A 54,143-nucleotide genomic window follows, 5' to 3' on the forward strand; every position below is an offset into this window, starting at 1 on the left:
CTCGGATATCTCAAGCCGCGCCGCGTAGCAACGACGCCGCTGGGTGAGCGCTTACTTCATGACCGTCGCCTCGGCATCGGTCTTCGAGGCGCATGCCTGATCGGCAGCCTTGCCCTGGCGGCGCTTGATCGCTTCGAGTTCGGGCAAGCGCGCCAGCGCCTCGGCCACCCGGGCCTCGCGCTCGCGAGCCGGCCTGGGCATCAGCAAGGACACCCGCGCACAGCTGTTATCCCACGGCATCAGCGGAGTGCAGGCCGCGCACTACGACCGGCACGCATACACCGACGAGAAGCGGGCCGCGCTGGTGGCCTGGGAGGCGAGGCTAGAAGCCATCCGCCAAGCAGAGCGCGCGCCCTCGAACGTGGTCCGGCTGGGGCAGCGCGCGGTGGCATGACTGGCTGTCCCCATTGATTGCTTATAACACGCAAGCTATATTTACTCCATGAGCTACCGTATCGAGTTCTTCAACGAAGCCGTTGAAGCTGAGGTGATGGAGTGGCCCGGCGGTATTCTCGCCAGCTTCACCCGGATTGCGGAACGCATCACCGAACACGGCCCGAACCTTGGCATGCCCTACACCCGCGCAATGGGTGATGGGCTGTTCGAGATTCGCGCCAAGGGGCAGGAAGGCATCGGACGCGCCTTGTTCTGCACAGTCGTCGGCAAGCGCATCGTCATCCTGCATGGCTTCATCAAGAAGACCGAGCAAACCCCGCAGCGTGCATTGGACACCGCACGCCGCCGCATGAAGGAGGTCCGCCCATGAGCGAGAAATACAACCCAGTTGCCTTCGATCCACGCACCTTCGCAGAGGAAGCGGGCAAGCGCGACCCGGCATTCCGTGAAGCCTACGAGGGCATGGCCGATGAGTTTGCAGCCCTTGCCGAGCTGCTGCGCGCCCGCACCCGCGCCGGCCTGACTCAATCCGAGCTTGCCGAGCGCATGGGGGTGTCGCAGCCTGTCGTGGCCCGCATTGAAGGCAGCATCGGCAGCCGCAAACATGCTCCATCCCTGGCGACCTTGCGCAAGTACGCGGACGCCTGCGGGCAGAGGTTGGTGATTCGCTTCGAGCCAAAGCAAGAGCACGCAGCCTGACCGGCATGAAAACCGCATTCGAGGGCATCAAGCGTGGCCTGCAAGAGGCCATCGAGCACGCCGAAGGGCGTCCCGCACCGGGCACCCGCATTCACCGCCCGCGCCCGGTGGACGTGAAGGCCCTGCGCGCCAAGGTGGGCATGACGCAAGAGCAGTTCGCTGCACGCTTCGGATTCTCGACGGCGACCCTTCGCCACTGGGAGCGAGGCGACCGCGCGCCGCACGGCCCCGCGCTGGTGCTGCTCAAGGTCATTGAGCGCAACCCCGCCGCCGTCATCGAAGCCCTGAGCGCCTGACCGATGACTGAGCTTGCCGCCCTGAAGGCCCGCATCCTGGCGAACCCCGAGGCCCGCGCCGACTACGAGGCGCAGGCGCCGGAGTTCGAGCTTGCGCGCGAACTCATTGCCGCCCGCACCCGCGTCGGCCTGGGGGCAACTTTCCCGATGGTGCGCACGATGGAGCGCAAATATGCCCCAATAAAGGAATAGCCCAAAAGCAAAAAGGCCAGTTCGCGAGAACTGGCCTGAGTGCTTGAATTCGTGGTGGGGGCACTAGGACTCGAACCTAGGACCAATTGATTAAGAGTCACATTTTCTGTCAATTTCCATCAACGCCGACCGCACCGCAAGACCCCAAAAAAAGGCTGCAAACCATTGATTTGGATAAGGCTACACGAATCACAAGGTTGATTCATGTTGAGCGATGTTGCTAGAATCTGGCTACATGGTGGCTACATGGAATCGCCGTGTAGCCAACCCAAGCCGGAGCCGACACCATGCAACGCGAGCGCCTGACCCCCGAACGAATCCGCCGCTTCACCTGCGCCGATGGCACCGCGCAATCCTTCCTGTGGGACACCGAAGCGCCCCGCCTTGCCGTGCGTGCGACCGCTGGCGCGAAGTCCTTCATCTTCGAGAGCAAGCTAGACCGGCGCACCGTCCGCGTAACGATTGGCGACGTGCGCGCCTGGAACCTCGACGACGCCCGCACCGAAGCGCGCCGCCTGCAAACCCTGATTGACCAGGGAACCGACCCGCGCCAGCAGAAAGCCGAGCGCATCGCCGCAGCAGAGGCCAAGCGAGCCGCAGCAGAGGCTGCCAAGGCCGAAGCCGACCGACAGGCCCGCTACACCCTGCGCGCCCTGTGCGATGCCTACCTGAGCGCCCTGGAGCGTGCCGGCAAGGGCAAGAGCGCCGCCGGAGCGCGGAGCCTGTTCAAGTGCCATATCGACCAGGACACCGCGAGCAAGCCCGCCCGCGAAGTCACCGCGCACGAGGTGGCCGCGCTGGTGCGCCGGGTGAGGGAAGCCGGCAAGGAGCGCGCCGCCGGAGTTCTGCGCAGTTACCTGAGCGCCGCATTCAATGCCGCCAAGCGTGCGCCCTTCGATTCCGCCCTTCCTGCCGACCTGATTGCATTCGGCATCGAACACAACCCCGTCGACGCCATCCCGGCAATTGCCGTGCAACGAGGCGACCGCACGCTAGCCGCTGGCGAACTGCGCGCGTACATCGGGCACCTGCTGCGCATCGGGCACGAGACCGGCCCCGAGCTTTCCGACATGGCTTTGCTGCTGGCGCTGTACGCGGGAGGGCAACGCATGGCGCAACTGCTGCGCGCCAAGGTGAGCGACTACGACCCGGACACGGCAACGCTTCGCCTGTGGGATGGCAAAGGCAAGCGCACGCAACCGCGCGAACACCTGTTGCCGCTGGCACCGCACGCCGCCGGGATGGTGGCCGCCCTTGTGGAGCGCGCCAAAGCCCGAGAGACCGACCGCGCCAAGCAGGAAGGTCGCGCGCCCGAGCTGGCCGGCCTGTGGCTGTTCTCGACGCATGGCCGCGTGGCGATGAACCCCGAGACAGTGAGCAACCGCGCCGCCGAAGTGTGCGCCGGCATCGGTGGCGAGCCCTTCAACGTGCGCGACATCCGCCGCACGGTGGAGACGATGCTAGCCGGCCTGGGCATCAGCAAGGACACCCGCGCGCAACTGCTATCCCACGGCATCAGCGGAGTGCAGGCCGCGCACTACGACCGGCACGCATACACCGACGAGAAGCGGGCCGCGCTGGTGGCCTGGGAGGCGAGGCTAGCCGGCATCGCGCAAGCCGAGAGACAACCCGCGAACGTGCGACACCTGCGCGCCGCCTGACCGATGGAGCTTGAGCAATGAACCCTTTCCGAAAGGCATTTGAGATTGCGCCGCCCGACATGCGACCGAGCGAGGATGAGGAGCAGCTAGCCCGCGTCGAACAGGCATGGGGAGACTGTGCGCACGGATTCCGGACCGGCATCCGCTGGTCATGGCGGCCGGATGGCGACGCCTTGCATATGCAGTCACTGCTAGATGTGCATGAACTGCTGGAGGTGTATCGGCTGAAATACGAGGCCGGCGACAGTTCCGCGATTCTGTGGGCAATCCGGGAGTGTGCGCGCCAGAATCTGCCGCTTCCGTACTGGTGCGCAACCGGGTTTCAGGAGCGCATCAGACGCTTTGAAGCCGAGCCGGTAACGCTTGATGACGCTTTCGGCGTTGCGCGCCGAATGCCCGCCGGGAAGCGAGGCCAGAACGTGCGCCGCGCCCACTCGCAAGCGGTTAGCCTTGCCGTGCGCGTTTGGGATATTCACGCCAAGGAACCGCACCTGAGCAAAGACGCCTGCATCAAGCGAGCGCGCGAGGAACTGCGCTTGCCGATTTGCCAGCGCAAGGCGACCGACCTATTCAACGAGCATGAGCGCCAGCAAAAGCCCTTCCGCAAGGCCCTTCGGATGAACTGGCCGCGAATCTGACTTTGCAGACTTTCGCCCTCGTTTTTGCAAACTGGCGACCGGGGGCATTCCGTTGCATGTAATGGGCACCGTCAACACTCGACGGAGTACCCAGAATGCAAGCCCAAACCATCCCGACCGCATGGCGCAATGATGCGCCGCTCGCCGCCCGCACGCTCTCGACCGAGCAGGCCGCCGCCGCCCTTCACATCAAGCCGCAAACCCTGCGCGCCGCCCTTTGCCGCGATGGGCATTACTGCAACGTCCGGCCGCTGAAGCTGGCTAATCGCTTCCTGGCGTGGCCTGCTGACCAAATCGCACGGCTGACCGCTGGCGAGGTGGCCTAAATGCGAAGCGCCCGCCCTACCGAAGCAGAAGCGAGCGCCTTGGAACCGCGCCGCAATGATACCGCGCCGGACCTATTTCCGGACACCCTGCCCGCTGCAACGCCCGCTATCTGGCCGACCGCTGGCACCCGCAAAGCCGACGCCCTGGAGGCCCTGATTGCAGGCCCGCAGACCCAGTGCGACTACCGGCCCGGCTGGCGACTCGCCGCCTATGTGCGGAGCCTGAAAGATGACGGATGGGGCATCCGCTCGCGCCTAATCGCGCATCCGCGCTGCCGCCCGTTGATTGCGGAATACACCCTCGACCGGCAAGACCCCGCAACCGCTGCCGCCCTCGACAAGCGCAAGCAGTGAGGGCCGCGCCATGCAAGTGATATTCGCCCCTGATTGCCGCGAGGCATTCGAGCGCGCCGGCCTCGACTACCCGGAGCGCGAACCCGAGCCCGGCCGCCTGTGCCGATTCCCGACGAACGGCCGCAAGGACGATGCCGCCGGCTGGCTTCGCATCTTTCCCGACCAGGATGGCGCAGCTTTTGGCAACTGGCGCGACGGTTCCGCCTTCACATGGCAACGCCAGAAGGACGGCCCGCCGCCAAATCCTGCCGAGCTTGCCGCCATCCGTGCGCGTGCCGAGGAAGCCCGCAAGGCCGCCGAAGCCGAGCGCGAGCATGGTTATCAGGAAGCCGCACGCAAGGCCGCTGCAACGTGGCAGGCGGCCGCGCCGGCCCAAGGGCACCCCTACCTATCCGCCAAGGGCATCGGCCCGCATATCGCCCGCGAGCGTGCCGGCTGGCTGGTGATTCCCGTGCTCGACAAGGACGGCGCGGTTCAATCGGTGCAGAGCGTGAGCCCGACCGGAGAAAAGCGATTCATGCCCGGCGGGAAGATGGCCGGCGGCCGGTGCTGGCTTGGCGAACCGACCGACGCCGGCCCGCTGGTGCTGTGCGAGGGGTTTGCGACCGCCGCAAGCATTCACGAGGCAACCGGCTGGCCTGTGTGCGTGACCTTCACCGCCGGGAACGTGCGCCGCGTGGCCTGCGACGTGCGCGAGCAATTCCCGCGCGCCAAGCTGGTGATTGCAGGCGACGACGACCGCGCGACTGAGGGCAATCCCGGCCGCACGAAAGCCCTTGAGGCCGCCAAGGTGGTGCAGGGCATCGCCGTTTTCCCGAGCTTCGACGGCCCCGAGGGCACGGACTGGAACGATTACGCCGCCGCGCATGGACTGGAGGCAGTACGCCGGGCAATTGCCGACGCAGTAGAGCCGCCGCCGACCCTGTGGCCCGCCGACTCGGGGAGCATTGCCAACTACCTCGACACCCCGCCGCCGGCCCTGCATTGGTTTGCGCACGAGCGCCTGTTAGCGAACCGCGCGCACCTGCTGACCGGCATGGGAGGCACGAGCAAAACGACCGCGCTTTATCACCTGGGCATCGCCGCCGTGATTGGCCGCCTGCCGTGGGGGTGGCAAATCGAACGGACGGGAGCCGCCCTGCTGCTGCTGGCCGAAGATGACGCCGCGAACGTGCATCGCGTGATTGCCAACCATGCGCGCCATGCCGACCTGAGCCCGCACGAGCGCCGATTGATTGCCGAGCGCCTGAAGGTTTTCCCGATGGCCGGGCAAGCCTGCCGCCTGCTGGCCGCCGGCCCGAATGGCACCCTTCACGAGACCAAGGAAGCCGCCGGCCTGTTCGCCCTTGCAAAGCGAATCCCGGAGCTTCGATTCATCGCCCTTGACCCCGCCCTGGCGCTGACCGAAGGCGACGAAATGAGCCCGGCGCATCAAAGGCGACTCGGGGAGCTTGCCGACCGGCTGGCACTGGAAACCGGCGCATGCGTGGTACTGGCGAGCCATGCCGCAAAGGCGACGAACATGGCCGATGAACTCGGGAGTCATACGAGCCGAGGCAGTGGCGCGATTACGGACGCGGTAAGGGGTGAGCTTGCATTGCGCACCATGACGGCCGCAGAGGCCCGGAAATACGGCATCAGCGACACCGCAGAGCGCAAGGCGCATGTGCAACTGACCCTGACCAAGAGCAACGCCGCGCCGCCGGATGCGTTTGTGCCGGTATGGCTGAAGCGTGGAACGGGTGGCCTGTTGAGCTTGGCGGAACTTGCCGAGAGCGAGGCCGGCACCATCGGCACCCGAGAGCGCAAAGCCCTCGACCTGCTGCGCGAGCTTTCGACTACCGAGGCACCCCAGCTAAAGGACTGGCGCAGCGCATGCGAGGCCGCCGGCCTGCTGACCGGCAAGAGCCCGGACGCCAAGGAAAAAGCCATGCAAAGAATCCTGCGCGCCCTGACGGCCGCCGGGGAAGTAGAGCAAGGCATGCGCCGGGGAGTTTATGCGCCAGTGGCAGGCGGTGAGGAATGACCCCGTTTCACCCTGGCGAACGGACAAACGCCCACACCCGGGAGGACACGGACAACCCCTTAAAGGGGGTTGTCCTGTCCGTCCGCTCGCGTGGTGTCCGCAATGTCCGCTCGTTGTCCGCTTTTTGTCCGTTCCATGTCCGCTTGATGCTGGAGACCCACAAATGAGCCTTGAGCTTTTCCGAGCAGTGCAAGCCGCCCGCCTTCTGCTGGAGGAAGGGCACCCGCTGGCGAGAGCTTCAACCGTAGCCGCCGCTGAGTTCGGCGCGCACCCCGAGGAAGTGGCCCGCCTTGCACTGGAAGCGCATCACGCATGCAGCGCCGCCCGCGCACACCGAACCCAACAAAACGCCCGGCCGCTGGTGGCCTGCCGAGCGATTCCCGACCCTGCCGCCGATGGAGAACCGCAGCAATGACCCCTGAAGAACTCGCCGCCCCTGTCCGGGCAATCGACATCCTGCGCATTGCGCTTGACCTTCCGACCGCTGCCGAGCGCAAGGCCCGTATCGAGCGCGAAATCTCGACCGTGAAGATGCAGGCCCATGCCTTTGGCGTAACCGTCACCTTTGCCGACGGCCGCCGCGTGCTTTTGACTGAATCCGTTTTTGAGGACTGACACCATGCAGAACATCACCATCGAAACCCTGGCGAAAACGCCCGCTTTTGCTGCCGCCCTGCGCGAACTGGAAGCCGGGCAACTTGCCGAGCGACAGGCCCAAATCGACGCGCTGACCACCTTCCGTGCGGAATGGCACAGCGAGGTTATTCAACTCGGGGAGCGCGCACAGGCCGCCCGGCGGGAAGCCGACGCACTGCGCGCCCGTCTGCTTGAGGTTGAACGCGACGCCGACGCCGCGAACTCTGCCGCCCTCTGGCGCTCGACCCGCGCAACCGAGCGAGACCGCGCGCTAGAGGCCGCCATCCTGGCCGGTGCTGACCCGCGATTGATGCAGTTCAAGGTATGGGCAGCGCGCGCCGCGAACCTTGCGGGAGTGGCGACCTATGAGCAGGTAGCCGCGTTTGCTGGAGCTGCCGCACCCGCCCCGAATGCACGCCAAGCGCGCGCGGTGGCCCGCCTTGCCGACGAGGCGACCGCACGCGCCGACGAGATGCGCCGGGAGGCCATCGCCGCCGACGATGTGAGCCTTGAACTCGACGCAATGGCCGCCGGCATCGTGCAAGCCCTCGACCGCCTGGGAGGCAGCGCCGCCGCTCGCCTGCCGCGTGACTGGCGCGCGAGCCTTATCTAAGCCAACCGCCGGCCGTGCAACCAGTGCGGCCGGCATCACCGGAGACGACACCATGCGAGAGAACGACAAGCGCCGGCAAGCCGTGCGCGAGGCAGCAGAACGCCGGGGATTGAAGGTGGAGCCGCACGGCCGCAACGCCTGGAGGATTCACGGCAAGGGATTGGAAGTCATCACCGCCGACGTGGCCGCAGTGGATATGCACGAACTCAGACCGCCCAAGCCGGGCAAGCCCTGGCGCATCACGCACCGGGGGGCGGGTTGAAACTCGGGGGCACCGATAGCGGGAACCGCACGGTTAGGGTTCTTTCGCTAAACGTGGTTTTTTCTGACCAAACCGCCGGAGACTCAGAGCCATGACGCCGGAGTTTTGCAAGACGTGCGGAGCGCCCCTAGAACAGCCCGAGACAGGCCGCAAGCGCCGTTACTGTGGCATCCCATGCCGACGCAAGCAGGAAGCCGCCCTAGACCGCATACGCGCCGCCCTGGCGCATGTGGAGGGCATGATTGCACGGTACCAAGCGCACCCGAGCGCATGGGGAGCGCGAACGCTGCCGCTACTGGAACCCAAGCGCGACCGACTGGCGCGAGAGCTTGCCGAGCTTCAACGATGACGGGGGCGGGGGCGGGTTGAAAGTCTGGAGGACGCCGACCTGAGAAACCGCACGGTTCCGCACGCGCGGAAAATCCCCCTCTTTTTGAAAACAATCAAATTGACCGTTTCAGATACGCCCCGCCTATCACGCCTGGAAGCCCGCGCACCCGGCCCGGACTGAACCCGCGCCCTGCGAACCGAACCGCCCCCGAGGCGGTTTTTCTTCGCCTGCCGTCCGTGGTGAGCGAGCCGCAGCACAAGCCGCCGCAGCGCCCGGCAATGGGCATTGCATCACCTCGACCAGCCGCGCCGCCTGTGGCACTTCCTGGCGCACCTGAAAGGCATTCCCGCCGGCCGCCTGCCGCAGAAATCACGAGGAACCGAGCGCGCGAACCGCACAGCCCCCCTTTTTTCACTGCTAACCGCAAAAAACGACGAGGCCGGCCGCGTGGCTACATGGCCCGGATTTGGCTACATGGTGGCTACATGGCCCCGGAAAGCAAAAAGGCCAACCCCGGAGGATTGGCCTAAGTGCTTGAATTTTTTGGTGGGGGCACTAGGACTCGAACCTAGGACCAATTGATTAAGAGTCAACTGCTCTACCAACTGAGCTATACCCCCGTTGCCTTGCGGCGGACCGGATTGGCGCCCGATCAGAAGGCGCGAATCATACCGGGCTCCTTAGTGCAGCGCAACACCCTTGTCACCTCTTTTTCACATTCGCCCTGGTCGTGCGATCACGCCAGGATGCGGCCGGCGCGGCGGCGGCTGCCGACGCCGGCCAGTCCGCCCAGGCCCTGCGCGCCGTGGGCGTGGCAGATGGCGCAGGCGAGCGCATCCGCTGCGTCGGGGCTGGGGCTGGCATCGAGCAGCAGCAGGCGCTGGACCATGTGCTGGACCTGCTCCTTGTGCGCCTTGCCGTAGCCGACCACCGACTGCTTGACCTGCAGGGCGGTGTATTCGGCCACCGGCAGGTCGCAGGACACGGCGCCGCAGATCACCGCGCCGCGGGCCTGGCCGAGGAGCAGGGTGGATTGCGGGTTGACGTTGACGAAGACCTTCTCGACCACGACCACGTCGGGTCGGTAGGTGTCGATCACCTCGCGCACGCCGTCGAGCAGGGTCTTGAGCCGCCCCGGGAGTTCGCCGTCGCGGGTCTTGATGCAGCCGCTGGCGACGTAGCGCAACTGGCTGCCAAGCTGGTCGATGAGGCCGAAGCCGGTGATGCGCAGCCCGGGGTCGAGGCCGAGGATGCGGGTGGCGACGCTGTGGCTGGCGGCAGCGCTCAAACCTGCACCGCGGTGCCGCTGACGCACACCATCAGCATGCCGTTGTCGGCGCCGAGAACCTCGTAGTCGACATCGACGCCGACGATCGCGTTGGCGCCGAGCTTCTTCGCGTCTGCAGCCATCTCGTCCATGGCGATGCGGCGCGCGTCGGCCAGCGTGCGCTCGTAGGCACCGGCGCGGCCACCGACGACGTTGCGGATCGAGGCGAACATGTCCTTGAACAGGTTGGCGCCGATGATGGCTTCGCCATTGACCACGCCGAGGTACTTGCGGATCGGCTGGCCGTCGAGGGTCGGGGTGGTGGTCATCAGCATGGCATGGTCCGCGCAGGGGGGATGGGGAGCCCTGATTCTAGCCCTTGCGCGCGAGCCACACACCCGACACGGCGACCGCCATGCCGGCGATGGCCACCAGCGACAACTGCTCGCCGAACATCGCCCATGCGATCAGCGCCGTGGTCGGCGGCGTGAGGTAAAACAGGCTGGCGACGTTGACCGCGCTGCCGCTGCGGATCAGCAGGTTGAGCAGACTGATCGCGCCCACCGACAGCACCACCACCAGCCACAGCAGAGCAAAGATGAACTCGCCGCTCCACTCGATGTGCAGGGTCTCGGTCTGGCTCGCGACCAGCGCGGTCAGCGCCAGGCTGGGCAGGAACTGCAGCACCGAACCGGTGCGCAGGTCAAAGCGCGGGCAGAATCGCTTCTGGTACAGGGTGCCGGCGGTGATGCCGAGCAGGGCCGCGAGCGCCGGGATCAGCATGTGCACCAGGGCCTCGCCGCCGGCGCCATCGACCCCGGCCTTGCTGCCGACCACCAGCGCCACGCCGCCAAAGCCCAGCGCAAGCCCGATCCACTGCCGCGCCGACACGCGCTCGCCGAGCAGCAGGCCGGCCAGCGCGGCGGTGAGCAGCGGCTGCATGCCCACCACCAGGGCCGAGATGCCCGCCGGCAGGCCGCGGTGGATGGACATGAACACGCCGCCCAGATACAGCGCATGCACCAGCACGCCGGTGATGCCGATGTGCAGCGCCTCGAGCGGGCTGGCCGGCCAGGGCGCGCGCATGGCGAGCGCGATCAGCGTCATCAGGCCGATCACCAGCACGTAGCGCGTGACCAGGAAGCTGAGCGGCTCGGCATAGGGCAGGCCGAACTTGGCGCCGATGAAGCCGGTGCTCCACAGCAGGACGAAGAGCAGCGGGGTGAAGCGCTGGAGCAGGGGGGCGGTCATCATGTCGGGCGCGGGCGGTAGAAAATGAAAAGCGGCGCCGGGCGCCGCTTTGCGGGTGAGGCGGGGCGAAGGGCGGCTTACTCGTCGAACTCCGCCGAGGTGTACACCTCCTGCACGTCGTCGAGGCTTTCCAGCGCATCGAGCAGCTTCTGCATGCGGGTGGCGTCCTCGCCAACCAGCTCGATCACATTTTCGGGCTTCATCGTCACTTCGCCGAACTCGGCGCTGAAACCGGCCTTCTCGAGCGCCTCCTTGATCGCGGTGAACTCCCACGGCCCGGTGATGACTTCGATCGAGCCGTCGTCGTTGGTCAGCACGTCCTCGGCGCCGGCCTCGAGCGCGGCCTCCATCAGGGCGTCCTCATTGGTGCCGGGGGCGAACAGCAGCTGGCCGCAGTGCTTGAACTGGAAGGCGACGCAGCCGTCGGTGCCCATGTTGCCGCCGTACTTGGAGAAGGCATGGCGCACGTCGGCCACGGTGCGGGTCCGGTTGTCGGTGAGGCAGTCGACCATCACCGCCGAGCCGCCGATGCCGTAGCCCTCGTAGCGGATCTCTTCGTAGCTCACGCCCTCGAGCTCGCCGGTGCCCTTCTTGATCGCGTTCTCGATCTTGTCCTTGGGCATGTTGACGCCCTTGGCCTTGTCCACCGCCAGGCGCAGGCGCGGGTTGAAGCCGGGGTCGCCGCCGCCCATCTTGGCCGCGACGGTGATCTCCTTTGCCAGCTTGGAGAAGGCCGCACCGCGCTTTTCGTCCTGACGACCCTTGCGGTGCTGGATGTTGGCCCACTTCGAATGACCCGCCATAAGTTTTACCTCTGTACTGCATCAGCGATTGAAGAGGCCGGCATTATACCGCCCGGGCGGGAGGGCGCTGGCACTGCTAAACTTTTGCGCACGACATTTCCGACCCGAGGAGCACCCCATGGCCGAACCGATGCTGATCGCGAAAGCGCACGACCAGGACGCCTTCAAGGACATCGTCCTGCTGCCGCGGCTGTCGAACCGGCATGGCCTGATCACCGGCGCCACAGGCACGGGCAAGACGGTGACGCTGCAAAAGCTCGCCGAATCCTTTGCCAACATCGGCGTGCCGGTGTTCGTCGCCGACATCAAGGGCGACCTGTCCGGCATCGGCGCCGCCGGTACGACCTCGCCCAAGCTGCTGCAGCGGCTCGAGGCGATCGGCATCACCGAATACACGCCGCGCGCCAACAGCGTGGTGTTCTGGGACGTGTTCGGCGAGCAGGGCCACCCGGTGCGCGCCACCATCTCCGACATGGGGCCGCTGCTGATCGCGCGCCTGCTCAACCTCAACGACACCCAGACCGGGGTGCTGACCCTGGTGTTCAAGATCGCCGACGACAACGGCATGCTGCTGCTCGACCTCAAGGACCTGCGCGCGATGGTGCAGTACGTGGGCGAGAACGCGAGGAGCTTCACCACCGAGTACGGCAACATCTCGCCGGCCTCGATCGGCGCCATCCAGCGCAACCTGCTCGCGCTCGAAGAGCAGGGCGGCGACGTCTTCTTCGGCGAGCCGATGCTCGACATCAACGACCTCATGCAGACCGGCGCCGACGGCCGCGGCGTGATCAACGTGCTGGCGGCCGACAAGCTCTACCACTCGCCCAAGCTGTATTCCACCTTTCTGCTGTGGATGCTGTCCGAGCTGTTCGAGCAGCTCCCCGAGGTCGGCGACCCCGACAAGCCGAAGATGGTGTTCTTCTTCGACGAGGCCCACCTGCTGTTCAACGACGCGCCCAAGGCGCTGATCGAGAAGATCGAGCAGGTGGTGCGCCTGATCCGCTCGAAGGGCGTGGGCGTGTATTTCGTCACCCAGAACCCGCTGGATGTGCCCGAGACCGTGCTCGGCCAGCTCGGCAACCGGGTGCAGCACGCGCTGCGCGCCTTCACGCCGCGCGACCAGAAGGCCGTGAAGACCGCCGCCGACACCATGCGGCCCAACCCCGCCTTCAACGCTGCGCAGGCGATCACCGAGCTGGGCGTGGGCGAGGCGCTGATCTCCTTCCTCGACGACAAGGGCCGGCCCGAGGTCACCGAGCGCTGCTTCGTGATCGCGCCGGATTCGCGCCTGGGGCCGCTCGCCGAGGCCGAGCGCCGCGCGGCGATCGCCGGCTCGGTCATCTACGGACACTACGAGCAGGTGGTCGACCGCGAGTCGGCCTACGAGATGCTGCGCGCCCAGGCCGCGGCCTCGGTGGCGGCGGCCGAGCAGCAGGCCGCGGCGCGCCAGCAGCCGGGGGCGGGCGGCGGCGTCAGTGACATCCTGTTCGGCTCGACCGGTCCGCGCGGCGGCCAGCGCGACGGCTTGGTGCAGATTGCGGCGAAGACGGTCACGCGCACCATCGGCAGCTCGATCGGGCGCCAGATCGTGCGTGGCCTGCTCGGGTCGCTGCTGGGGGGCGGCAGGCGCTGAGCGACGCACCCCGGCAGGGGGCAGGCCTGCGCTGGTGCAGCGCCGGCTCAGGGCAGGCAGCGCAACTGGCCCTGGATGATGACGCAGCTACGGTTGCGGCCGGCCTGCTTGGCCTTGTAGAGCGCGCGGTCGGCCGCATTGACGAGGGCATCGGCGTCGTTCATGCCGGGTTCCCTGCTGGCCACGCCAATGCTCACCGAGCTGCGGATTTGTGCCGCGCCGGCGCGGATCGTGAGCCCCTCGACCATCCTGCGCAGACGATCGGCCGCCAGCAGTGCCGACTTGAGGTCGGAGTTCTGGCACACCATCAGGAACTCCTCGCCGCCCATCCGGCACACGCTGTCGTCCTTGCGTGCCGATTGCTGGATGGCCTGCGCGACTTCCCGCAGCACGGTGTCCCCCACCGCATGTCCGTGCTCGTCATTGACGCGCTTGAAGTGGTCGATGTCGAGCACCATCACCGACAGCGGCTGGCCGAAGCGATGCGACGCCGCCCAGGCCTTGGACAGTGCATTCATGCCCGAGCGCCGGTTGGGCAGGTTGGTGAGCAGGTCGGTCATCGCGGCATGGGCGAGCCGCCGGTTGCTGATCGCCAGTTCGGCGGCGAACTGCTTGAGTTGAGCGCGATCACGCTCCCACGCTTCCAGCAGTTGCACGTAATGCCAGGCTGCGCGCAGGCGGGCGCGCAGGGTGCGAATGTTGACCGGCTTGGTGAGGAAGTCGTCGACGCCGGTCTCGAAGGCCTGCACGATCTCGTCTTCTTCTTCGATGCTGGTCAGCATGATCACGTAGATCGTCTGCCCCCAGTCGTTGGCGCGCAGCGCACGGCACAGTTCGAGCCCGTCCATGCCGGGCATCATCCAGTCGGTGATGACGATCTGCGGCATGGTTTCCAGCGCCAGCGCGAGGGCTTCGCGGCCGTTGCTGGCGCAGGCCACCGAATGCCCGAGGGTGCCGCTGAGCACGCCCTCCAGCATGCAACGCGTGGTGGCATCGTCATCGACCAGCAGGATGCGCAACGCGGCGGCGTTGGCCGGGTCATCCGGGCGTGGGGCGTGCGTGGCGGACATCTGAGCGAAGCTGGGCAGGGCCGAGGCCGGCACGCGCAGCAGCTCGCCCCACTCGCGCCAGCTCCTGACCAGCTCGTCGATGGTCGCGCCGAGCTCCTCGGCGTTGAGGCCGATCTTGCCGCCGAGCAACAGCAGCTCCGCGGTCCGGCCGTTGCGCTCGCATTCCGCGGCGACGCCGAGGTCGGCCACGCACTTGGCCAGATAGAACAGGTGAGCGAGCTGGTGGGGGCGCGAGCCCGGCGAGAAGCCGGACTTGTCGGGGGCTTCGTGGTGATAGATGGGTTCGATCAGGGCACTGGGAATACCCCACTCCCCGAGCAGCGCCGCCGTCAGCTCGTTGTGATCGGTCTGCAGGTACTCGTGTTCGAGCTCTGCGAGCGTGCGTCCCGCCTCGGCACGCTGGAGCAGCTGCGCGTATTCGGTCGGATAGACCGTGGCCAGCGACAGGCAGCCGACGCGGGCGAGCAGGCCGCAGGCGAACAGCTCTTCGGCCGAGCCAGCGCCGGTCATGACGCAGAAGCGCTGCATCGCCAGCCCCATCAGCAGCGAGTGCGACCAGAAGCGCTGGTAGTCGAACTGGGCGCAGGGGCCGTTCTGGTACTGGTCGACCAGGGAGAAGCCGAGCGCAAGATTGCGCACGGTGCCCATCCCCAGGCGCAGGATGGCATCGGTGACCGACGCCACTGGCCTCCCGCCCCCGGTCGCGGCCGCGTTGGCCTGGCGGATCAGGCGGCCGGCGAGCGCGGGGTCGGTCTGCGCCACGCGCGCGATCTCCGCGATCGTGCTGTCGTCGCGTCGACACATCTCCAGGATCGCGAGCGCAACGCCCTTTGGGCTGGGGAGCTCACCACTCAGCGGGATGTGTTCGAGTTTCTTGATCGTCATCAGCGACTGTCTCGCGCGTCATGCGTCGATGCGAAAGGAAGGAGCGCATCGGGACGGTCGTAAAGGTTACTCAATTCTGACCCATTCGGGGGAGTCTGCCGGTCGAACGTCCATTCGCAGGCGAGCAGCGCGTCCAGTTCCGTCGCATCCACCGGACGGCTGAAGTAATACCCTTGCAGGTCGTTGCTGCCCAGGCGCTTGAGCAGGCAGGCCTGCTCGAAGGTCTCGACGCCTTCGGCGGTGATGCTGAAGCCCAGGTGCTTGGCCAGCGAGACGATGGCCTGCACGATCGCCAGGTTGTCGATGTCGTCGGGCAGGCCGGTGACGAAGCTCCTGTCCACCTTCAAGGTGCTCAGCGGCAGCCGCTTCAGATAGCTGAGCGATGAGTAGCCGGTGCCGAAGTCGTCGAGCGCGAGGTGGATGCCCTGCGCACGCAGGGCCAGCAGCGTGCCAAGCGTGGACTCGGAGTCGTCCATCAGCGCGCCCTCGGTAACCTCGATTTCCAGCCACTCGGGAGGCAGGCCGGCCTCGTCGAGGGCGCTGCGAACGGTGGCGGCGATGTTCGGCTCGCGCAGCTGCAAGGGTGACAGGTTGACGGCCAGGCGCAACGGCCGACCAGCCTGCAGCCAGGTCGCGGCTTCGCGGCAGGCGTGCTGCAAGACCCACCGGCCGATCGCCGAGATCAGGCCGTTTTCCTCCGCGAACGGGATGAACTCGAGCGGCATGACCAGTCCGCGTTCCGGGTGCTGCCAGCGCACCAGCGCCTCGACGCTGGCGACGCGGCCGCTTCGGGTATCGACCTTGGGCTGATAGGCGAGGCGGAACTCGTTGCGCGCCAGCGCGCGGAGCAGGCTCGACTCGAGCTGCATCCGGCGCATGGCCTCGGCGGTGAGTTCGGCGCTGTAGTAGCGGCAGTTGTTACGGCCCTGATCCTTGGCGTGATACATCGCAGTGTCGGCATGCTTGAGCAGGGTGCCCGCGTCCTGGCCGTCGTCCGGAAACACCGCAATGCCGATGCTGGTGGTCAGGCTCAAGGTGCTGCCGTCGAGCACGAAGGGCTCGAGCATCCTCTCGCGAATGCGCTCGGCAACCTGCAGGGCATCGTCCGTGCGCCCGATGTCCGGCAGCAGCACGGTGAACTCATCACCTCCGAGGCGGGCGAACTCGACCTCGGAGCGTGCCACCAGGTCGCTGGGGCGCACCGCTTCGCGCAGGCGGCGGGCGGCCTCGCGCAGCAGGCTGTCACCGGCATCGTGGCCGAGGGTGTCATTGACGCTCTTGAAGCGGTCGAGGTCGAGGAACAGGATCGCGATGCGCCTGGCGGACAGGCGCGCGCGCCTGATGTCGCGCTCCAGGCGCTCGATGAAGCTCTGGCGATTGGCCAGTCCGGTCAGGCTGTCGATGTAGGCCAGGCGGAAGATGCGATCCTCGTTGTCCTTGCGCTCGGTGATGTCGCGCAACAGGCACAGGGCTTCGTCGTCCTCGATCGTCACCAGGCGCGCTTCGTGGTGGCGGGTGCTGCCGTCGGCCGCGGGGCGCGCGAAATCGATGGTCTGCGGGCGTGCCGTCTCGCGCGCGGCGCGGATTGCGTCGCGCAGGCGCTGGCCGACATCGGCCGAAAACGCGGCCGACAGCGACTGGCCGGACACGATGTCGAGCGGGGCTCCCCCCTCCGTGTTGCCGGCTCTGGCTTCGACGATGCAGTCCTCGCCCTGGATGCGCAGCAAGGTGTCGGGAATCGCGTCGAGCATGCCGGCGTGGCGGGCATTGGCGGCGCGCAGGGCGTGAGCGGCCTGGGCCGTACGAAGCAGGTAACGCACCCGGTGGCCGATCAGCGCCCAGTTGATCGGTTTGGCGATGAAGTCCGTGGCGCCCGCCTGGTAGCTGGCTTCGACCGAAGCGCTGTCCTCCATTCCCGTCACCATCATGATCGGCAGCACCTCGCCTGCCTGCCGCCGAAGCGCGGCGCAGGCGCCGAAGCCGTCCAGGCGCGGCATGTCGGCGTCGAGCATGACCAGGTCGAACGGGTGTTCGGCGAAGCGCTGCACCGCCTCTTCGCCGTCCTGCGCGCAGGTGACCGCGAAGCCGGCCTTCTCCAGCGTCGCCTGCATCAGCAGGCGGGCGGTCGGGTCGTCGTCGGCAACGAGGATGCGGCGCTGGACATTCGTCATGCGAGGGTTGCCTGCAGGCGGTCAATCTCGGCCAGCGCGCAGTCGTACAGCTGGCGGAAGCGCGCGAGTTGAGCCCGCGCCTCCTCCACCTTGCCGTCCTTGCCGAGGCTCTCGAGCTCCTTCAGGACGGCCGCCAGGCTGCGTGCGCCGACGTTGCCCGAGCTGGACTTGAGATTGTGTGCGGCACGTCGGGTCGCCGCGCTGTCGCCGGCCTCGATGGCGACCTCGAGCTCGGTGGCGATCGCGCGGCTGCTCTCCACATAGACCTGCATCACGCGGCGCGCCAGCGCCATGCCGCCGTCAGGATCGAGCTCGCGGAACTGGGCGAGGAAGGCCAGGTCGATCGCCTGTTCCGCTTCGCCCGGGCCGGCTTCGCCGGCATCGTCCGCTTGCGCCGGGGGCTGGGGGGCGTCGTCGTTCATGCGCATCCAGCGCAGCAAGGTGGTGCGAAGCTGCTCGAGGTCGTAGGGTTTGGCCAGGAAGTCGTCCATGCCGGCGGCGAGGCATTGGTCCCGATTGCCTTCCATGACGTTGGCCGTGAGCGCGATGATCGGCACGCGCCGGGTGCCGCCCTCGGCGCGACGAATCGCCGCGCTCGCCTGATAGCCGTCCATGATGGGCATGTGGCAGTCCATCAGGATGAGCTCGAAGCGCTCGCGGCTTGCCTGCTGCAGCGCCTCTTCGCCGTTGGCGACGATCACCGCCTGCAGGCCGAGCTTGGCGAGCATCGCCTGCGCCACCTGCTGGTTCACCGGGTTGTCCTCGGCCAGCAGGATGCGGTCGGAGCGCCGGAAGCTCGGCCGCGCCGCCTTGGTGGCTTCCTGCGCGGCGGGCAGCGAAGCCGGCCCGCGCAGCGCGCTGCACACGACCTCGTGCAGTTCGGCCTGGCGGATGGGTTTGTGCACGCAGCGCAGGACGCCCGCGCGCGCGCGCTCGTGGACGCTGGCGCTGGCGTAGCTCGAGGTCAGCACGATCAGCCGCGTCGCCGCCAGGCCGGCGTCCTCGCTGACGAGTTTGGCGAGCTGCAGGCCGTCCATCTGCGGCATGTGCATGTCCAGCACTGCAAGGTCGTAGCGCCGGCCTTCAGCGTGCGCCGCCTTCATCTTCGCGAGGGCTTCGATGCCGCTCGCCGCGCAGTCGACCTGCATCTGCCAGGCGCCGAGCTGGCGTTCGAGGATCTCGCGGTTGGTCGGGTTGTCGTCGACCACCAGCACGCGCAAGCCGTCGAGCGCGACGTCGGCGCTGAGCGCCTTCAGGCTGCTCGTGCCGCGTCGCAGGGCGACCTCGATCCAGAAGCGCGAGCCCGCACCGGGGCTGCTGTCGACGCCGATCCTGCCGCCCATCAGCTCCACCAGCCGGCGGCAGATCGCCAGCCCGAGCCCCGTGCCGCCGTACTGGCGCGTCGTCGATCCGTCCAGCTGGGCGAACTGCTCGAAGATCTTGTGCTGCGCGGCCTGCGGAATGCCGATCCCGGTATCCTGGACCGTGATGCGCAGGCACACCTGCTCGTCGGCTTCGCACAGCACCCGCGCACGCATTACGATCTCGCCCCTTTCGGTGAACTTGACCGCGTTCCCCACCAGGTTGGTGACCACCTGGCGGATCCGGAACGGATCGCCGCGCAAGCAGCGGCGCACCTCCGGCGGCAGGTCGGCGACCAGCTCGATGCCCTTGCGCTCGGCCGGCTGGGCGAACATGGCAAGCGCGCCCTCGAGCAGTTCGCCGGGGTCGAAATCCACGCTTTCCAGCTCGAGGTGCCCGGACTCGATCTTCGAGAAGTCGAGGATGTCGTTGATGATGCCAAGCAGGTGGCGGCCCGAGGCCTGCACCGCCTCGGCGAAATGGCGCTGATCGCTGCTGAGGGGGCTGTCGAGCAGCAGCTCGGTCATGCCCAGCACGCCGTTCATCGGGGTGCGGATCTCGTGGCTCATGGTGGCGAGGAAGTCGCTCTTGGCCTGGCTGGCGGCTTCCGCGGCCTCCTTGGCGCGCTGCAGCTCGTGGGTGCGCAGCGCGACCTCGTCCTCGAGGTGGTCACGGTGAGCGGCCAGGCTGGCGTCGCGCTCGGAGATCTGCGCGAGCATCCGGTTGAAGCCGGTGGCGAGCGAGTCGAGCTCGGCGATCTCGCTCGCCTCGGCGCGGGCGCGATAGTCTTCCTCGCGCCCGACGCGCTCGGTGAGGACGGTCAGCGCGCCCAGCGGGCGCAGCACCACGGCATTGAGGCGATGCAGCAAGGGGCTGACCACGGCCAGCGCGAGCAGCGCCGCCACCAGGGTGAGGGCCGCATAGCCGAGCAACTGGGCGTAGAGCGGGCGCAGGTCCACGTCGAGATAGATGTAGCCGATGAGCTCCTCGCCGTGGCGGACCGGCTCGATCAGATGCAGGCAGTCGAGGTCGAAGCCGAGCTGCGCCCGGGCATCCTCCGCGCTCGCGGGCAGAGGGTGGCTGGCGGTGCGTGCGCTGCGGTATTCGGCGAACACCGCCCCGTCGCGGTCGTAGATCGCGGCGCGAATCACGTCCGGCGAGTGGCGCATGGTCTCGAGGACCTCGGTCGCCGTCTTCGGGTCGTGGAAGGCGAGGCTGGCGGCGGCGTTGTCGGCCAGCACCCGCGTGATGACCTGGTTGTCGTTCTCGAGCTTGAGTGCGCTCAGCACCAGGCTGCCGAGCAGCACCGCAAGGGCGAAGATCGACAGCGCCACGCCGAGGCCGAGGCGATTGGCGCGACGCAACTGCGCGCCGAGGGTGCGCACGGCGGCGCGTGACTGGGAGGCAGGGGCCGGATTCATTGGATGACCTCGGTGGCGAGGCTGAGCAGGCGGGCGCTCAGGTTGAGCCCGTGGCGGCGCGCCGCGCTGAGGTTGGCCGCAAAGCTCACCTTGCCGCCGCTCGTTTCCATGTTGAGCATCACGCCGCGCTGGGTGGCGCCGGGGCTGTCGGCGACGACGAGCACGGGGCGCTGGGCGAGCTGGTCGAAGATGCGGGGCAGGTTGCTGATCACCGGCTGGGTGACGAACACCACGTCACAGCCGTTCAAGCCATCCGCGCTGAGCGTGCGGCGGACGGCGGTGGTGCGCTTGCCGATCGGCTTGCCGGCGATGCCGTCGAGGCTGGCACCGAAGGGGTCCTCGCCATGCACGCACACCGTCAGGGTGTCCCCCAGGCTGTCGGGCCACTCGGTGAAGCTGGCAAAGTTGAACAGGAAGGCCGCTTTCAACCGGTATTCTGCGACGGTGTCGGCCCGCGCGATCGGGCTGGCGCACAGGGCCAGGCCGAGCAGGCAGGCCGCGCCGGCCCGCCCCATGAGCTGGCGCGAAGCGCGCCGGCGCAGGCGCGCGGACAGCGAGGCGAGGAGCGGCTGCAGGCTGCGCATCGCGGGGCTCAGAAGCGGTAATCGAGGGCCAGGCGCAGGCTGCGGCCATCCTGCTCAAAGGCCGGCTGCCAGTGCAGGAACTGGCCACCACCGGGGTGCGCATGACGGCGGTCGAACAGGTTGAGTACGCTCAGCGAGACTTCCAGTCCCTTCGCCCAGCGTTCGGCGCGCAGGTGCAGATTGGAGCGCCAGTTCGCCGCGATCGCGTCGCCCGCCTCGTTGTAGCGCTTGCCGTCGTAGTGAAGTTCATAGCCCATGCGCAGGCCGGCGAAGGGCAGGGGCGAGGACAGGTGCAGCTTGGCGAGCACGCGCGGCGAGTTCTCCACCTTGCGCCCGTCGATGTCGCTGACGTCCTGCAGGGCGAGGCTGGTGCGCAGGCGGGCGCCCTGGGGCCACAGGCGCTGGGCCGAGAGCTCCATGCCCTTGGCCGTGACCTTGCCGAAGGACTGGTACTGCGGCAGTTCCGTGGCGGGCTCGATGCCGAGCCCGATGAAGTCGCTCAAGGTCCAGCGATAGAGCGAGGCGCGCAACTGCATCTCGCGCGACACGCGGTGGTCGGCGACCAGCTCGAAGGTGTCGATGGTCTCGCCGCCGAGCGCCGGGTTGGAGGACTGCACCTCGGGCTCCGCGTAGTCGCGCTCCCAGGCGTTGGGCGCGCGGTGGGCGCGACCGTAAAGCGCCTTCAGCGTGGTATCCGGGCTCGTCTGCCAGATCAGGCCGGCGCGCGGGCTGTACTGCGTGCCCGTGGTGCCGTTGTGGTCCATGCGCAGGCCGAGGGTGGTGGTCAGGGTCTCGGTCAGGCGCCATTCGTCCTGCATATAGACGCCGTAACGCGTGCCGGCGCGTTCGATCGCGATATCGTTGGTCGGGTCGGCGAGGTCGCGGATGAGCTGGTCGATGCGGCTGTTGCGTTGGTATTCGAGACCGAGCATCCACTTGTGCGCGGCGAAGGCGGTCGACACCAGTTGCAGCTCCGCTCCGTGCCAATCGCCGGCGGTCGGGTACCCGTATCCGGCACCGTCGAAACTGAGCACGCTGTCGTAGCGATAGCGGCCGGCGAAGGCGCGCGCGGACAGCGACAAGGTGTCGCTCAAGCTGTCCTGGTAGTGGAGCTGCGCGACGGTGCTGCGGTCCTCCTGGTACTGCCCGGGCCGCAGCGGATCGGAGCGGTACACGCCGGTCGGGTCGTCCTTGCGGCGGTCGCCGTGGGCCAGGTCGAAGGCCCAGGCGCCGCGCCCGACGCGGAAGAAGAGCTCGTTGTCGCGCTCGCCATCCATGCGTGTGGCGACCCCGCCGATGCCGGCGTCGCCGTAGTCGAAGAAGAGGTTCTCGCCGCGCGAGCGCATCGCGGTGGCCGACAGCAGCAGGTCGACGTCATTGTCGAGGCGCTTGCCCCAGCTCGCACGGGCGTGGCGGGTGGCCTGCGGCCATTGCCAGGAGGTGGACACTTCGCCACCGTCGACGGTGGCGCCACTGCGGGTGACGATGTTGATCACGCCGAACATCGCGTTCTGGCCGTACACCGCACCGCCCGGGCCGGGGATGTACTCGATGCGCTCGATCAGGTTGAGGTCGATCGGCAGCATGCGGCCATTGGGCGCGCCGTCATAGACCGGATCGTTGAGGCGATTGCCGTTGAGCGTGATCAGCACGCGGGTGGTGTAGTCGCCGGGCAGGGCGAAGCCGCGCACGCCGAGGTAGTGGTACTGGCGGTCGTAGGTGTCGTGCGTGCCCGGCAGCATCGCCAGCGCCTCGTCCAGCGTGTGCCAGCCGAAGGCCTTGATGTCCTCGCGCGTGATCACGGTCACCGCCGCGGCGACGTCGCTCTGGCGCTGCTCGTATTTCGACGCCCCGACCACGCTCACTGCCATCAAGTCCTCGAGGCTGAGCTCGGTGAGCTCGTCGGCGACGGCGGCCAATGGCCACCACAGGGAGGCGGTGGCCAGCGCGCACGCCACCGACCGGCGCACGAGGGAAGGGGCCCGCCGCGTGGCGAGCGCAGGGCGGGGCGTGGAGAAACTCATCGTGCGTCCTCGGAGGGCGAGCTGGCGCCTCCGAGAAGGCCGCCACAACTGTTTGCGATAGCTCAGTTTACGGCAGCTCCGGATTCCACTTGAGTGCGCTACGTCACACCCGGCGGCGCCACATCACCGGCCGCCCTCGTGCTGTGGCGAGGCCCTCAGGCCTTCAGCCCCAGCCGGCGGCAGATCTCCAGCGTCGGCGCGGCCTGGTTCATCGAATAGAAATGCAGGCCTGGTGCGCCGGCGGCGAGCAGCTGCTCGCACAGGCGGGTGACCACGTCGAGGCCGAAGGCGCGGATGGCGTCGCTGTCGTCGCCGTAGCTCTCGAAGGTCTTGCGCATCCAGCGCGGGATCTCGGCGCCGCAGGCATCCGAGAAGCGCGCCAGCTTGCTGAAGCTGCCGATCGGCATGATGCCGGGCACGATCGGGGTGTCCAGGCCCAGCTTGCGCACCTCGTCGACGAAGTGCAGGTAGGCGTCGAGGTTGTAGAAATACTGCGTGATCGCCGAGTTGGCGCCGGCCTCGACCTTGCGCTTGAAGGCGGCGAGGTCGTCCTTCGGGCTCTTCGCCTGCGGGTGCCATTCGGGGTAGGCGGCGACCTCGATGTGGAAGCGGTCGCCGGTCTCGGCGCGGATGAATTCGACCAGCTCGCTGGCGTAGCGGAATTCGCCCGCCGCGCCGGCGCCCGAGGGCAGGTCGCCGCGCAGCGCGACGATGCGGCGGATGCCGGCGTCCACGTACTCCTGCAGGATGCCGCGGATGCTGTCGCGACTGGCGCCGACGCAGGACAGGTGGGGGGCGGCCTCGTAGCCGGCGGCGGCGATCTCCTTGACGGTGGCGAAGGTACGCTCGCGGGTCGAGCCGCCGGCGCCGTAGGTCACGGAGAAGAAGCCCGGCTCGAGCACGGCGAGCTGATCGCGCGTGGCGCGCAGCTTGTCGGCGCCTTCGGCGCTCTGCGGGGGGAAAAACTCGATCGAAAGTTCGGTGCGCATGGCGGTATCAGGTGTTGTCGACATCCGGCGTGCGGATGGCGTGGAAAAAGAACTCGCGGTTGCCGTCGCCGCCGCTGATGGGCGAGTCGAACCAGTCGAGGATGATGAATCCGGCCGCATGCGCAGCCGCGCGCAGCCGCGCTTCGACCTCGGCATACAGCGCCGTGTCGCGCACGATGCCGCCCTTGCCGAGGCCCTGCGGGCCGACCTCGAACTGCGGCTTGACCAGCGCCAGCACATGGCCGGAGGGCGACAGCAGCGCCTGCCACTGCGGCAGCAGCAGCGCGAGCGAGATGAAGCTGGCGTCGCACACGAGCAGGTCGAAGCCCTGCGCCGGGTAGTGCGCGCCGAGCGCGGCCGGCGTGAGCTGGCGGGCATTGAGCCCTTCGAGCGTGATGCAGCGGCCATCCTTGCGCAGGCGCGGGTGCAACTGGTCGTGCCCGACCTCGACGCCGACCACCTTGGCCGCACCGGCCTGCAGCAGGCAGTCGCTGAAGCCGCCGGTCGATTGGCCGATGTCGAGGCACACGGCGCCGTGCACGTCGAGCCGGCTGCGGGCGAGCGCGCCTTCGAGCTTGAGCGCGCCCCGCGACACGAAGCGGTCGCTGTCGTCGGCGGTGACCACCAGCCTGGCGTCGGGCGGCAGCTCCAGCGCCGGCTTGTTGACCGCTTGGCCCTCGTGGCTGACGCGGCCGGTGTCGATCAGCGCGCGCGCCGTGGTGCGCGAGGGCGCGAGCCCTTGCGCCACCAGCAACTGGTCGACCCGCAGGAGGCCGTGACGGTCCACCGCCTTGCGCTGGTCGGCCGCATGGCGTGGCCGTCCCTGGCGGGCATGGAAGGAATTCATGCTCATCGGGACGGCCTCCTGCCCGGGCTCAGTAGCGGTACGAGTCCGCCTTGTACGGCCCTTCGACCGGTACGCCGATGTAGGCGGCCTGGGCCTCGGTCAGCACCGACAGTTGCGCGTTGAGCTTCTTCAGCTGCAGGCGGGCGACCTTCTCGTCGAGGTGCTTGGGCAGCGTGTAGACGCCCACCGGGTACTTGTCGGTGTGCTGGAACAGCTCGATCTGCGCGATCGTCTGGTTGGCGAAGGAGCTCGACATCACGTAGCTCGGGTGGCCGGTGGCGCAGCCGAGGTTCACCAGGCGGCCCTTGGCGAGCAGGATGATGCGCTTGCCGTCCGGGAAGATCACGTGATCGACCTGGGGCTTGATCTCCTCCCACTGGTAGCCCTCGATGCTGGCGACGTCGATCTCGTTGTCGAAGTGGCCGATGTTGCAGACGATGGCCTGATCCTTCATCTTCGCCATGTGATCGTGGGTGATCACGTGGTAGTTGCCGGTGGCGGTGACGAAGATGTCGGCCTTGTCGGCGGCCTCGTCCATGGTCACCACGCGATAGCCCTCCATCGCCGCCTGCAGGGCGCAGATCGGGTCGACCTCGGTCACCCAGACCTGGGCCGACAGCGCGCGCAGGGCCTGGGCCGAGCCCTTGCCGACGTCGCCGTAGCCGGCCACCACGGCGACCTTGCCGGCGATCATCACGTCGGTGGCGCGCTTGATGCCGTCTACCAGCGACTCGCGGCAGCCGTACAGGTTGTCGAACTTGGACTTGGTCACCGAATCATTGACGTTGATCGCCGGGAACTTGAGCTCGCCGCGCGCGTGCATCTGGTACAGGCGATGCACGCCGGTGGTGGTCTCCTCGGTCACGCCCCTGATCTGCGCCAGGCGGGTCGAGTACCACGCGGGGTCCTGCGCCAGCTTGGCCTTGATCGCGGCGAACAGCACGGTCTCCTCTTCCGAGCCCGGCTTGGCCAGCACCGAGAGGTCCTGCTCGGCGCGCGCGCCCAGGTGCAGCAGCAGCGTGGCGTCGCCGCCGTCGTCGAGGATCATGTTGGAGTAAGCCCCATCCGCCCATTCGAAGATGCGGTGGGTGTAGTCCCAGTAGTCGGCGAGCGATTCGCCCTTGACCGCGAACACCGGGATGCCGTCGGCGGCGATCGCGGCGGCGGCGTGGTCCTGGGTCGAGAAGATGTTGCACGAGGCCCAGCGCACCTCGGCGCCGAGCGCGGTCAGCGTCTCGATCAGCACCGCGGTCTGGATGGTCATGTGCAGCGAGCCGGTGATGCGCGCGCCCTTCAGGGGCTGGCGGGCGGCGTATTCCTCGCGGATCGCCATCAGGCCGGGCATCTCGGTCTCGGCGATGCGGATTTCCTTGCGGCCCCAGTCGGCGAGCGACAGGTCGGCGACGACGAAATCGGTGAAGTTGGTGTCAGCCACAGCGTTCATGTGAAGCTCCATGCTATGGCCGGGCAGCGATGCGGGCGGGCAGCGACACTGGCTGCGAGGGCTCACCCGGCATCCCGAACCCGGCAGGGTTGAAGACGATTAGCAGGGTGAGCGCCGTTGTACTGCAACCCGCCGGGCGGCGGGGTCCGAGCCTGGGGGCCGCGGCCGGCAAAGCCGGCGGGCGCCTCGCAGCGCTCCTCGGAAAGTCGCGATTATAACCGCCTCAACCGCCAGTGCGGCCGTTGTTTCGCACGATGCTGACGATCAGCGTGATCACCGTCAGCGGCAACACGTAGCCGAGCATGATCCCCGAGAAGGCGGGCAGGCTGTCGTGCTGCTGCGCCTGCAGCACCAGCCAGGCGGTGTAGGCGGCGTAATAGGCGAGGAACACGCCGCCTTCCCAGCGCGCGATCTCGCGCCCGGTGATCATGATCGGCAGGCAGGCGAAGGCCACTGCCAGCATCACCCACAGGTCGAAGTTGCGCGCCGCCTCCGACACCGGCAGGCCGGCGCCCGAGACGATGCCGGTGACGCCGAGCACGGCGAGGATGTTGAACACGTTGCTGCCGACCACGTTGCCCACCGCGATGTCGCGCTGGCCGCGGATGGCGGCGACGATCGAGGTGGCGATCTCGGGCATCGAGGTGCCTACCGCCACCACGGTCAGCCCGATCACCAGGTCGCTGACGCCGAAGGCACGCGCGAAGGCGACCGCGGCATCCACCAGCCAGTCCGCGCCCACCACCAGCATCGCCAGGCCCACCACCACCAGCGCGACCTGCACGCTCCAGTGGCGGTCCCAGTTCGAGGTCGGGATCTCGGTCTCGAACTCGTCCTGCACCGCCTTCGAGGCGCGCCGCGACTGCACGACCAGGAACACGGTGTAGGCCACCACCAGCGCGAACAGCGCGATCGACTCCAGCAGCCCGATGCGCCCGTCGAGCGCCACCACCACCAGCAGCACCGAGGCCCCGATCATGATCGGGATCTCCTGGCGGATGATCTGCTCGTCGACCAGCAGCGGCGTGATCAGGGCCGAAATGCCCAGGATCAGCAGGACGTTGGCGATGTTGCTGCCGACGACGTTGCCGATGGCGAGGTCGGGGTTGCCGGCGAGCGCCGAGCCCACCGACACCGCCATCTCCGGCGCGCTGGTGCCGAAGGCGACCACGGTCAGCCCCACCACCAGCGGCGACACGCCGAAGGACACGGCCAGCCGCGAGGCGCCGCGCACCAGCACATCGGCACCAATGACCAGCACCACCAGGCCGGCGACGAACATCAGGACTTGCTGGAGCATGGCGTTCCCCGCTTACAGCCCGGCGTCGGCGCGCAGCGCGGCGGCCTTGTCGGTCTGTTCCCAGGTGAAGTCGGGTTCGTCGCGGCCGAAGTGGCCGTAGGCGGCGGTCCGGGAGTAGATCGGGCGCAGCAGGTCGAGCGTCTGGATGATGGCCTTCGGGCGCAGATCGAAGTGCTTGCCGATCAGCGCCACGATCCTGTCTTCGGCCACCTTGCCGGTGCCGAAGGTGTTGACCATCAGCGACACCGGGCGCGCCACACCGATGGCGTAGGCCACCTGCACCTCGCACTTGTCGGCCAGGCCGGCGGCGACGATGTTCTTGGCCACGTAGCGGCCGGCATAGGCGGCCGAGCGGTCGACCTTGGACGGATCCTTGCCCGAGAACGCGCCGCCGCCGTGGTGGGCCGCGCCGCCGTAGGTGTCGACGATGATCTTGCGCCCGGTCAGGCCGCAGTCGCCGTGCGGGCCGCCGACCACGAAGCGGCCGGTGGGGTTGACCAGGTAGCGCACCTTGCCCTGCATCAGTTCCTTGGGCAGCACCGGCTTGATGATCAGCTCGATGACGGCCTCGCGGATCTGCTCCTGGGTCACGTCGGGGTCGTGCTGGGTGGACACCACCACGGTATCGATCGCCACCGGCTTGCCGTCGACGTACTTCACCGTGATCTGGCTCTTGGCGTCCGGGCGCAGCCACGGCAGGCGGCCGTCCTTACGCACTTCGGCCTGACGCTGCATGATGCGGTGCGCGTAGTAGATCGGCAGCGGCATCAGGCTGTCGGTCTCGTTGGTGGCGTAGCCGAACATCAGGCCCTGGTCGCCGGCGCCCTGGTCGAGCGGGTCGTCGTTGGCGGCATTGACGCCCTGGGCGATGTCGGGCGACTGGCGGTTGATCGCCGCCAGCACCGCGCAGCTCTTGTAGTCGAAGCCGATGTCGGAGTTGTCGTAGCCGATGCGGCGGATGACGTCCTGCGCGATCTCGCGGTAGTTGGGGTGGGCGGTGGTGGTGATCTCGCCCGAGATCACGACGAGGCCGGTGGACACCAGGGTCTCGCAGGCGACGCGCGCCTTCGGGTCCTCGGCCAGGATGGCATCGAGCACGCCATCGGAGACCTGGTCGGCGACCTTGTCCGGATGACCTTCGGATACCGACTCGGACGTAAACAGAAATTCAGCCATGTTGCCTTGCTCCAGAAACATAAAATCCCCGATCAGCCAACGACTTGCGTCTGCGGCCGGCTCCGGGGATCTCGTCGAGCAGCCGACGCTTTAGCAGTATTTTGCGCCCGTTGCTGTTGGCCGCGCCGCCCTGCAAGTTGTCGAGTTAACTCGGCGGTAAGGCGCGGATTATAGACCGGGATCGCTGGCTGTGTAAGCATTCGGGCCTGTGCTGAGAACCCGTGGCTGACCCGACGTGCTGCTTTCGCTTGTGTTTCGCCTCCTTTCGCGCCTGCCGCTGCCCTGGCTTCACCGCCTCGGCGGCTGGATGGGCTGGCTGACCTACAAGGCGTCGCCGTCCTACGCCCGCCGCCTGCGCGACAACCTCGCCAATGCGCTCGGTCGCGAGGACGAGTCGGTGCTGCGGGCGGCGGTCGTCGAGGCCGGGCGCCAGGCGCTCGAGCTGCCCTTCATCTGGCTGCGCCCGGCGCACGAGGTGGTGGCGGCCGCGGTGCGCACCGAGGGCTGGGAGCTGGTCGAGCAGGCACGCGCCGAGGGCGCCGGCATCCTCTTCATCACGCCGCACCTGGGCTGCTTCGAGATCACCGCGCAGTGCATCGCGGCCAGGATTCCGATCACCGTGCTCTATCGCCCACCGCGCAAGGCCGAGCTGCAGCCGCTGATGGAGGCGGGCCGCGCGCGCGGCCAGATGCGCACCGCGCCGGCCGACCTGTCGGGCGTGCGCAAGCTGGTCAAGACCCTGCGCAGCCACGAGGCGGTGGGAATGCTGCCCGATCAGGTGCCGGGCGCGGGCGAAGGCGTGTGGTCGCCCTTCTTCGGCAAGCCGGCGTGGACGATGACGCTGGCCGCGCGCCTGGCGGCGGTGAAGGGCGTGCGCGTGATCTACACCTGGGCCGAGCGCCTGCCGCGCGGCGAGGGCTACGTGTTCCGCCTGCAGGCGCCCACCGAGGCGCTGACCGGCGAGCTGGAGGCCGACGTCGCGATCATCAACCGCGAGGTCGAGCGCATGATCCTGCAGTGCCCGCAGCAATACCTGTGGGGCTACAACCGCTATAAGGGCCCGCGCCGCGAGCGCGAGGCAGGCGCGGAGGCCGCGACGGCGGAGCGGGACGGCCCGGCATGAGCCGTCTCGTCATCGCGCTGATCTGGCTGCTGCACTGGCTGCCGCTGGGGCTGCAGGCGCGCATCGGCAGCGGCTTCGGCCTGCTGCTGTACGGGGTGGTGGCGCCGCGGCGCAAGGTGGCGCTGACCAATCTGCGGCTGTGCTTTCCCGAGCTGTCGGAGGGCGAGCGGCGGGCACTGGCGCGGCGCAACTTCGCCTACACCGGGCGCAGCATGCTCGAGCGCGGGCTGGCGTGGTGGGCGAGTCCCGAGCGTCTGCGCCGGCTGGTGCGCATCGACGGCCTTGAGCACCTCAATGCGTTGCGCGCCGAGGGGCGGCCGGTGATCCTGCTCACGCCGCACTTTCTCGGCATCGACGTCGCCGGCACCCGGCTGTCGATGGAGGGCGAGTTCATCACCGTGTACTCGCCGCAGAAGGACAAGGTCTTCGACTACTGGCTCAAGCATGGCCGCAGCCGCTTCAACGACCAGGTCGTGCTGTCGCGCCACGAGGGCGTGCGCGCGACGGTGAAGGCGATGAAGTCCGGCCGCCCCTTCTACTACCTGCCCGACCTCGACTACGGCCGTAAGGAGTCGATCTTCGTGCCCTTCTTCGGCGTGCCGGCGGCCACCATCACCGGCCTGCCGCGCCTGGCGCGCCTGGCCGGCGCCGCGGTGATGCCCTGCGTCAGCCGCATCCTGCCGGGCGGCGCGGGCTATGTGCTGGAGCTGGGCGAGCCGTGGGCGGACTACCCCAGCGCCGACGTCGAGGCCGACACCGTGCGCATGAACCTCTGGCTCGAGGGGGTGGTGCGCAGCATGCCCGAGCAGTACTACTGGGTGCATCGCCGCTTCAAGACGCGACCGGAAGGCGAGCCGCGAATCTACTGAGCCGCCGCGATCGGCGCGTCGACGGTGGACGCTGCGCGCCGCGGTGGAGGACAATCGCGGCTTGCGGATCTTTCCGTCATCCGTCATTTCTGCCTTCCGGAAGGCCTCCTGATGAAACTGCGCTTCACAAAGATGCACGGCCTCGGCAATGACTTCGTCGTCATCGACGCCACGCGGACACCGGTCGAGCTGACGCCGGCGCGGGTGAGGGCGATCGCCGACCGCCACTTCGGCGTCGGCTGCGACCAGCTGCTGGTGGTCGAGCCCGCCGCCGGGGCCGACGTCGATTTCCGCTACCGCATCTTCAACGCTGATGGCAGCGAGGTCGAGCAGTGCGGCAATGGCGCGCGCTGCTTCGTGCGCTTCGTCCATGACAAGGGCCTCACCGACAAGCGCGAGATCCGGGTCGAGACGCGCTCGGGCGTCATTGCGCCGCGTCTGGGCGAGGACGGGCTGGTGAGCGTCGACATGGGCGTGCCCGCGCTCGAGCCGGCTCGCATCCCCTTCCTGTCGGACTCCGACGCCGTGGTGCAGCCGCTGGCGGTGGGCGAGCGGACGGTCGCCATCACCGCCGTGTCGATGGGCAACCCGCATGCGGTGCAGGTGGTGGCCGACGTCGATGCCGCGCCGGTGGCCGAGCAGGGCGCGCTGATCGAGCGCCACGAGCGCTTCCCGGCGCGCGTCAACGCCGGCTTCATGCAGGTGCTCGACCCGCATCGGGTGCGCCTGCGCGTGTTCGAGCGCGGCGCCGGCGAGACCCTGGCCTGCGGCACCGGCGCCTGCGCGGCCGTGGTCGCCGGCATCCTGCGCGGCCTGCTGGTGTCGCCGGTGCGGGTCGAGACCCGGGGCGGCGAGCTCGAGATCGACTGGGTCGGCCCGGGCACCCCGGTGCGGATGACCGGTCCCGCCGTGACCGTGTTCGAAGGCGAGATGGAACTGGCCTGAAGGAATATCGAATGAATGCCGAAGATGTCGCGCACTATCTGCGCACCCACCCCGATTTCCTCAACGAACACCATGAGCTGTTCGCCGAGCTCACCGTGCCTCACCCTCGCCATGGCGGGCAGGCGATCTCGCTGGCCGAGCGCCAGCTTCACGCGCTGCGCGACAAGATCCGCCTGCTCGAACTCAAGCTCGCCGAACTGATCCGTTTCGGCGAGGAGAACGACGACATCAGCGGCAAGGTCCATCGGCTGTCGGTCACCCTGTTGCTGGCGGGCAGTGTGGCTTCGGTGCGCCAGGCCGTGATCAGCAGCCTGCAGGACGACTTTGCCGTGCCGCACGTCGGCCTCGAGCTGTGGGCGGTGGTGGCGCAGCCCGAGGCCTGCGGCGTCAGCGAGGCTGCGCGCCGCCATATCGACAGCCTGCGCCATCCCTACTGCGGGGCGCCCGAGAGCATCGAGGTAGCGAGCTGGTTCGGCGAGGCTGCGCCGCATGTCCGCTCGCTGGCCCTGATGCCGCTGCGCAGCCAGGGCGTCTGCTTTGGTCTGCTCGCGCTCGGCAGCGCCGAGCCCGAGCGCTTCTATCCCGAGATGGGCACGCTCTACCTCAACCGCATCGGCGAGCTGGTGGCGGCCGCACTCGCCGCGCGCGCGGCCTGAACCCGCCCGCGGACCGCGCATGAAACGCAGCCGGGCGACGAGCCCCGCGGCCGGCAGCCGCAGCGAGTCAAGCGACCGGCAGGCGCTCATCAGCCCGTCGGTGGCGCCTCTGCCGGCCGACGGTGAGGCATGGCTCGACTGGCTTGCCAGCCAGCGGCGCGCGGCCGAGCTGACGCTGAAGGCTTACCGGGTGGGGCTGCATGCCCTGCTGCGGCTGGCCGAGGGGCGGGCGCCGGAGACGCTCGACACGCAGGACATCCGCCGCTTTGTCGCCCGCCTGCATGGCGAGGGGCTGAGCGGGCGCTCGATTGCCCGTCATCTGTCGGCCTGGCGCGGCTTTTACCGCTGGCTCGCGCGTCACCGCGGTCTGCGCGCCAATCCCGCGCTCGGCGTGCGGCCACCAAAGTCGCCCGCCACCTTGCCGCGGGTGCTGTCGCCCGACCAGGCCAAGGCCTTGCTCGACCCGGCGCCGGAAAGTCTGCTCGAAATTCGCGATATCGCCATATTCGAGCTTTTCTACTCCTCCGGTTTGCGCGTCTCCGAGCTGGCGGCGCTCGATGTCGACCGCGGACTGGACCTGGACGAAGGCCTTGTCACCGTCACCGGCAAGCGCCAGCGCAGTCGCAGCGTGCCGGTCGGCGGGCCGGCGGTCGTCGCGCTGAGGCAGTGGCTGGCGGTGCGCGGCCAGCTCGCGCCGGCGGGCGAAGCCGCGCTTTTCGTCACCCGCAGCGGCGGCCGCCTGAGCACCGGCGGCATCGCCAGCCGCCTGGGCCATCGCGCGCAGGCGCTGGGGCTGGGCGTGCATGTGCACCCGCACATGCTGCGCCACAGCTTCGCCAGCCACCTGCTGCAATCCAGTGGCGACCTGCGCGCGGTGCAGGAACTGCTCGGCCATGCAAGCATCCGCAGCACCCAGATCTACACCCATCTCGACTTCCAGCACCTGGCCAAGGTGTACGACGCCGCCCACCCGCGCGCGCGCAAGTAGTCGCCGGCTTCAGGCGCCGTTTTCCCCAGCTTGGGTATTTCCGCACAGAGCGCCGCGGAGGCCTCGGTTATGCTGCGCTTCAGGAAGCATTTAATAAATATTTAATTTATGTCGGTATCGCAGGCATTCGCATGGTTGCGCATGCGATGCCCATACCCTGAACGCCATGTCCTCTTCAGTCCAGCCCCACAGCGCGTCGCCGATCGTCACGGATGCGTCCAACGACGCGATTTCGCACGCCTTTGCCCACCGTTCCCTGAGGTCGGTTGCGCTGCTGCTCGCGCGCCACGAGATCCGCAACCTGCGGCGCTGGTTCGAGGAGTTCGATCGCGACATCCTGCTGCCGATCCTGCTTGGTGAGATTGCGCTGCACAATATCGGCGCGTTCGACACCGGCGGCGGACGGGGCGGCGACGGCGAGGACAAAGGCGGGCGGCCGCGCCAGGCGGCGGTCGAAGCGGTGCCGACCGCGCTCGACCTGGACTGCGCGATGAAGCCCTGTAATGCCTACTCGATCGCCGCCGCGACCGGACTGCCGCGTGAGACCGTGCGGCGCAAGATCGTCCGCCTCGTCGAGCTGGGCTGGATCAGCCGCCAGGACAATGGCCACCTCTTCGTCAGTCGCGAGGCCCTGGCGCATTTCGGCCGGCTGCTGAGTTCGCGAGAATTGTCGGAATTGCTTGAAACGGCCGATCGCGCGCGCGCCCTGCTCGACACGTCCGAGGCGCCCTGACCCTCAGGGCGTGCGTGCGCTGCCCGGCGCCCGGTAGTCCGGGTTGGGCCCGGGGGTGGCGCGGTACATGGCGGCGCTGATGAGCGCCAGCGCCAGCACCACGAGCAGGAAGTAGCAGCGTTGCGCAGGCGCGGCCGGCAGCCTGCGGCGGGCGCTGTAGTACATCTGGTGCATGTACTGGGCACCGAGCACGGCCAGCACCAGCAGGCCGGCGCCGAGCAGGCGCGATGCGGCGGCGTCGAACTGGCGCCCGATCGCCGGGTCCCAGCGCTCGGGCAGGAAGAACACCGGCGCCTGCATGATCAGGTAGAGCCCGCCCACCAGGCACAGGGTCAGCATGACCACCTGCAGCGAACGCACGGCAGGCTCCGCTCAGGCGTCGAACAGGTCACCGCCGCTGCGCGGTGGCGCCAGCCCGAAGTGCTGCCAGATCGAATGCGTCGCCATGCGCCCGCGCGGCGTGCGCTGCAGATAGCCCTGCTGGATCAGGTAGGGCTCGATGACGTCCTCGATGGTGTCGGTGGATTCGCCGATCGCCGCGGCGATGTTGTCCAGGCCGACCGGGCCGCCGCCGAACTTCTCCAGCATCGCCGACAGCAGTTTGCGGTCCATCAGGTCCAGCCCGAGCGTGTCCACATCCAGCATCTTCAGCGCCGCATCCGCCACCGCGGCCGTGATGTGGCCGCCGGCCTTGACCTCGGCGTAGTCGCGCACCCGGCGCAGCAGGCGGTTGGCGATGCGCGGCGTGCCGCGTGCGCGGCGGGCGATCTCGAGGGCGCCGGCATCGTCGATCTCGACGTTGAGCAGGCGTGCCGAGCGGCCGACGATGAAGGCAAGCTCATCCGCGGTATAGAACTCCAGCCTCGACACGATCCCGAAGCGGTCGCGCAGCGGGTTGGTGAGCATGCCGGCGCGGGTGGTGGCGCCGACCAGGGTGAAGGGCGGCAGGTCGAGCTTGACCGAGCGCGCCGCCGGGCCCTCGCCGATCATGATGTCGATCTGGAAGTCTTCCAGCGCCGGGTAGAGGATCTCTTCGACCACCGGCGACAGGCGGTGGATCTCGTCGATGAAGAGTACGTCGTGCGGCTCGAGGTTGGTCAGCAGCGCGGCGAGGTCGCCGGCGCGCTCCAGCACCGGACCGGAGGTCTGGCGCAGGTTCACCCCCATCTCGGCGGCGACGATGTGGGCGAGCGTGGTCTTGCCCAGGCCTGGCGGGCCGAACAGCAGCACGTGGTCCAGTGCCTCGCTGCGCTTGCGCGCGGCCTGGATGAAGATCTCGAGCTGCTCGCGGATCTTGGCCTGACCCACGTATTCGGCCAGGCGCTTGGGGCGCAGCGCGCGCTCGATCGCGTCTTCCTGGCGGTCGGCCGGGCGGGGGGAGATCAGGCGCTCGGCGGTGCCGGCCTGCAGCTTGTCGGTCTCGATCATGGTGGCAGCTTAGCGTGTGTTCAGCCCTTCGACAGCAGCTTCAGCGCCTGGCGGATGCCGTCCGAGACGCCGACGTCCTCGCCCAGCCCCTTCATCGCGGACAGCGCCTCGCGCTCGTTGTAGCCCAGCGCGAGCAGGGCGTTCAGGATGTCGCTCTTCGCATCCGGGGGCGCGCCGGGGGCGGCGGCGAGCCGGGCCCCTGTCGCGTTCGGCAAGGCCTTGCCGAGCTTGTCGCGCAGCTCGAGCAGCAGGCGCTCGGCGGTCTTCTTGCCGATGCCGGGGATCTTCACCAGGCGGCCGCTTTCCTGCAGCGCGACGGCTTGCGCGAGGTCGTTGACCGACAGCCCGGACAGCACCGCCAGCGCCATGCGCGCACCGATGCCCGACACCTTGAGCAACTGGCGGAAGGTGGCGCGCTCTTCCTCGGTGGCGAAGCCGAACAGGAAGTGGCCGTCCTCGCGCACCACGTGGTGGGTGTGCAGGCTGAGCGGGCCGCCGGTGGCGGGCAGGTTGTAGAAGGTGCTCATCGGCACGTCGATCTCGTAGCCGACGCCGTGCACGTCGACGAGGATCTGCGGCGGGTTCTTTTCCAGCAGGGTGCCGGTGATGCGTCCGATCATGATTGCGCCTGGCCAAGCGGGGGAGGATGAGGGCGGAGTCTACCAGCGCGGCGCGGGCCTGCTCGTCCTGGTGGGTGAAAATTCATACAGTCCGAGCCCTGGCTGGGCTGTTCCCATGCGCCTGGCTGCGGTGCAGCGCCTGCCTCAGGCTAGAATCGTGGGCTTTCGCGCTGGCGCCCGCCGCCAGCGCCCACAATGAGGAGACCCCCGATGCTGCCGATGAAGAAGTTGTCTGTCGCCCTTGCCCTGTGCGGCGCCGCTACCCTCAACGCCGCCGCCCAGGCGGCTGACATCAAGGTCGGCATCGCGCTCGACATCTCGGGGCCGTTCGCCGCGCTCGGCGCCGAGGCGCGCGACGGCTTCGAGCTGGCGATCGAGAAGCTCGGCGGGCAGCTCGGCGGCAAGCCGACGGAATTCCTGCGCACCGACTTCGGCGGCAACCCGGAGCAGGCCAATCAGCTCGTTTCGCGCTACCTGCAGCGCGACAAGATCGACTTCTTCACCGGCCCGATCGGCTCCAACGCCGCGCTCGCCGTCGGCCCGGCGCTGTTCGCCGCCAAGGTGCCCTACCTGTCGGCCAACCCGGGGCCCAGCGCCTACGCCGGCGACAAGTGCAACGCCTACTTCTTCGCCCAGTACCAGAACGACACCTACGACGAGGCCGCGGGCAAGGTCGCCAACGAGAAGGGCTACCGGAACGTGGTGCTGATCGCCCCCAACTATCCGGCGGGAAAGGACCACCTCAACGGCTTCAAGCGCCTGTTCGCCGGCACGGTGAAGGACGAGATCTATACCAAGCTCGGCCAGATCGACTACGCCGCCGAGATCGCGCAGATCCGCGCCGCCAAGCCGGACGCGGTGTTCTTCTTCCTGCCCGGGGCGATGGGGATCAACTTCGTCAAGCAGTACGTCGGTGGCGGCCTCAAGGACATCCCGCTGATCGCCCCCGGCTTCTCCGCCGACGAGGACGTGATCCAGGCGGTGGGCGAGCCGATGCTCGGCGTGCTCAACACCGCGCACTGGGCGCACGACCTCGAGGTGCCGGCCAATGCCGAGTTCGTCGCCGCCTTCCGCCAGAAGTACGGCGGCCGCTACCCCTCGGTGTATGCGGCGATGGCCTACGACACCCTGATGGCGATGGACGCCGCGGTGCGCGACGTCGGCGGCAACATCGAGGACCGCGAGGCCTTGCTCAAGGCGCTCAAGAACCCGAGCTTCCAGTCGGTGCGCGGCGACTTCCAGTACGGCGCCAACAACTTCCCGGTGCAGAACTACTACCTGCGCGAAGTGGGCAAGGACGCCGAGGGCCGCATCACCAACAAGCTGGTCGGCGTGACCCTCGAGCAGCACCAGGACGCCTACGTCGGCGCGTGCAGGATGTAAGCGGGCCGGGTCGCCGCCGCGATGGATGCCATCTTCGTCTTCGAGCAACTGCTCAACGGCCTGGGCTACGGGCTCATGCTGTTCCTGATCGCCGCCGGGCTCACGCTCGTGTTCGGCATCATGGACACCATGAACCTCGCCCACGGCTCGCTCTACATGGCCGGCGCCTACGTCGCCGCGCGCGTGCATGAGGCGAGCGGCTCCTTCGCCGGCGCGGTGGCGCTGGCGGTGCTGGTGACGGTGGCGATCGCCGCGGCGCTCGAGTGGCTGGTGGTGCGCCGGCTGTACCGGCGCGACCACCTGGTGCAGGTGCTGGCCACCTTCGGCATCATCCTGATCGCCGACGACCTGGTGAAGATGATCTGGGGGCCGGCGCCGATCATGGCCTCGACCCCGGCGGCGCTGGCCGGCCCGGTGCTGCTCTTCGAAGGCCTGCCCTATCCGTCCTACCGCCTGCTGCTGATCGGCGCCGGGCTGGCGGTGGCGCTCGGGCTCTACCTGCTGGTGAACAACACCCGCGTCGGCATGCTGGTGCGCGCCGGCGCCTCGAACCGGCAGATGGCCGAATACATGGGCGTGCGCGTGGGTGCGGTGTTCGCCTTCGTGTTCGCGCTCGGCGCGGCGCTGGCCGCGCTCGCCGGCGCGCTGATGGCGCCGATCAGCTCGGTGCAGGTGGGCATGGGCGAGACCATCCTGATCCCCGCCCTGGTGGTGATCGTGATCGGCGGCATCGGCTCGGTGCGCGGCGCCTTCGTCGCCGCGCTGCTGGTCGGGCTGGTCGATACCGCCGGTCGCGCCTTCCTGCCGCCGGCGCTGCGTGCGGTGCTGCCGCCTTCGGTGGCGGCCGACCTTGGTCCGGCGCTGGCCAGCATCGCCATGTACGTGCTGATGGCGGCGGTGCTGAGCCTGAAGCCCGCCGGCCTGTTCCCGGCGCGCGGGTGAGGGCGGCGATGCAGCAAGGCTGTCCCGCGCTGTGGCGCCGTCTGCCCTGGCTGGTGCTGGCCCTGCTGGCGGTGTTCCCGCTGCTGGCGCCGGCCTTCGGGCTGGAGTATTACGTCGGCTTCGTGCGCCGCGTGCTGATCGTGGCGATCGCGGCGACCAGCCTCAACTTCATCCTCGGCTACGGCGGTATGGCGGCGCTGGGCCATGCGGGCTTCATCGGCGTGGGCGCCTATACGGTGGTGGCGCTGGTCGAGGCCGGCTTCTCATCAGCCTGGCTGGCGTGGGGCGCGGCCGCCGTCGTCGCCGGCCTGGCGGCCAGCGCCATCGGGCTGGTGTCGCTGCGCACGCGCGGGGTGTACTTCATCATGATCACGCTTGCCTTCGCGCAGATGCTCTACTACCTGGCGGTGTCGCTGCGCACCTGGGGCGGCGACGACGGCTACGGCCTCTACAGCCCGCTGGCGCTGGGCAGCTGGCTCGACGGTGCGCACCCGCAGGTCTTCTACTGGGTGGTGCTGGCGATCGCGGCGGTGGTGTTCGCGCTTTTCAGCCGCGTCGCGCACTCGCGCTACGGCCACGCGCTGCGCGGCATCCGCGACAACGAGACGCGCATGGTGGCGCTCGGTTACCCGGTGTTCCGCCTCAAGCTCGCCGGCTTCGTCGCCGCCGGCGCGGTGGCGGGCCTGGCCGGCGGCCTGCTCGCCAGCCACAACGCCTTCGTCAGCCCGGGCATGATGCACTGGACGCAGTCGGCGCTGCTGCTGGTGATGGTGATCCTGGGTGGCGCCGGCCGGCGCTGGGGTGCGCCCCTGGGCGTGGCGCTGTGGCTGACGCTGGAGGAGGTGCTGAAGCTGTACACCGACTACTGGCACTGGCCGCTCGGCCTGCTCCTGCTGCTGATCGTGTTCCACGCCCCGCAGGGCGTGGCGGCGCTGTTCGAGCGCCGCGGGGAGCAGGCATGAGCCTCTTTCACGCGCACGGCCTGGTCAAGCGCTTCGGCGGCCTGCTCGCCACCGACCACGTCGAGCTGGCCGTGGAGGCGGGCGAGATCCACGCGCTGATCGGCCCCAACGGCGCAGGCAAGTCCACGCTGGTCAATCTGATTTCCGGCCTGCTGCCGGCGGATGCCGGGCGCATCGTGCTCGACGGCGTCGATCTCACCAAGCTCGCGCCGCACCAGCGTGTGCACCATGGCCTGGCGCGCTGCTTCCAGGTCACCAGCGTATTCCGCAACGACAGCGTGCGCGACAACCTGCTGCTCGCGGTGCAGGCACAGGCCGGCTCGAGCCTTCGCGCGCTGCGCCGGCGCGAGGCCGAGCACGCGCTCAGCGCCCAGGCCGAGGCCCTGGCTGCGCGCACCGGCCTGGCCGCAGTGCTGGAGCGCAACGCCGGCACCCTGCCGCACGGCCTGCAGAAGCGCCTGGACGTGGCGCTCGCGCTCGCCGCGCGGCCCAGGCTGCTGCTGCTCGACGAGCCGATGGCCGGCATGGGCCCGGAAGACTCGCAGCAGATGGTGGCGATGATCGCCGGCCTGCGCCGCGACACCGCCATCCTGCTCATCGAGCACGACATGGACGCGGTGTTCCAGCTCGCCGACCGCATCTCGGTGCTGGTCTATGGCCGCGTGCTGACCTCGGGCGATGCCGCGCATGTGAAGGGCCACCCCGAGGTGCAGTCGGTCTATCTGGGCACTGAGGTGGCGGGGTGACGAAGGCCTACCGCACAAGGCCGTGCAGCTTGCGGGCGCGGGCCCCGTCCGCCGCCGCTGGAGCGCCGCGATGAGCGCGCCGCTGCTGAGCTGTCGCGGCCTGGAGGCCGGCTACGGGGTGAGCCAGGTGCTGTTCGGTCTGGACTTCGACATCCAGCCCGGCGAGGTGCTGGCCTTGCTCGGGCGCAATGGCATGGGCAAGAGCACCACCATCAAGACCCTGGTCGGCGGCCTGCGCCTGCAGCGCGGCGAGATCCGCTTCGACGGCCGCCCCATCCACGCCGCCAGCGCCGACGCCATCGCGCGGCTGGGCGTGGCGATCGTGCCCGAGGGCCGGCAGTGCTTTCCCAACCTCACCGTGCGCGAGCACCTCATCGCCTTCGCCGATACCCGCAACGGCGTCGCCGAGCCGTGGACGCTGGCGCGCCTGTACGCGCTCTTCCCCCGCCTGGCCGAGCGCGCCGGCCACATGGGCAATCAGCTCTCCGGCGGCGAACAGCAGATGCTGGCGATCGCGCGCGCGCTGTCGACCAACCCGCGCCTGCTGATCCTGGACGAAGCCACCGAGGGCCTGGCGCCGGTGATCCGCGACGAGATCTGGCGCTGCCTGGCGCTACTCAAGGCCCAGGGCCAGACCACGCTGGTGGTGGACAAGTACGTCGACAAGCTGCTCGCGCTCGCCGACCGCAACCTCATCCTCGAGCGCGGGCGCATCGCCTGGCAGGGCAGCTCGGCCGAACTGGATGGCCAGCGGGCGTTGTGGACGCGCTATCTCGGGGTTTGAGCCGCGTCAGGAAAAAGCGAGCACCGCGGCCAGAACGCCGCCATGCGCGAGCGCGGCGACGATGGTGCGCTTGATGGCCGGAGCCAGCTCCGAGGGGTCGGAGGCGTGCTCGAGCAGGTCGCGGCCGGCGGGGAAGGACAGGGCCACGGTGAGCGCGGCGGCGGCGGTCTTCTGCGGCAGCAGTTCGTTGGCCACTATGGCGACCAGCCAGGCGTAGGCGGCGATCGCGATCAGCAGGTAGCCCCACTTGGCCACCTGCGGGCCGAGGCGCACCACCAGGGTGCGCTTGCCGCTGGCGGCGTCGCCGTCGTGGTCGGGGAACTGGTTGATGAACAGCAGGTTGGCGACCAGCAGCGCATACGACAGGCCGGCCGCCACCGGCAGCAGGTCGAAGGCGCCGCGCTGCACGAAGTCCGCGCCGACCACCACCAGCAGCCAGCAGGCGACGATGACGAGCTCGCCGAAGCCGCGGCACACGAGCTTGAGCGGTGGCGCGGAGTAGGCCCAGCCCAGCACCAGCCCGGCCAGCCCGATCACCAGCAGGCCGGGTCCGGCCTGCCAGGCGAGCCACACGCCGCCCGGCACCACCGCGGCGAGCAGGCCGTAGCCGAGCAGCGCCGTCTGGCGCGGCGTATGCACGCCGTTCTGGATGAAGCGGCTGCCGCCGGTGAAGGGGAACAGCCGGCCGCGGTTGGCGTCGTCGGCGCCGCTCAGGGCGTCGTGGTAGTCGTTGATGACGTTGCCGCCGGCGTGCGCCAGCAGCGCGAGCAGCACGGTGAGCGCGGCATGCAGCGGGTCGATGGCGACGCCGCCGGCATGGGCGCTGGCGATGCCGATCAGGCAGCCGACCAGGGTGACGGCGAGGAAGGCCGGGCGGGTGGCGGCGGCGAGGCGCAGCAGCGGATTACGCAGCCGCTCGGGACGGGGTTCGGCGGGATGCACGGTGGCAGCGCTCACAACAGCACGATGTCGTACTGCTCCTGCGTGTAGCTGGCTTCGGCGTGGAGCGAGACCTTCTTGTCGATGAAGTCCGACAGCATCGCCAGCGACTGGCTTTCCTCGTCGAGGAAGAGGTCGATCACGTCGGGCGAGGCGAGCACGCGGAACTCCCGGGCGTTGAACTGGCGCGCCTCGCGCAGCAGCTCACGCAGGATCTCGTAGGCCACGGTGCGCGCGGTCTTGACCTCGCCGCGGCCGCCGCAGGTGGGGCAGGGCTCGCACAGCAGGTGGGCGAGGGATTCGCGGGTGCGCTTTCTCGTCATCTCCACCAGGCCGAGCGCGGTGAAGCCGTTGATCGTCATCTTGGTGTGGTCGCGCGACAAGGCCTTGCGGAACTCCTCCAGCACCATCTCGCGGTGCTCGACGTTCTCCATGTCGATGAAGTCGATGATGATGATGCCGCCGAGGTTGCGCAGCCGGAGCTGACGGGCGATGGCCTGGGTCGCCTCGAGGTTGGTCTTGAAGATGGTGTCGTCGAAGTTGCGCGCACCGACGAAGCCGCCGGTGTTGACGTCGACGGTGGTCATCGCCTCGGTCTGGTCGATGATCAGGTAACCGCCGGACTTGAGCTCGACGCGGCGGGCGAGCGCCTTCTGGATCTCTTCCTCGACGTTGTAGAGCTCGAACAGCGGGCGCTCGCCGCTGTAGTGCTCGAGCAGCGGCAGCACCTTGGGCGTGTATTCGGCGGCGAAGGCGGTGAGTTTCTGGAAGTTCTCCCGCGAGTCCACGCGGATGCGGGCGGTCTCGTCGTTGGCGAGGTCGCGCAGCGCCCGTTGGCCCAGGCCGAGGTCCTCGTGCAGCAGGCGGGGCGGGAAGACGCCGGCGGTGCTGGCCGAGATCTCGCGCCACAGCTTGCGCAGGTAGGCGATGTCGGCCGCGAGCTCTTCGTCGGAGGCCGACTCGGCCATGGTGCGGACGATGAAGCCGCCGGGCTCTTCGTCGGGCACCAGGGCGGTGAGGCGGCCGCGCAAGGCCTCGCGCTCGGCCTCGTCCTCGATCCGCTGCGAGATGCCGATGTGCTTTTCCTGGGGCAGGTACACCAGCAGCCGGCCGGCCAGGCTGACCTGGGTCGACAGGCGCGCGCCCTTGGTGCCGATCGGATCCTTCAGCACCTGCACCATCAGGCTCTGGCCTTCGGCCAGGATGCGCTCGATCGGGCGCGCGCCTTCGCCGTTCTGGCGGTCGCTCCAGATGTCGGCCACATGCAGGAAGGCGGTGCGCTCGAGGCCGATGTCGATGAAGGCCGACTGCATGCCGGGCAGCACGCGCACCACCTTGCCGAGGTAGAGGTTGCCGACGATGCCGCGGCTGGCGGTGCGCTCGATGTGCAGCTCCTGCACCACGCCCTGCTCGATGACGGCGACGCGGGTTTCCTGCGGCGTGAAGTTGATCAGGAACTCGATGCTCACGCCTTGTCTCCGCTGCCGAACAGTTCGAGCAGCTGCGCGGTCTCGAACAGCGGCAGGCCCATGATGCCGGAATAGCTGCCGTGGATCTCCTCGACGAACACCGCGGCGCGGCCCTGGATGCCGTAGGCGCCGGCCTTGTCCAGCGGTTCGCCGCTGGCCACGTAGTGGCGGATGCTGTGCTCGTCGAGCGTGGTGAAGCGCACCTGGCTGATCGACACCCGGCTGCGGATGCGTTCGCCATTGCTCACCGCCACCGCGGTCAGCACGCGGTGCGTGCGCCCGGACAGGCGGCTGAGGATGGCGTGGGCGTCGGCCGCATCGCGGGGCTTGCCGATGATCTCGCCATCGAGCTCGAGCGTAGTGTCGGCCGCCAGCACCGGGTGGCGCAGCAGCTTGCGCCACAGCACGCGACGCATGCCGGCCTCGGCCTTGGCGAGCGCGAGGCGCTCGACGTAGCGCTCGACGCCCTCGCCGGGCAGCGGCGTCTCGTCCACGTCCGCATCTTCGCCGCGCTCGCCGTCGCGGAAGGTGAGGACGTCGAAGTTCACCCCGATCTGGCGCAGCAGGTCGCGCCGGCGGGGGCTCTTGGAAGCAAGGTAGATGCGCGGGTACATGGGCGTCGGGCGGTGTCTATTCGCGATGATAGGGGTGGTTGCGCAGCACGGTCCATGCGCGGTACAGCGCCTCGGCCAGCAGCGGACGCACCAGGGCGTGGGGCAGGGTGAGGCTGGACAGGCGGATGGCCTCGTGCGCACTGGCCTTGAGGGCGGGCGCGAGGCCGTCGGGCCCGCCCACGATCAGGGCCACGTCCTGGCCTTCGCCCTGCCAGGCTTCCAGGCGCTGCGCCAATGCCACGGTGCTGAGGTCGGCGCCGCGTTCGTCGAGGATCACCCGCCGGCAGCGCGCCGGCAGCGCGGCTTCGATGCGTGCGGCCTCGGCCGTCATCATGGCCTCGACCGTCTTGCCGCTGGTGCGCGGCTCGGCCTTCACCTCGACCAGCTGCAGCGGCAGCTCGCGCGGCATGCGGCGGGCGAACTCGTCGAAGCCGGCCTGCACCCAGCCCGGCATGCGGTGGCCGACGGCGACGAGGACGAGCTTCACGGCAGCACGCGCGTCAGGTCAGCGGCTGGTCGCGGCCCGGCGGCTGGCGGGCGTGGTGTTCCACAGTTCCTCGAGCTTGTAATAGCTGCGCACGGCGGGCTGCATCACATGCACGACGATGCTGCCGAGGTCGACCAGCACCCATTCGCCAGTGTCCTGGCCTTCGATGCTGAGCACCTCGCCACCGGCCTCCTTGACCTTGTCCTGCACGTTCTGCGCCAGGGCGCGGGTCTGGCGGCTGGATTCGGCGCTGGCGATGACGATGCGGTCGAACAGCGGCGTGTGCGTCGAGGTGTCGATGACCTCGATGTCACGGGCCTTGATGTCCTCGAGCGCGGCGACGACGATTTTCTGCAGGGTGGGGATGTCCATGGGCTCAGCCGTATAGATGGTGCGCGGCAATATAGTCGAGAACGGAATCGGGCAGCAAATAGCGCACGCTGTGGCCGTTCCGGACCAGGTCGCGGATGAGTGAGGCGGAAATCGCCAGTGGCGTCATGTCGAAGGGCAGGACGCAGCCGGCGGGGGTGGTGGCCAGGTCGGCCGGGTCCTTGCGATGGCGGCCGTGGCAGGCGGCGGCGAGTTCGGGTGACAGCGTGGCCGGCCAGCGCCGGCCGTGCGGCGCGTAGCCGGGGCGGTTGGCGACAGCGATGTGGGCGAGCTCGAACAAGGCCTGCCAGCGATGCCAGCCCGGCAGGCCCTCGAAGGCATCGGCGCCGAGGATCAGTACCAGCGGCCGCGCCGGGCCGAGTTCGGCACGCAGGCGCTCGAGGGTGAGCACGGTGTAGCTCTTGTCGCTGCTGCGCACCTCGCCGTCGTCGACCTCCAGCCCCGCATTGCCGGCAATGGCCAGGCGGGCCATGGCGAGGCGATGCTCGGCGCTGCTGCGCGGCGCGCCGCGGTGGGGCGGCTGGCCGGCCGGGACCAGGCGCACGGCGGCGAGGCCCAGCGCCTCGCGCGCTTCCTCGGCGAGCCGCAGGTGGCCGAGGTGGATCGGGTCGAAGGTGCCGCCGAGCAGGCCGAGCGGGCCGTCGCCGCACGCGCCGGCGGGCGCCGCGAGGCGCGCCTCAGGCGGCATCGTCGCTGTCCAGCGGCGGACGGACGATGGCCGGCGGCGCGTCGGGCAGGCCGAAGACGTCGCGCGTGGTGGTGTAGAAGGTGGCGAAGATCACCGGCACGACGATGAGCGGGATCGGCAGCGAGGCCAGGGTGCCGAGCGTGGGCGACAGCAGGCCGAGCACGCCGATGACGAGACCGGGCAGGATGGCGCCGAAGATCGCCACGCCGATGGCGTAGGCGAGGAAGGGCCGCCAGTTCTGCAGGCAGGCGTAGAAGCTGAAGAACAGCGCCTTGGGTGCGGAGATCTTCCACCACGCGGCGAGCACCGGGGCGAACCAGTAGGCCATCACCACCGGCGTCGACAGCACGATGGCGAACATCAGCGTGAAGCCGACCGTGGAGTCGCCCGCCGGCTGCTCGTCGATGCCCTCGCCGCGCATCAGCGCGAACAGGCTGCCGTCGTCGATCAGCGAAACCAGCAACAGCACCACCAGGGTGGCGACCAGATAGATGCCGCCGATCGCGATCAGGGCCTGGAGGTTGGTCTTGAAGCCGGAGAACAGCACCTCGGGCCCGACCTTGCGGCCGCCATCGATGGCGCGGCAGGCGTTGAGCACGCCCACCGACAACGCCGGCATCAGCAGCGAGGCGGCAAGCTGGCCGAGCAGCGGCACCAGGCTCAGCACGACGATGGCGAGCAGGTAGCCGAAGGTGGCGAAAGTGATCAGCGCCGGGTTGCGGCGCCACAGCGTGAGGCCCTCGCGCAGCCAGAACCAGCCACGCTGCATGGGGAGTCGGTTTGCTTGCATTGAAGTGTCTTGGGCGGCGTCGTGTGACTAGTTGCGGGGCGGTTCGTTCGGCGAGGGGGGCGCAGGCGGCTCGTCCGGCGCGGGCGCCTCGGTGGGCGTGGATCCGTCGCTGTCTTTGGGTGGGGGTAGGGCGAGCAGGGCGGAGAAGGTCTCCTTCCAGGCCGCATACAGGGCGCCGGCGATCACCGGGATCAGCACCAGGATGCCCAGCCCGAAGGGGATCATCGCCACCCAGCCCAGCACGTAGAGCAGCGCGGCGAGCACGATGAAGGCAAGCAGGTTGTGGAAGCAGGCGCGCACCGACAGCTTCATGGCGTCGAGCGGGGCGACCTCGTGCAGCATCACCAGCGCTGGGGCGAACCACATCGCCATCATCAGCAGCGCCCACAGCACGGTGAAGGCCACCACGCCGAGCATCATGCCGCCCGCCGCCATGCCCATGCCGGCCAGCGCGCCCACGGCCAGGCCGGTGAGTGCGGCGCTGCCGCCAATCGCCGCCGCAACCAGGGCAGCGAGCAGCAGGCCCAAGAGGTGGAACAGACCGACCAGCAGCAGATTGCCGGCATGGCGGCGGATGCCGTCGAAGAGCGCGTCGATGCGTAGCGGCTCGCCGCGATCGAGCGCCTGGGCGCCCGACAGCATGCCCGCCACCAGCACCGGCAGCGCCACCGGCGCCGCGGCCCAGCCGAGGAAGGGCAGCATGCCGAGGGCGGCGATGATGACGAAGAAGATCAGGGCCTGGATGACCCACTGCCCGGGCGCCTTGATGAACAGCCGCCAGCCTTCGGCCAGCCAGTTGAGGGCGTGGCTGGGGGCGACGTCGCCGGGGGCGGGCGGCGGCGGATGGGGCGGGCGGGGGGCGGGGTTCATCGTCGGGCGTGCGCTCGGTTCAGCAAGGGGGCGTCAGAGCGGCAGCGGCGGCACGCCGGCGCTGCGCAGGCGCAGGATGTCGCGGTACTCGTCGGGGTCCTTCACCAGCACCATCTCGCCGGCGCGCGGCAGGTGGAAGTCTGCAGCGCGCGAGAGCCAGAAGCGCAGCGCTGCGGCACGCAGCAGGGCGGGCCACGCGGCGCGCTCGGCGTCGGTGAACGGGCGCTCGCCATGGTAGGCGGCGAGCAGGGCGTCGCAGCGGGCGCCATCGAGCGTGCCGTCGGGGTTCGAGCACCAGTCGTTGACGGTGACCGCGACATCGAACAGCAGGGCGTCGTGGCCGGCGAAGTAGAAGTCGATGACGCCACCGACATGGACGCTGCCGTCGGCGTCGACGTCCCACAGCACGTTGTCGCGGAAGAGGTCGGCATGGATGGCGCCGGCGGGCAGGCTGGCGAGGTCCACCGTGGCCTGGAACACGATCTCGGCGTCGAGCAGGGCGCGCTCGTCGGCGTCCAGGAAGCCGCGCACCGCCTGCGCGGTGGCTGCGCGCCACTGCGGGCCGCGCGGGTTGTCCTGGCGGCGGCCGTAGGACTGGCCGGCCAGGTGCAGGCCGGCGAGCATGGCGCCGACCTTGGCGCAGTGTGGCACGCCGGGGTCCATCTCGGACGCGCCGGACAGGCGCACCACCAGCGCCGCGGGGCGCTCCTGCAGGGTGCCGAGGTATTCGTTGTCCAGGTTGGCGATCGGCCCCGGCACCGGCAGGCCGTGGCGCGCGAGGTGGGCCATCAGGTGCAGGTAGTAGGGCAGCTCGGCGCGCGACATGTCCTCGAACAGGGTCAGCACGTAGCGGCCGAGCGTGGTGGTGACGAAGAAGTTGCTGTTCTGCACGCCGGCGGAGATGCCCTTGAGTTCCACCAGGCGGCCGACGGCGTAGTCCTTGAGCCAGTCGGCGAGCACGGATTCGGGAACGGGGGTGAAGACGGACATGCGGGCTCCGGAAAGGGGCGGGTTCAGGCCGCGAGCGGGGCTTCGGCGGCGTTGGTGAGCTTGGCGCTGGCCGCGTCGCGAACGCACTGCCAGGCGGTCAGCTTGGCCTCGAAGCTGCGCGCAGCGTGCGCGGGGCTGGTCGAAGGCAGGCGGGTGAGGCGCGGCCGCTGGATGCCGGGCGCCAGCCTTACATGGCGGCGGAAAGCGGTCTCGGCGGCGGCGCCGTTGAAGAAGACGTGGCCGATGTGCGGGCAGGTGGCGAACAGGGCGGCGAAATCGTTGGCCTCGATGCTGTCGTGGGCGATCGCGCTGTCCAGGCTGCCCGCGCGCACGCAGCGGGCGATGACGTCCCACAGCGCCACGCCGGCAGCGGTCAGGCGTTCGAGGCGCTGGGCGTAGGGCAGTTCCACGCCCGCGCCGAACAGCGCGCCCATGATCGGCCAGAAGGCGTTGCGCGGGTGGGCGTAGTACTCGCCGGCGGCAAGGGACGCCTCGCCCGGCATGCTGCCCAGGACCAGGACCCGCGCGTCGGCACGGTAGACCGCAGGAAAGCTCTGTCGCGCCGCCAAGCTCGGGCTCACCAGGACTTGATCACCCACATCGGCACGGCGAGGTTGGGCGCCGCGTCGTCGCGCACCATCTGGCCGTAGCCTTCCTTGTCGATCAGGTAGTAGGGCACGCCGTGCGGCGGGGTCACCTTGACCATGTAGAGCTTGCCGCGGATGCGGTACTCGGTGACGGTGTCCTCGCCGCGCTGGACGATGGTGACCTCGGGTTCGTCCACCTCGCTCATGCCCTCGGGCATGGGAGGCGGCTCGGGAATGGGTTCGAGCCCGGCGGGCTGCTGGGCGAAGGCGGGCACGGCAGCGGCCAGCAGCAGGGCGATCAGGGTGCGGCGCATGATGTTCTCCTGAAGATGCCCCAATTCTAGCCGCTTTCACGGGCTTGCCGGCGATGCGGCCGTCTGCCGCTGCGCGCGGCGGCGTGCCGCCTACAGGTTCAGCATCATCTCGCGCTCGGCGGGCAGGGGCTGGAAGCCGCGGCGCTCGTAGTGCTTGAAGATGGCCTCGACGACGTCCTCGGGGCGGTCGATGACCTGCACCAGGTCGAGATCCTCGCGATTGATCATGCCCTCGGCCACCAGGCGGTCGCGCAGCCAGTCGAGCAGGCCCTGCCAGAACGGCCCGTGCACCAGGATGATCGGGATCTTGCGGCTCTTCTTGGTCTGCACCAGCGTCATCGCCTCGAGCAGCTCGTCGAGCGTGCCGAAGCCGCCCGGCATCACCACGTAGGCCGCGGCGAACTTCACGAACATGAACTTGCGCGCGAAGAAGTGCTGGAAAGTCTGCGAGATGTCCTGGTAGGGGTTGGCGCCCTGTTCCATCGGCAGCTGGATGTTGAGTCCCACCGACGGGCTCTTGCCGAAGAAGGCGCCCTTGTTGGCCGCTTCCATGATGCCCGGGCCGCCGCCCGAGATCACCGCGAAGCCCGAATCCGACAGCAGGCGGGCGATCTTCTCGGCGAGCATGTAGTACATGTGGTCGGGTGGCGTGCGCGCGCTGCCGAAGATCGACACCGCCGGCCGGATCGCGGCGAGGCGTTCTGTCGCCTCGACGAACTCTGCCATAATCCCGAAGATTCGCCAGGACTCGCGTGCGTTGTAACGTGGCGCGCTGCCGTCGGGCACGCTGCGGGGGAGTTTGTCTTTCGCGGTCATGTTGTTCTCGTCTGTGTTCTTGGCCGGCGCCGGGAAGTCGCGGGAAGTTGGGAGAATTGGGGACAGACCCCAATTTCCGCGGAGATCGGGGTTTGTCCCCAATTCTCCTGCGCCCATCCGTTCGATTGCGTCGCCGTCCGCCTGGTTTCCCGCAAGGATTGTCCCGATGCCCACCCTGCTGCTCGTCGATGGCTCCAGCTATCTCTACCGCGCCTTTCATGCGCTGCCCGATCTGCGTAACTCGCAGGGCGAGCCGACCGGGGCGATACGGGGAGTGCTGTCGATGCTAAGGCGGCTCGAAAGCGACTACAAGGCAGAATTTCGCGCCTGTGTGTTCGATGCCAAGGGCAAGACCTTTCGCGACGACTGGTATCCCGAATACAAGTCGCATCGGCCGCCGATGCCCGACGACCTGCGCGCGCAGATCGAGCCGCTGCACGAAGCGGTGCAGGCCGAAGGCTGGCCCTTGCTGTCGATCGAAGGCGTGGAGGCCGACGACGTCATCGGCACGCTCACCCGCCAGGCGCTCGAGCGCGGCTGGGAGGTGGTGATCTCGACCGGCGACAAGGACCTCACCCAGCTCGTGCGCCCGGGCGTGAGGTGGGTCAACACGATGAGCGAGGAAGTGCTCGACGAGGCCGGCGTGGAAGCCAAGTTCGGCGTACCGCCGGCGCGCATCGTCGACTACCTCGCGCTGGTGGGCGATACGGTGGACAACGTCCCCGGCGTGGAAAAGTGTGGGCCCAAGACCGCGGTGAAATGGCTCACCGAATACGGCACGCTCGACAACCTCGTCGCCAACGCCGACAAGGTCGGCGGCAAGGTGGGCGACAACCTGCGCAAGCACCTGGACTTCCTGCCGCTGGGCAAGAAGCTGGTGACGGTGGCGACCGAGCTCGAACTTCCGGTGACGCTCGACGAGCTGCCGGCGCGCGAGGACGACAAGGCGGCGCTGCGGGCGCTGTACGAGCGCTTCGAGTTCAAGTCGTGGTTGAAGGATCTGGATGGCGGGGCGGAGAGCGTCGCGGCCTCGAAGGCGGCCACCGAGGCGCGCCGCTTCGATGGCGAAGGAAATAGGGGACAGGCCGCAGTTTCCGACGATCCGCCCGGGGCGCATCGTGGCGGCTACCTGACGATCCTAGACTGGTCCACCTTCGACGCCTGGCTGGCGAAGATCACCGCTGCCGAGCTCACCGCCTTCGACACCGAAACCACCAGCCTCGACCCGATGGCCGCCAAGCTGGTCGGCATGTCCTTCGCGGTGGAGCCGGGCGAGGCCGCCTATCTGCCGCTGGCGCACCGCGGCACGGACCTGCCTGCACAACTGCCGCTGGCCGACGTGCTCGACAAGCTCAAGCCCTGGCTCGAGTCCGAGCGGCACGCCAAGCTGGGCCAGAACCTCAAGTACGACGCCCACGTGCTCGCCAACCACGGCATCACGCTGCGTGGCATCGCCCACGACACCCTGCTCGAATCCTATGTGCTGGAGTCGGACAAGCCGCACGACATGGACTCCCTTGCCAAGCGCCACCTGGGGCTGACCACCATCCCCTACACCGAGGTGTGCGGCAAAGGTGCGAAGCAGATCGGCTTCGACGAGGTCGCCATCGAGCGCGCCACCGAATACGCCGCCGAGGATGCCGACGTCACGCTGCGCCTGCACCGGCACCTGTGGCCGCAACTGCAGGCCGCGCCGCAACTGGCGGCGCTGTACCGCGACATCGAGTTGCCGGTGCTGAGCGTGCTGCAGCAGATGGAGCGCACCGGCGTGCTGATCGACCCCTTCCTCCTCAGCCAGCATTCCGAGGAGCTCGGCCGCCGCCTGCACGCGCTCGAGCGCGAGGCGCATGACCTGGCCGGCCAGCCCTTCAACCTCGGCTCGCCCAAGCAGCTCGGCGAGATCCTGTTCGGCAAGCTCGGCCTGCCGGTGGTCAAGAAGACCGCCACCGGCCAGCCCTCGACCGACGAGGAGGTGCTGGAAAAGCTCGCCGAGGACTACCCTTTACCCAAGCTGCTGCTCGAACACCGCAGCCTGTCCAAGCTCAAGAGCACCTATGCCGACAAGCTGCCGCGCATGGTCAATCCGAAGACCGGCCGGGTGCACACCAGCTTCTCGCAGGCCACCGCGGTCACCGGCCGGCTGTCGAGCGCCGAGCCCAACCTGCAGAACATCCCGATCCGCACGCCGGAGGGGCGCCGCATCCGCGCCGCCTTCATTGCGCCGCGCGATCACCTGATCGTGTCGGCCGACTACTCGCAGATCGAGCTGCGCATCATGGCCCACCTGTCGGACGATGCGCGCCTGCTCGAAGCCTTCGCCCACGGCGAGGACGTGCACCGCGCCACCGCCGGCGAGGTCTTCGGCGTGGCGCCGGCCGAGGTCACGAGCGAGCAGCGCCGCTACGCCAAGGTGATCAACTTCGGCCTCATCTACGGCATGAGCGCCCACGGCCTGGCCAAGAACCTCGGCATCGAGCGCGCCGCGGCGCAGAGCTGGATCGACCGCTACTTCGCCCGCTACCCCGGCGTCGCCGACTACATGGAGCGCACCCGCGCCGAGGCACGCGACAAGGGCTATGTGGAGACCGTGTTCGGCCGTCGCCTCTACCTGCCCGACATCCGCGCCAGCCAGGCCGGCCGCCGCCAGGCCGCCGAGCGTGCGGCGATCAACGCGCCGATGCAGGGCACGGCCGCCGACCTGATCAAGAAGGCGATGATCGCCACCCGCGACTGGCTGGCCACCTCCGGGCTGAAGTCGAAGCTGGTGCTGCAGGTGCATGACGAACTGGTGCTGGAGGTGCCCACGGCCGAGCTCGACGCCATCCGTGCCGAGCTACCGAAGCTAATGGGCGGCGTCGCCGCGCTGAAGGTGCCGCTGCTGGTCGAGGTGGGCGCCGGGGACAACTGGGACGAGGCGCACTGATGGCCGAGCAAGTGCTCGCGGAGAAGCCGCTCGTCAGCAGCATGAAGGTGTATCGCCGCCTGCTCGGCTACACCCGCCCGTTCATCGGCTTCTTCGCGCTCAGCATCCTCGGTTTCGCCATCGCCGGCGCCTGCAAGGCGGCGCTGGCGAGCGTGCTCAAGTATTTCATCGACGGCCTGGCCGCCCCCGACGCGCCGATCGGCACCGGCATCGCCTGGCTCGACCGCCTCGATCTCGTCCTTGCCATCCCGCTGATGATCGTCGTCATCGCCCTGCTCGAGGGTGCCGGCACCTTCCTCGGCAACTACGGCATCTCGCGCGTCTCGCTCGGCCTCATCCACGACCTGCGCACCCAGCTCTTCGGCAGCTTCCTGGTGCTGCCCAACCGCTTCTACGACGCCAACAACTCGGGCCACCTCGTCTCCAAGCTCACCTACAACGTGTCGCAGGTGACCGATGCCGCCACCGACGCGGTCAAGATCCTGTTCCGCGAGGGCCTCACCGTTATCGCGCTGCTCAGCTACCTGTTGTGGATGAACTGGCGCCTGACCTTGACCCTGCTCGTCGTGCTGCCGGTGATCGCCTGGCTGGTGTCCAACGCCAGCCGCAAGTTCCGCCGCCTGTCGAAGAACATCCAGACCTCGATGGGCGAGGTCACCCACGTCGCTTCCGAGACCATCCAGGGCTACCGCGTGGTGCGCAGCTTCGGCGGCGAGGCCTACGAATCCGGGCGTTTCGTGCAGGCCAGCCGTGACAACACCAAGCGCCAGCTGAAGATGGTGCGCACGCAGGAGACCTTCCAGGCGCTGATGCACCTGATCGTGTACTCGTCGATGGGCCTGCTGCTGTTCACCGTGCTCAAGGTGCGCGGCGACGCTTCGGCCGGCGACGTGGTCGCCTACATCACCGCCGCCGGCCTGCTGCCGCGCGCGATCCAGCTGCTGGGCGGGGTCAGCGCCCGCATCCAGCGCGGCGTGGCGGCGGCCGACAGCATCTTCGAGCAGCTCGACGAGGCGCCCGAGCCCGACACCGGCAGCATCGAGCGCGAGCGCGTCGCCGGCCGCGTCGAGGCCCAGGGGCTGGGCTTCACCTATCCCGGCGCGGAAGGGCGCGCGCTGCACGGCATCGACTTCAAGGCTGAACCGGGCCAATTGATCGCCCTGGTTGGCAAGTCGGGCAGCGGCAAATCGACGCTCGCCAACCTGATCCCGCGCTTCTACCAGCACGACGAGGGCCGCCTGCTGGTCGATGGCGTGCCGGTCGAGGACTACACGCTCGCCAACCTGCGCCACCACATCGCGCTGGTGACCCAGCAGGTCACGCTGTTCAACGGCACGGTGGCGGAGAACATCGCCTACGGTGAGCTCGCCGGCGCCAGCCGCGACGAGATCGTCGCCGCCGCCGAAGCCGCCAACGCGCGCGAATTCATC

57 protein-coding genes, 1 tRNA gene and 1 riboswitch (1 of these 59 running past the window's edge) are annotated in these 54,143 nt (G+C 68.8%); of the genes, 27 read left to right on the plus strand and 31 right to left on the minus strand.

The genetic code is table 11. The features are described 5' to 3' along the window. Positions 1 to 51: 51 nt before the first annotated feature. A complete protein-coding gene (locus PLC66_RS09700; protein WP_503012190.1) occupies positions 52 to 201 on the minus strand; it encodes a hypothetical protein in 150 nt (49 codons plus the stop codon). A 241-nt stretch (positions 202 to 442) separates the two neighbouring features. Here PLC66_RS09700 and PLC66_RS09705 point away from each other — a divergent pair, with 241 nt between their 5' ends. From PLC66_RS09705 to PLC66_RS09765, 13 genes are all read left to right on the plus strand, one after another. Further along, positions 443 to 766, plus strand: a complete 324-nt coding sequence (locus PLC66_RS09705; protein WP_324539791.1) for a type II toxin-antitoxin system RelE/ParE family toxin — start codon at positions 443 to 445, stop codon at positions 764 to 766. Further along, positions 763 to 1,095: a helix-turn-helix domain-containing protein gene (locus PLC66_RS09710; RefSeq protein ID WP_324539793.1), complete on the plus strand. Its 333-nt coding sequence runs from the start codon at positions 763 to 765 to the stop codon at positions 1,093 to 1,095. Before PLC66_RS09705 ends, PLC66_RS09710 begins: the two co-directional genes overlap by 4 nt. 5 nt (positions 1,096 to 1,100) lie before the next feature. Beyond that, positions 1,101 to 1,391, plus strand: a complete 291-nt coding sequence (locus tag PLC66_RS09715) for a helix-turn-helix domain-containing protein (protein WP_324539795.1) — start codon at positions 1,101 to 1,103, stop codon at positions 1,389 to 1,391. A 3-nt stretch (positions 1,392 to 1,394) separates the two neighbouring features. After that, positions 1,395 to 1,583, plus strand: coding sequence for a hypothetical protein (locus tag PLC66_RS09720; protein ID WP_324539797.1), 189 nt, complete (start codon positions 1,395 to 1,397; stop codon positions 1,581 to 1,583). A gap of 287 nt (positions 1,584 to 1,870) precedes the next feature. Then, entirely contained in the window at positions 1,871 to 3,244 is a 1,374-nt protein-coding gene (locus PLC66_RS09725) for a tyrosine-type recombinase/integrase (protein ID WP_324539799.1), read from the plus strand. Positions 3,245 to 3,261: 17 nt separating this feature from the next. Beyond that, complete coding sequence (locus PLC66_RS09730; RefSeq protein ID WP_324539801.1) at positions 3,262 to 3,882, plus strand: hypothetical protein; 621 nt, start codon at positions 3,262 to 3,264, stop codon at positions 3,880 to 3,882. A 95-nt stretch (positions 3,883 to 3,977) separates the two neighbouring features. Next, positions 3,978 to 4,208 carry a hypothetical protein gene (locus tag PLC66_RS09735; RefSeq protein WP_324539802.1) on the plus strand — a complete coding sequence of 77 codons (231 nt, stop codon included), beginning with the start codon at positions 3,978 to 3,980 and terminating at the stop codon, positions 4,206 to 4,208. A 39-nt stretch (positions 4,209 to 4,247) separates the two neighbouring features. Next, entirely contained in the window at positions 4,248 to 4,562 is a 315-nt protein-coding gene (locus PLC66_RS09740) for a hypothetical protein (RefSeq protein WP_324539804.1), read from the plus strand. 10 nt (positions 4,563 to 4,572) lie between these two features. Beyond that, positions 4,573 to 6,588, plus strand: coding sequence for an AAA family ATPase (locus PLC66_RS09745; RefSeq protein ID WP_324539806.1), 2,016 nt, complete (start codon positions 4,573 to 4,575; stop codon positions 6,586 to 6,588). A gap of 163 nt (positions 6,589 to 6,751) precedes the next feature. Then, positions 6,752 to 7,003, plus strand: coding sequence for a hypothetical protein (locus PLC66_RS09750; protein WP_324539808.1), 252 nt, complete (start codon positions 6,752 to 6,754; stop codon positions 7,001 to 7,003). After that, positions 7,000 to 7,203 (plus strand): hypothetical protein, encoded by a 204-nt coding sequence (locus tag PLC66_RS09755; protein WP_324539810.1) that lies wholly within the window; start codon positions 7,000 to 7,002, stop codon positions 7,201 to 7,203. The genes PLC66_RS09750 and PLC66_RS09755 overlap by 4 nt, the downstream gene beginning before the upstream one ends. Before the next feature lie 4 nt (positions 7,204 to 7,207). Then, on the plus strand, positions 7,208 to 7,837 hold the full coding sequence (locus PLC66_RS09760; RefSeq protein ID WP_324539812.1) for a hypothetical protein: 630 nt from the start codon (positions 7,208 to 7,210) through the stop codon (positions 7,835 to 7,837). A gap of 52 nt (positions 7,838 to 7,889) precedes the next feature. Further along, positions 7,890 to 8,099 carry a hypothetical protein gene (locus PLC66_RS09765; protein WP_324539814.1) on the plus strand — a complete coding sequence of 70 codons (210 nt, stop codon included), beginning with the start codon at positions 7,890 to 7,892 and terminating at the stop codon, positions 8,097 to 8,099. 875 nt (positions 8,100 to 8,974) lie between these two features. On the opposite strand, the gene PLC66_RS09770 is transcribed toward PLC66_RS09765, so the two are convergent. The 5 genes from PLC66_RS09770 to PLC66_RS09790 form a co-directional block, all read right to left on the minus strand. Continuing rightward, positions 8,975 to 9,050: transfer RNA gene (locus PLC66_RS09770), tRNA-Lys, on the minus strand. A 116-nt stretch (positions 9,051 to 9,166) separates the two neighbouring features. Further along, positions 9,167 to 9,718 (minus strand): crossover junction endodeoxyribonuclease RuvC, encoded by a 552-nt coding sequence (gene ruvC, locus PLC66_RS09775; RefSeq protein ID WP_324539816.1) that lies wholly within the window; start codon positions 9,716 to 9,718, stop codon positions 9,167 to 9,169. After that, entirely contained in the window at positions 9,715 to 10,032 is a 318-nt protein-coding gene (locus tag PLC66_RS09780) for a heavy metal-binding domain-containing protein (protein WP_324539818.1), read from the minus strand. The genes ruvC and PLC66_RS09780 overlap by 4 nt, the downstream gene beginning before the upstream one ends. A 37-nt stretch (positions 10,033 to 10,069) precedes the next feature. Then, the gene (locus tag PLC66_RS09785; protein ID WP_324539820.1) at positions 10,070 to 10,951 is read right to left on the minus strand and encodes a DMT family transporter; all 882 of its coding nucleotides are present in this window, start codon (positions 10,949 to 10,951) and stop codon (positions 10,070 to 10,072) included. 74 nt (positions 10,952 to 11,025) lie between these two features. Beyond that, positions 11,026 to 11,751 (minus strand): YebC/PmpR family DNA-binding transcriptional regulator, encoded by a 726-nt coding sequence (locus tag PLC66_RS09790; RefSeq protein WP_324539822.1) that lies wholly within the window; start codon positions 11,749 to 11,751, stop codon positions 11,026 to 11,028. 118 nt (positions 11,752 to 11,869) lie between these two features. Here PLC66_RS09790 and PLC66_RS09795 point away from each other — a divergent pair, with 118 nt between their 5' ends. Next, on the plus strand, positions 11,870 to 13,384 hold the full coding sequence (locus PLC66_RS09795) for a helicase HerA-like C-terminal domain-containing protein (RefSeq protein WP_324539824.1): 1,515 nt from the start codon (positions 11,870 to 11,872) through the stop codon (positions 13,382 to 13,384). 47 nt (positions 13,385 to 13,431) lie between these two features. Here PLC66_RS09795 and PLC66_RS09800 read toward each other — a convergent pair whose 3' ends face one another. The 10 genes from PLC66_RS09800 to metK form a co-directional block, all read right to left on the minus strand. Further along, entirely contained in the window at positions 13,432 to 15,339 is a 1,908-nt protein-coding gene (locus PLC66_RS09800) for a diguanylate cyclase (RefSeq protein WP_324539826.1), read from the minus strand. Next, complete coding sequence (locus PLC66_RS09805; RefSeq protein ID WP_324539828.1) at positions 15,339 to 17,510, minus strand: putative bifunctional diguanylate cyclase/phosphodiesterase; 2,172 nt, start codon at positions 17,508 to 17,510, stop codon at positions 15,339 to 15,341. The genes PLC66_RS09800 and PLC66_RS09805 overlap by 1 nt, the downstream gene beginning before the upstream one ends. Next, positions 17,507 to 20,293 carry a response regulator gene (locus tag PLC66_RS09810; protein ID WP_324539829.1) on the minus strand — a complete coding sequence of 929 codons (2,787 nt, stop codon included), beginning with the start codon at positions 20,291 to 20,293 and terminating at the stop codon, positions 17,507 to 17,509. The genes PLC66_RS09805 and PLC66_RS09810 overlap by 4 nt, the downstream gene beginning before the upstream one ends. Continuing rightward, entirely contained in the window at positions 20,290 to 20,877 is a 588-nt protein-coding gene (locus PLC66_RS09815; RefSeq protein WP_324539831.1) for a YfiR family protein, read from the minus strand. The genes PLC66_RS09810 and PLC66_RS09815 overlap by 4 nt, the downstream gene beginning before the upstream one ends. Before the next feature lie 8 nt (positions 20,878 to 20,885). Continuing rightward, entirely contained in the window at positions 20,886 to 22,901 is a 2,016-nt protein-coding gene (locus PLC66_RS09820) for a TonB-dependent receptor plug domain-containing protein (protein WP_324539833.1), read from the minus strand. A gap of 155 nt (positions 22,902 to 23,056) precedes the next feature. Beyond that, entirely contained in the window at positions 23,057 to 23,890 is an 834-nt protein-coding gene (metF, locus tag PLC66_RS09825; protein WP_324539835.1) for a methylenetetrahydrofolate reductase [NAD(P)H], read from the minus strand. A 7-nt stretch (positions 23,891 to 23,897) separates the two neighbouring features. Next, positions 23,898 to 24,743 carry a TlyA family RNA methyltransferase gene (locus PLC66_RS09830; protein WP_324539836.1) on the minus strand — a complete coding sequence of 282 codons (846 nt, stop codon included), beginning with the start codon at positions 24,741 to 24,743 and terminating at the stop codon, positions 23,898 to 23,900. Positions 24,744 to 24,765: 22 nt separating this feature from the next. Then, positions 24,766 to 26,181: an adenosylhomocysteinase gene (ahcY, locus tag PLC66_RS09835; RefSeq protein WP_324539838.1), complete on the minus strand. Its 1,416-nt coding sequence runs from the start codon at positions 26,179 to 26,181 to the stop codon at positions 24,766 to 24,768. A 102-nt stretch (positions 26,182 to 26,283) separates the two neighbouring features. Next, positions 26,284 to 26,387, minus strand: a riboswitch (S-adenosyl-L-homocysteine riboswitch). A gap of 17 nt (positions 26,388 to 26,404) precedes the next feature. Continuing rightward, positions 26,405 to 27,481 (minus strand): calcium/sodium antiporter, encoded by a 1,077-nt coding sequence (locus PLC66_RS09840; protein WP_324539840.1) that lies wholly within the window; start codon positions 27,479 to 27,481, stop codon positions 26,405 to 26,407. A gap of 12 nt (positions 27,482 to 27,493) precedes the next feature. Then, the gene (metK, locus tag PLC66_RS09845; protein WP_324539843.1) at positions 27,494 to 28,657 is read right to left on the minus strand and encodes a methionine adenosyltransferase; all 1,164 of its coding nucleotides are present in this window, start codon (positions 28,655 to 28,657) and stop codon (positions 27,494 to 27,496) included. 235 nt (positions 28,658 to 28,892) lie between these two features. Here metK and PLC66_RS09850 point away from each other — a divergent pair, with 235 nt between their 5' ends. The 6 genes from PLC66_RS09850 (at position 28,893) to PLC66_RS09875 (ending at position 33,971) form a co-directional block, all read left to right on the plus strand. Then, entirely contained in the window at positions 28,893 to 29,780 is an 888-nt protein-coding gene (locus PLC66_RS09850) for a lysophospholipid acyltransferase family protein (protein ID WP_324539845.1), read from the plus strand. Beyond that, a complete protein-coding gene (locus PLC66_RS09855; RefSeq protein WP_324539847.1) occupies positions 29,777 to 30,649 on the plus strand; it encodes a lysophospholipid acyltransferase family protein in 873 nt (290 codons plus the stop codon). Before PLC66_RS09850 ends, PLC66_RS09855 begins: the two co-directional genes overlap by 4 nt. Positions 30,650 to 30,760: 111 nt before the next feature. Further along, on the plus strand, positions 30,761 to 31,594 hold the full coding sequence (gene dapF, locus PLC66_RS09860; RefSeq protein WP_324539849.1) for a diaminopimelate epimerase: 834 nt from the start codon (positions 30,761 to 30,763) through the stop codon (positions 31,592 to 31,594). 11 nt (positions 31,595 to 31,605) lie between these two features. Then, entirely contained in the window at positions 31,606 to 32,250 is a 645-nt protein-coding gene (locus PLC66_RS09865) for a DUF484 family protein (protein ID WP_324539851.1), read from the plus strand. A 19-nt stretch (positions 32,251 to 32,269) separates the two neighbouring features. Continuing rightward, entirely contained in the window at positions 32,270 to 33,238 is a 969-nt protein-coding gene (xerC, locus tag PLC66_RS09870) for a tyrosine recombinase XerC (RefSeq protein WP_324539853.1), read from the plus strand. A gap of 166 nt (positions 33,239 to 33,404) precedes the next feature. Then, positions 33,405 to 33,971: a hypothetical protein gene (locus PLC66_RS09875; protein WP_324539855.1), complete on the plus strand. Its 567-nt coding sequence runs from the start codon at positions 33,405 to 33,407 to the stop codon at positions 33,969 to 33,971. A gap of 3 nt (positions 33,972 to 33,974) precedes the next feature. Here the strand turns inward: PLC66_RS09875 and PLC66_RS09880 are convergent, their stop codons facing one another. From PLC66_RS09880 to ruvA, 3 genes are read right to left on the minus strand one after another with little or no spacing between them, the layout of a single operon-like run. Beyond that, the gene (locus PLC66_RS09880) at positions 33,975 to 34,331 is read right to left on the minus strand and encodes a hypothetical protein (RefSeq protein ID WP_324539856.1); all 357 of its coding nucleotides are present in this window, start codon (positions 34,329 to 34,331) and stop codon (positions 33,975 to 33,977) included. 12 nt (positions 34,332 to 34,343) lie between these two features. Next, the gene (ruvB, locus tag PLC66_RS09885; protein WP_324539858.1) at positions 34,344 to 35,399 is read right to left on the minus strand and encodes a Holliday junction branch migration DNA helicase RuvB; all 1,056 of its coding nucleotides are present in this window, start codon (positions 35,397 to 35,399) and stop codon (positions 34,344 to 34,346) included. Positions 35,400 to 35,419: 20 nt separating this feature from the next. Next, positions 35,420 to 36,019: a Holliday junction branch migration protein RuvA gene (gene ruvA, locus PLC66_RS09890; protein ID WP_324539860.1), complete on the minus strand. Its 600-nt coding sequence runs from the start codon at positions 36,017 to 36,019 to the stop codon at positions 35,420 to 35,422. Positions 36,020 to 36,229: 210 nt separating this feature from the next. Between ruvA and PLC66_RS09895 the strand changes: the two genes are divergently transcribed. The 5 genes from PLC66_RS09895 to PLC66_RS09915 all read left to right on the plus strand — a co-directional run bounded on the left by PLC66_RS09895 (position 36,230) and on the right by PLC66_RS09915 (position 40,836). Then, positions 36,230 to 37,402, plus strand: coding sequence for an ABC transporter substrate-binding protein (locus PLC66_RS09895; RefSeq protein WP_324539862.1), 1,173 nt, complete (start codon positions 36,230 to 36,232; stop codon positions 37,400 to 37,402). A 21-nt stretch (positions 37,403 to 37,423) separates the two neighbouring features. Next, entirely contained in the window at positions 37,424 to 38,344 is a 921-nt protein-coding gene (locus PLC66_RS09900; protein WP_324539864.1) for a branched-chain amino acid ABC transporter permease, read from the plus strand. An 8-nt stretch (positions 38,345 to 38,352) separates the two neighbouring features. Further along, positions 38,353 to 39,306 carry a branched-chain amino acid ABC transporter permease gene (locus tag PLC66_RS09905; protein WP_324539866.1) on the plus strand — a complete coding sequence of 318 codons (954 nt, stop codon included), beginning with the start codon at positions 38,353 to 38,355 and terminating at the stop codon, positions 39,304 to 39,306. Next, a complete protein-coding gene (locus tag PLC66_RS09910; protein ID WP_324539868.1) occupies positions 39,303 to 40,052 on the plus strand; it encodes an ABC transporter ATP-binding protein in 750 nt (249 codons plus the stop codon). The genes PLC66_RS09905 and PLC66_RS09910 overlap by 4 nt, the downstream gene beginning before the upstream one ends. Before the next feature lie 70 nt (positions 40,053 to 40,122). After that, positions 40,123 to 40,836, plus strand: a complete 714-nt coding sequence (locus PLC66_RS09915; protein ID WP_324539870.1) for an ABC transporter ATP-binding protein — start codon at positions 40,123 to 40,125, stop codon at positions 40,834 to 40,836. Between the two features lie 6 nt (positions 40,837 to 40,842). Here PLC66_RS09915 and PLC66_RS09920 read toward each other — a convergent pair whose 3' ends face one another. The 12 genes from PLC66_RS09920 to PLC66_RS09975 all read right to left on the minus strand — a co-directional run bounded on the left by PLC66_RS09920 (position 40,843) and on the right by PLC66_RS09975 (position 49,790). Next, positions 40,843 to 41,793, minus strand: coding sequence for a prenyltransferase (locus tag PLC66_RS09920; protein WP_324539872.1), 951 nt, complete (start codon positions 41,791 to 41,793; stop codon positions 40,843 to 40,845). After that, positions 41,790 to 43,244 carry a ribonuclease G gene (gene rng / locus PLC66_RS09925; protein ID WP_324539874.1) on the minus strand — a complete coding sequence of 485 codons (1,455 nt, stop codon included), beginning with the start codon at positions 43,242 to 43,244 and terminating at the stop codon, positions 41,790 to 41,792. Before rng ends, PLC66_RS09920 begins: the two co-directional genes overlap by 4 nt. Continuing rightward, the gene (locus tag PLC66_RS09930) at positions 43,241 to 43,858 is read right to left on the minus strand and encodes a Maf family protein (protein WP_324539876.1); all 618 of its coding nucleotides are present in this window, start codon (positions 43,856 to 43,858) and stop codon (positions 43,241 to 43,243) included. Before PLC66_RS09930 ends, rng begins: the two co-directional genes overlap by 4 nt. Positions 43,859 to 43,874: 16 nt before the next feature. Next, positions 43,875 to 44,345, minus strand: coding sequence for a 23S rRNA (pseudouridine(1915)-N(3))-methyltransferase RlmH (gene rlmH / locus PLC66_RS09935; protein WP_324539878.1), 471 nt, complete (start codon positions 44,343 to 44,345; stop codon positions 43,875 to 43,877). Positions 44,346 to 44,363: 18 nt separating this feature from the next. After that, entirely contained in the window at positions 44,364 to 44,717 is a 354-nt protein-coding gene (gene rsfS, locus PLC66_RS09940) for a ribosome silencing factor (RefSeq protein WP_324539880.1), read from the minus strand. A gap of 4 nt (positions 44,718 to 44,721) precedes the next feature. Continuing rightward, positions 44,722 to 45,423, minus strand: a complete 702-nt coding sequence (gene nadD, locus PLC66_RS09945) for a nicotinate-nucleotide adenylyltransferase (RefSeq protein ID WP_324539881.1) — start codon at positions 45,421 to 45,423, stop codon at positions 44,722 to 44,724. After that, positions 45,413 to 46,213, minus strand: coding sequence for a BPSS1780 family membrane protein (locus tag PLC66_RS09950; RefSeq protein ID WP_324539883.1), 801 nt, complete (start codon positions 46,211 to 46,213; stop codon positions 45,413 to 45,415). Before PLC66_RS09950 ends, nadD begins: the two co-directional genes overlap by 11 nt. A 27-nt stretch (positions 46,214 to 46,240) precedes the next feature. Beyond that, positions 46,241 to 47,083: a BPSS1780 family membrane protein gene (locus tag PLC66_RS09955; protein WP_324539885.1), complete on the minus strand. Its 843-nt coding sequence runs from the start codon at positions 47,081 to 47,083 to the stop codon at positions 46,241 to 46,243. 33 nt (positions 47,084 to 47,116) lie between these two features. Then, positions 47,117 to 48,073: a homoserine kinase gene (locus tag PLC66_RS09960; RefSeq protein ID WP_324539887.1), complete on the minus strand. Its 957-nt coding sequence runs from the start codon at positions 48,071 to 48,073 to the stop codon at positions 47,117 to 47,119. 23 nt (positions 48,074 to 48,096) lie between these two features. Beyond that, a complete protein-coding gene (locus PLC66_RS09965) occupies positions 48,097 to 48,672 on the minus strand; it encodes a DNA-deoxyinosine glycosylase (RefSeq protein WP_324539890.1) in 576 nt (191 codons plus the stop codon). Next, entirely contained in the window at positions 48,651 to 48,974 is a 324-nt protein-coding gene (locus tag PLC66_RS09970) for a DUF2782 domain-containing protein (protein ID WP_324539892.1), read from the minus strand. The genes PLC66_RS09965 and PLC66_RS09970 overlap by 22 nt, the downstream gene beginning before the upstream one ends. Before the next feature lie 90 nt (positions 48,975 to 49,064). Continuing rightward, a complete protein-coding gene (locus PLC66_RS09975) occupies positions 49,065 to 49,790 on the minus strand; it encodes an LOG family protein (RefSeq protein WP_324539893.1) in 726 nt (241 codons plus the stop codon). A 166-nt stretch (positions 49,791 to 49,956) separates the two neighbouring features. Between PLC66_RS09975 and polA the strand changes: the two genes are divergently transcribed. Both polA and msbA read left to right on the plus strand, forming a co-directional pair. After that, positions 49,957 to 52,713: a DNA polymerase I gene (polA, locus tag PLC66_RS09980; RefSeq protein ID WP_324539896.1), complete on the plus strand. Its 2,757-nt coding sequence runs from the start codon at positions 49,957 to 49,959 to the stop codon at positions 52,711 to 52,713. Then, a protein-coding gene (gene msbA / locus PLC66_RS09985; RefSeq protein ID WP_324539898.1) for a lipid A export permease/ATP-binding protein MsbA crosses the window boundary here: on the plus strand, positions 52,713 to 54,143 show its 5' portion. Its footprint extends 372 nt past the window's final position; only the first 1,431 of its 1,803 coding nucleotides appear in the window; its start codon is at positions 52,713 to 52,715; its stop codon lies off the right edge, out of view. The genes polA and msbA overlap by 1 nt, the downstream gene beginning before the upstream one ends.

Origin of the sequence: Thauera sp. (genome assembly GCF_035444905.1) — a bacterium.
Lineage (GTDB): Bacteria > Pseudomonadota > Gammaproteobacteria > Burkholderiales > Rhodocyclaceae > Thauera.

Coding starts and splice junctions, on each gene's coding strand:
- PLC66_RS09780 (WP_324539818.1), bottom strand. CDS start 10,032: ATGCTGATGACCACCACCCCGACCCTCGACGGCCAGCCGATCCGCAAG.
- PLC66_RS09745 (WP_324539806.1), top strand. CDS start 4,573: ATGCAAGTGATATTCGCCCCTGATTGCCGCGAGGCATTCGAGCGCGCC.
- rsfS (WP_324539880.1), bottom strand. CDS start 44,717: ATGGACATCCCCACCCTGCAGAAAATCGTCGTCGCCGCGCTCGAGGAC.
- PLC66_RS09875 (WP_324539855.1), top strand. CDS start 33,405: ATGTCCTCTTCAGTCCAGCCCCACAGCGCGTCGCCGATCGTCACGGAT.
- PLC66_RS09955 (WP_324539885.1), bottom strand. CDS start 47,083: ATGAACCCCGCCCCCCGCCCGCCCCATCCGCCGCCGCCCGCCCCCGGC.
- PLC66_RS09755 (WP_324539810.1), top strand. CDS start 7,000: ATGACCCCTGAAGAACTCGCCGCCCCTGTCCGGGCAATCGACATCCTG.
- PLC66_RS09895 (WP_324539862.1), top strand. CDS start 36,230: ATGCTGCCGATGAAGAAGTTGTCTGTCGCCCTTGCCCTGTGCGGCGCC.
- PLC66_RS09750 (WP_324539808.1), top strand. CDS start 6,752: ATGAGCCTTGAGCTTTTCCGAGCAGTGCAAGCCGCCCGCCTTCTGCTG.
- PLC66_RS09805 (WP_324539828.1), bottom strand. CDS start 17,510: ATGACGAATGTCCAGCGCCGCATCCTCGTTGCCGACGACGACCCGACC.
- PLC66_RS09800 (WP_324539826.1), bottom strand. CDS start 15,339: ATGACGATCAAGAAACTCGAACACATCCCGCTGAGTGGTGAGCTCCCC.
- PLC66_RS09905 (WP_324539866.1), top strand. CDS start 38,353: ATGCAGCAAGGCTGTCCCGCGCTGTGGCGCCGTCTGCCCTGGCTGGTG.
- PLC66_RS09930 (WP_324539876.1), bottom strand. CDS start 43,858: ATGTACCCGCGCATCTACCTTGCTTCCAAGAGCCCCCGCCGGCGCGAC.
- PLC66_RS09795 (WP_324539824.1), top strand. CDS start 11,870: ATGGCCGAACCGATGCTGATCGCGAAAGCGCACGACCAGGACGCCTTC.
- PLC66_RS09735 (WP_324539802.1), top strand. CDS start 3,978: ATGCAAGCCCAAACCATCCCGACCGCATGGCGCAATGATGCGCCGCTC.
- PLC66_RS09910 (WP_324539868.1), top strand. CDS start 39,303: ATGAGCCTCTTTCACGCGCACGGCCTGGTCAAGCGCTTCGGCGGCCTG.
- PLC66_RS09785 (WP_324539820.1), bottom strand. CDS start 10,951: ATGATGACCGCCCCCCTGCTCCAGCGCTTCACCCCGCTGCTCTTCGTC.
- nadD (WP_324539881.1), bottom strand. CDS start 45,423: ATGCCGCCTGAGGCGCGCCTCGCGGCGCCCGCCGGCGCGTGCGGCGAC.
- PLC66_RS09725 (WP_324539799.1), top strand. CDS start 1,871: ATGCAACGCGAGCGCCTGACCCCCGAACGAATCCGCCGCTTCACCTGC.
- PLC66_RS09815 (WP_324539831.1), bottom strand. CDS start 20,877: ATGCGCAGCCTGCAGCCGCTCCTCGCCTCGCTGTCCGCGCGCCTGCGC.
- ahcY (WP_324539838.1), bottom strand. CDS start 26,181: ATGAACGCTGTGGCTGACACCAACTTCACCGATTTCGTCGTCGCCGAC.
- PLC66_RS09830 (WP_324539836.1), bottom strand. CDS start 24,743: ATGAGCATGAATTCCTTCCATGCCCGCCAGGGACGGCCACGCCATGCG.
- PLC66_RS09960 (WP_324539887.1), bottom strand. CDS start 48,073: ATGTCCGTCTTCACCCCCGTTCCCGAATCCGTGCTCGCCGACTGGCTC.
- PLC66_RS09950 (WP_324539883.1), bottom strand. CDS start 46,213: ATGCAAGCAAACCGACTCCCCATGCAGCGTGGCTGGTTCTGGCTGCGC.
- dapF (WP_324539849.1), top strand. CDS start 30,761: ATGAAACTGCGCTTCACAAAGATGCACGGCCTCGGCAATGACTTCGTC.
- PLC66_RS09715 (WP_324539795.1), top strand. CDS start 1,101: ATGAAAACCGCATTCGAGGGCATCAAGCGTGGCCTGCAAGAGGCCATC.
- PLC66_RS09820 (WP_324539833.1), bottom strand. CDS start 22,901: ATGAGTTTCTCCACGCCCCGCCCTGCGCTCGCCACGCGGCGGGCCCCT.
- PLC66_RS09700 (WP_503012190.1), bottom strand. CDS start 201: ATGCCCAGGCCGGCTCGCGAGCGCGAGGCCCGGGTGGCCGAGGCGCTG.
- ruvA (WP_324539860.1), bottom strand. CDS start 36,019: ATGATCGGACGCATCACCGGCACCCTGCTGGAAAAGAACCCGCCGCAG.
- PLC66_RS09760 (WP_324539812.1), top strand. CDS start 7,208: ATGCAGAACATCACCATCGAAACCCTGGCGAAAACGCCCGCTTTTGCT.
- PLC66_RS09710 (WP_324539793.1), top strand. CDS start 763: ATGAGCGAGAAATACAACCCAGTTGCCTTCGATCCACGCACCTTCGCA.
- PLC66_RS09970 (WP_324539892.1), bottom strand. CDS start 48,974: ATGCGCCGCACCCTGATCGCCCTGCTGCTGGCCGCTGCCGTGCCCGCC.
- PLC66_RS09865 (WP_324539851.1), top strand. CDS start 31,606: ATGAATGCCGAAGATGTCGCGCACTATCTGCGCACCCACCCCGATTTC.
- PLC66_RS09915 (WP_324539870.1), top strand. CDS start 40,123: ATGAGCGCGCCGCTGCTGAGCTGTCGCGGCCTGGAGGCCGGCTACGGG.
- PLC66_RS09900 (WP_324539864.1), top strand. CDS start 37,424: ATGGATGCCATCTTCGTCTTCGAGCAACTGCTCAACGGCCTGGGCTAC.
- PLC66_RS09855 (WP_324539847.1), top strand. CDS start 29,777: ATGAGCCGTCTCGTCATCGCGCTGATCTGGCTGCTGCACTGGCTGCCG.
- metK (WP_324539843.1), bottom strand. CDS start 28,657: ATGGCTGAATTTCTGTTTACGTCCGAGTCGGTATCCGAAGGTCATCCG.
- PLC66_RS09810 (WP_324539829.1), bottom strand. CDS start 20,293: ATGAATCCGGCCCCTGCCTCCCAGTCACGCGCCGCCGTGCGCACCCTC.
- PLC66_RS09840 (WP_324539840.1), bottom strand. CDS start 27,481: ATGCTCCAGCAAGTCCTGATGTTCGTCGCCGGCCTGGTGGTGCTGGTC.
- xerC (WP_324539853.1), top strand. CDS start 32,270: ATGAAACGCAGCCGGGCGACGAGCCCCGCGGCCGGCAGCCGCAGCGAG.
- PLC66_RS09790 (WP_324539822.1), bottom strand. CDS start 11,751: ATGGCGGGTCATTCGAAGTGGGCCAACATCCAGCACCGCAAGGGTCGT.
- PLC66_RS09975 (WP_324539893.1), bottom strand. CDS start 49,790: ATGACCGCGAAAGACAAACTCCCCCGCAGCGTGCCCGACGGCAGCGCG.
- PLC66_RS09720 (WP_324539797.1), top strand. CDS start 1,395: ATGACTGAGCTTGCCGCCCTGAAGGCCCGCATCCTGGCGAACCCCGAG.
- PLC66_RS09730 (WP_324539801.1), top strand. CDS start 3,262: ATGAACCCTTTCCGAAAGGCATTTGAGATTGCGCCGCCCGACATGCGA.
- metF (WP_324539835.1), bottom strand. CDS start 23,890: ATGCGCACCGAACTTTCGATCGAGTTTTTCCCCCCGCAGAGCGCCGAA.
- PLC66_RS09705 (WP_324539791.1), top strand. CDS start 443: ATGAGCTACCGTATCGAGTTCTTCAACGAAGCCGTTGAAGCTGAGGTG.
- PLC66_RS09765 (WP_324539814.1), top strand. CDS start 7,890: ATGCGAGAGAACGACAAGCGCCGGCAAGCCGTGCGCGAGGCAGCAGAA.
- ruvB (WP_324539858.1), bottom strand. CDS start 35,399: ATGATCGAGACCGACAAGCTGCAGGCCGGCACCGCCGAGCGCCTGATC.
- polA (WP_324539896.1), top strand. CDS start 49,957: ATGCCCACCCTGCTGCTCGTCGATGGCTCCAGCTATCTCTACCGCGCC.